The organism is Salipiger marinus (genome assembly GCF_035481585.1).
Lineage (GTDB): Bacteria > Pseudomonadota > Alphaproteobacteria > Rhodobacterales > Rhodobacteraceae > Salipiger > Salipiger marinus.
In genome coordinates this window covers 1-55,242 of the sequence record NZ_JAYKSL010000014.1, presented here as the reverse complement: position 1 = coordinate 55,242, position 55,242 = coordinate 1, and the positions used below count along the sequence as shown (strand labels likewise).

The following is a 55,242-nucleotide window of genomic DNA, read 5'->3' as shown; positions in this document are numbered from 1 at the left end:
ATATTTGCCCTCGCTCTCTTCGCCCTCGCGCCATTCCAGATAGGAGCGCCAGAAGAAGGTCACGCCCTGCAGGAAGATCATCGCGCACATGAGCACGATCAGGATCTTGAACAGGAAATAGCCGGTGAAGCCGTTGGGGCTGAAGCCGATGGTCTCGACGTTCCAGCGCAGCGCGCGCGCCTTGTTCAGCAGCCGGTCAAGGTTTTCGGAGGCCGAGGGGTTGGGCACGATCAGGTGCCGCCACAGGAAGAACCACGCGTAAAGCCATGTCAGCACCGCCATGGGCAGCATGAAGATAACCGAGCCCACCATGTCGATCACCTTTTTGGTGCGGTAGGAGGCGGGGGAATAAAGAAGATCCACCCGCACATGCCCGCCCTGCACGAAGGTATAGGCGAGGCAGAAGACCACGATCATCGCGTTGTAAAGCTTCAGCTCTTCCGACCACCAGCTGATGTCGAGGCTCAGCGTCAGCCCCAGCCCGAAGGACATGTCGGGCCGGGCAAAGATGCGCTGGGTGAAGACGATCAGCACCTGCTGCAGCACCATGATCAGCCCGGCCCAGGCGAAGAAGCGGCCCAGCCCGTTGGAAAAGCCCTCCAGCCCGCGCACCAGCCCCCAGAGGATGGAATGCCGCCACATGCCCAGCGCCGTCAGGATCAGCACCGTGGTCAGGATGACATACAGCAGCTCCACCGAGGCGCCGTAATAGACGAAGCGCATGATCGATTCGCTGTTGCTCCAGTCCAGCCACAGCCCCGGATGCGTGATCGCATAGCCGAGATTGTAGAAGGACATCGCGATATTCTGCACGAAGGCAAGCAATCCGCCGCCCAGAACGCCCAGAAGACCGGATGTGCCGTTTTCCTCCATGGTCCCGCCGCCTTTTGTTGAGGTCCGAATTGAAAGATGCACGATACGGCACGGCCCCTGCGGCGGACCGCAGGGACCGCCGCACAGACGCGCGTCCGACCGTTGGGGAAGCCCCGCGCGCGGCGCGGCCTCCCGGTGTCAGAGGATGCGGATCAGAGCCCCATCACGCGGTTGCGCTGCGCCGAGAAAGTGCCTTCGGAGCGCGCGATCCACGTGGCCGACGAGGCGAGCGAGGCCATGTAGCTGTCATAGCAGCGCTTGTAGAGCTCGTCGCCCATGGGCTCTGCGGTGACTTCCTTGGAGGCGGTGCCGAAGGCGTCCCAGACCTCGTCGGGGAATTCCATCAGACGCACGCCGCCCGACTGCAGCCGCTGCAGCGCCGAGGAGTTGTTGGCCATGAACAGCGACATCGTCCAGATGTTGGAGGCGCGCGTCACCTGCTCGACGATCTTCTGCTGGACCGGGGTCAGGCTATCATAAACGTCGAGGTTCATGGTCAGGTTCAGGTTCGGCCCCGGCTCGTGGAAGCCGCCGGTGTAATAGATCTTGGTGATTTCCTGGAAACCGGCCTTTTCATCGGCCCAGGGTCCGATCCATTCGGTGCCGTCGATGGCCCCCGAGGACAGCGCCTGATAGACCTCGCCGCCGGGCAGGTTCTGCACCGAGGCGCCGAGCTTGCCCATCACCTGACCGCCCTGCCCCGGCATCCGGAACTTCAGGCCCTCGAAATCGGCGGCGGAGTTGATCTCCTTGGCGAACCAGCCGCCGGACTGCGGGCCGGTATTGCCTGCCGACATCGCCTTCAGCCCGAAAATGGAATAAAGCTCGTCCGACAGTTCCTGACCGCCCTCGTGGTTGATCCAGTTGGCATATTCCATGAAGTTCATGCCAAAGGGCATCTGGCTGAAGAAGCTCAGCGCCGGATGCTGGCCGAGGAAGTAGTAATCCACCCCGTGATACATGTCCGCCTGCCCGGAGGAGACGGCGTCGAACACCTCGAAGGCGCCCACAAGCTCGCCTGCGGCCTTCAGATCGACGGTGATCTGGCCATCGGTGGCGGCGGTGATCTGGTCGGCGCAGTACTGCGCGCTGTCATGCACCCCGGCAAGGCCCCGGGCCCATGTGGTGACCAGCGTCAGCGTGCGGCGGCCCTGCGCATAGGCGGGGGCTGCAAGCGCCGAGGCGGCAGCGGCAGCGCCGCCCGCAGTGGTGGCGCGCAAAAAGGAACGACGGTCCATGAATTTCCTCCCATAGAAGACAGCGCGGTCCCTCTCCTCGGAGACCGTCGCGGATCGATAGCAGCGTCAGACTAAGCCAGGGCGCGGGCAGAGCGGAATACCCAGTGCTACGGAGAGAGGCGGAAAAAAACCGCCTCTGACGCAGCGGCACTCTTGATCCTGTGCCCCGGCTTCCCATGGGACGCGCATTTCCGCTTGGCGCATGCGGGGGATTGGCCTTACCTGCCTCCCATGCGCGCCCTGCTCCAGACCCTCCGGCTCAGCTACGGGCAGAAACTCTTTCTGCTGGCCTCCGTGCCGCTGGTGCTGGCGGGCGCGGCCATCGCGCTGCTGGTCGCGCATCATGCCCGGATGCTGGCCGAACGCGAGATCCAGACGCTGGAGACGCAGCTTCTGGACACCAAGATGCAGGAGCTGCGCAATTATGTCACGCAGGCGCGCAACGGCTTCTATTTCATCTATGGCGGGGCCGCCCCCGATGACGAGACCGCCAAGATCAAGGTCGCCCAGATCCTTGCCGCGATGATCTATGGCGAGGACGGGTCGTTCTTCGTCTATGATTACGACGGCACCAACCTTGTCTCGCCACGCCGGACGGATCTGATCGGGCGCAACTGGCAGGATCTCACCGACAGCGAAGGCACCCCCATCGTTGGGCCGCTGATCGAGATTGCCCGGCAGGGCTCGGGCTATCATTCCTATCTCTGGCCCAAACCCTCCACCGGCGAGGAGGCGCGCATGGTCTCCTTCGTCATGGGCTTTCAGGACTGGCAATGGGCGGTGGGCACCGGCGTCTTCATCGATGACGTGCTGGCCACCGTCGCCGCCTCCCGCGCCGAGGTGGAGGCGCGGGTGCGCCGCACCTTCGTCTATATCGGCGCCATCACGCTTTGCGCGCTGCTGGCGGTGTTCCTGTCGGGCATCGCCATGAACCTGCGCGAAAGACGGCTCGCCGATGCCAAGCTCAAGGAACTGACCCAGCGCGTCTTTGACGCGCAGGAGGCCGAGCGGGGCCGGGTGGCGCGCGAACTGCATGACGGCATCAGCCAGATCCTCGTGGGCGTGAAATACGCGCTCGACATCACCCGGCGCAGGCTGGCCCAGCAGGATCCCCGCGCCATGGACGCGCTGGACCGCGGCCACAGCGCCCTGACCGGCGCCATTCAGGAGGTGCGCCGCATCAGCCGCGACCTGCGCCCCGGCGTGCTGGACGATCTGGGGCTTGGCCCGGCGCTGAAGGCGCTGACCGACGATTTCCACGCCCGCACCGGCATCGACACCCGCTTCGACACGGTGGTGTTCCGCAACCGCATCGATCAGGAAAGCCGCATCGCGCTTTACCGCATCGCGCAGGAGGCGCTGACCAATGTGGAGCGCCATTCCGGCGCCACCCGGGTCGACATCGACCTGCGCAGCCACCGCAAGGGGGCGACGCTGCGGGTGGCCGACAATGGCTGCGGGCTCGATCCCGACCGCCGTGCGGGCCATGCCGGCATCGGCCTGCGCAACATGCAGGAACGCATGGACCAGCTTGGCGGCACGCTGCGCATCTTGTCCTCCAGATCCGGCACCGCTATCGAGGCGCAGATCCCGCTCTCGCACCTGCTGCCCCCCGAAGAAAGCCCCCAGCCAAAGGCCCGCGCATGACCTTCCAGACCCGCGTCGTTGTTGTGGATGATCACCCGCTGGTGGCCGAAGGGATCGAGGCGATCCTCGAAAGCTACGACGACATCCAGGTTCTGGCCACGCTCTCCTCCGGCCAGCAGATGATCGACCGGCTGGACGATCTGGCCCCCGACGTGATCCTGATGGATCTCAACATGCCCGGGCTCAACGGGCTGTCGGCCACCGAGATGATCCTTGAACGCCGCCCGCAGACCCGCGTGCTGATGCTGTCGATGCATGACACTCCGGAATACATCTCCACCGCGCTTGGCCATGGCGCCATGGGCTATGTGCTGAAAGACGTGCCCACCGAAGAGATCAAGCGCGCCATCGACACTGTCATGGGCGGCGAGCGCTATCTCTGCACCGGCGCCGAAGGCGCGCTGGCGCCGATCCTCGCCGGCGGGCGCGAACAGCTGACCAACCGCGAACAGACCATCCTGCTGCAGCTGGCGCAGGGCAGGTCCAACAAGGAAGTGGCGCTGGTGCTCGACATCTCGGTTCGCACGGTCGAGACGCATCGCAAGAACATCAAGCGCAAGCTGGGCATCAGCTCCACCGCTGGCCTCACCCGCTACGCGCTGGAACATGGCGTGCTGCAGGGCACCGGCGTCAACAGCTGAGCCGCAGCCCTTTCCATCGGCTGCAAATATCCCGGGGGAAGCCGCGCGCCCCGCGCGGTTGGGGGCAGAGCCCCCGCCTGTCCTGCCCTCCCCCCGTCACGCAGGGGCAGGAGCCTCCTCCCCCGGCCTGCTGCGCCTGCGGGATTGCGCGCGCAGCGCCGCCTTTGTCACCCCTGACGGCACTTTCCGGCCCCGCCTGCACCGTCCTTGCGCGCCAGAATGCCGTAAGTTTCAAAAATCTCGAGGCTTGCGCAAGAAACGGAAAGAAAATGCCCCATCCGCGCAGCTTTTCCGTCTCTTTCCCGGTTGACGCCCCCGACGGGCTTGCCTATGGTCCCGGCCACGCACAAGGAGTCCATACGGATGCTACGGGTAATTCTCATTGTAGGCGATTGGCGCATGGGCCGGTAAACGGAACCTTGAGGATCCCCCCATGCGCCCCCGACCGTCTCGGGGGCTTTTTTATGCGCAGATGACTGGAATGACGTCAGGAACGGAGACCGCGATGACACGTCAGATGACCGGAGCGAAAATGGTGGTTCAGGCCCTGAAGGATCAGGGTGTGGACACGGTATTCGGCTATCCCGGGGGCGCGGTGCTGCCGATCTATGACGAGATCTTTCAGCAGAACGACATCCGCCACATTCTCGTGCGCCATGAACAGGCCGCGATCCATGCCGCCGAAGGCTATGCCCGCTCCACCGGCAAGCCCGGCGTGGCGCTGGTCACCTCCGGCCCCGGCGCCACCAATGCCGTCACCGGCCTGACCGACGCGCTGATGGATTCGATCCCGCTGGTGGTGCTGTCGGGTCAGGTGCCGACCTTCATGATCGGCTCCGACGCCTTTCAGGAGGCCGACACGGTGGGCATCACCCGCCCCTGCACCAAGCATAACTGGCTGGTGCGGGACACCGTCAAGCTGTCCTCGGTGATCCATCAGGCCTTTCACGTCGCCACCTCGGGCCGCCCCGGTCCGGTGCTGGTCGACATCCCCAAGGACGTGCAGTTCGCCAGCGCCGATTACACGCCGAAGCCGCAGGCCCCCATCGGCCATTACCGCCCGCAGGTGAAGGGCGACATGGAGACCATCACCCAGCTTGTCGAGGCGATCGAGACGGCAGAACGTCCGGTCTTCTACACCGGGGGCGGCGTGATCAATTCCGGCCCCGGCGCCAGCCAGCTGCTGCGCGAACTGGTGGAGGCCACGGGCTTTCCCATCACCTCCACCCTGATGGGGCTGGGCGCCTATCCCGCCTCCGGCCGGGCCTGGCTGGGCATGCTTGGCATGCACGGGCTTTACGAGGCCAATCTGGCGATGCATGGCTGCGATCTGATGATCAACCTCGGCGCGCGGTTCGACGACCGCATCACCGGGCGGATCGACGCCTTCTCGCCGCGCTCGAAAAAGGCCCATGTGGACATCGACCCCTCCTCGATCAACAAGGTGATCAAGGCGGACATGCCCATCGTCGGCGACATCGCCCATGTGCTGGAAGACGTGCTGAAAATCTGGAAGGCACGCGGGCGCCGCGTCAACCGCGAGGCGCTGGCGCGCTGGTGGCAGCAGATCGAGGAATGGCGGAAGGTCAAATGCCTGACCTACAAACCCTCCGAGACCACCATTAAGCCGCAATACGCGCTGCAGCGGCTCGAGGCCCTGACCAAGGACCGCGACCGTTACATCTGCACCGAGGTCGGCCAGCACCAGATGTGGGCGGCGCAGTTCCTTGGCTTCGAGGATCCGAACCGCTGGATGACCTCCGGCGGGCTCGGGACCATGGGCTATGGTTTCCCCGCCTCCATCGGCGTGCAGGTGGCGCATCCGCAGGCGCTGGTCATCAACGTGGCGGGTGAGGCAAGCTGGCTGATGAACATGCAGGAAATGGGCACGGCCATGCAGTTCCGCCTGCCGGTCAAGCAGTTCATTCTCAACAATGAACGCCTGGGCATGGTGCGCCAGTGGCAGCAGCTTCTGCATGGCGAGCGCTATTCGCAGAGTTGGTCCGAAGCGCTGCCCGATTTTGTCAAGCTGGCCGAAGCCTTTGGCGCCAAGGGCATCCAATGCGCCGATCCTGCCGATCTGGATGACGCGATCATGGAAATGCTGGCCTATGACGGTCCGGTCATCTTCGACTGTCTGGTGGAAAAGCACGAGAACTGCTTCCCGATGATCCCGTCAGGCGAGCCGCATAACAAGATGCTTCTGGGCGATGCCAAGGCCACCAATGCGATCGCGGGCAAGGGTGCGGTGATGGTCTGACCCCTGTCCCCAGCGAGAATTTTCGGACGAAAATTCTCGCGCCCCCCCCTGCCCCCCGCGAGAATTTTCGGACGAAAATTCTCGCTCATGACCGGAAAGGACCGCAGATGTCGCCTCTGCAGATCAAGAAGGGCTCGAACAAGCATTCGGCCTATAACCTTCGCCCCACCTTCTCCGATGTTCAGGAGACCCACACCATCACCGTGCTCGTGGAAAATGAACCCGGGGTTCTGGCCCGGGTCATCGGGCTGTTTTCGGGACGGGGTTACAATATCGACAGCCTCACCGTGGCAGAGGTCGACCACGAGGGTCATCTGTCGCGCATCACCATCGTGACCACCGGCACCCCGCAGGTCATCGAACAGATAAAGGCGCAGCTGACCCGGATCGTGTCAGTGCACGAGGTCCACGATCTGACCGCCGAAGGCAGTTCGGTGGAGCGGGAACTGGCGCTGCTGAAAGTGGCCGGAACCGGCGACAAACGTGTGGAGGCGCTGCGGCTGGCCGACATCTTTCGCGCCCATGTGGTGGACAGCACGCTGGAAAGCTTCGTCTTCCAGCTGACCGGAACCCCGGACAAGATCGACGCCTTTGCCGATCTCATGCGCCCGCTCGGTCTGGTTCAGGTGGCGCGCACCGGCGTGGCGGCGCTGAGCCGCGGCAGGGGCTGAGCGGATCTCCGGATCCCGGACAGGACAGAAAGGACCGCCCCGGCGGTCCTTTGCGTTTCCGGGCACCGGATCTCAGGCAATCAGACGGAAAGCGGCGCCCGGCGGCGCGCAGGGAAGGCCAGCACTGTCGTGCCCCGGTCGCGCGCGTCCGAAGGCCGCGCGACAGCGCCGCGCGCGGTCTTGAGCCGCCCGGCAAGCCCGGCAAAATGCTGCTGCATCACCCGTTCGGGATTGCGCACATAGCGCAGATTGCGATCCTGCATCAGTTCGAACTGGATCAGGTCGCCCGCGTCAAGACAGGGCCCCTCGTGCTGAGGGGAGCCGGTGTCATGCCAATAGGCAAGATCTCCATGGTCTTCGCACCACACCACAGCCTGGTTATCGGTTTGGTCGGCCCAGAGCACGACCCCGTACATCTTGCGTGACATGGCGACACCCTTAACGCTCGTTCATTACATCAGCGTGACGCAAATCAAAAGCGTCGCACATCAGGGTAAACGTGACGACCACTTGCATTTTGTGACGCTTTAAGTAAACCCTGTCGCGATATCGCATCACATATGATGCCAATACGCATCAGTTGAGATACGGATAGTGAGGACAAGACGGTGGATGGCGGTTTTCCCGACCGGATGGGCGTGCAAAAGAGAAGAAAAGTCATGGCCAAAGAAGGTAATGCTGCGGAGGCGCAGCTAAGCCCGGCAGAGCTGCGGGGCGTGTTTGGCGCGAATCTGCGTCGCCTGGGTCAGGATGCGGCCTCGATTTCGGCCTTGTGCCGCGACCTTGGAATCAACCGCACGCAGTTCAACCGCTATCTGGCCGGAGAGAGCTTCCCCCGCCCCGATGTGCTGCACCGGATCTGCCGCTTTTTTGGCGTTGATGCGCGCATCCTGCTGGAGCCGGTGACGCATATCCGCGACACCCCCCGCGACCTGCTGCGCCACCCCTTCATCGCGAACTATGTCGGCGCAGGCATGATGGGGCTGTCCGAAGAGGAATTCCCCTCGGGCTTCTACCGCTTTTCCCGCGCCGCGTTCTCCGAGGAAGAGCGTTTCGTGGTCGGGCTCGTGCACATCACCCGGCGCGACGGCTTCACCTTCCTGCGCGGCTTCGAGCCGAAGGAAGCGATGTCGATGCATGACCTGCCCACCGATCCCGCCTCGCGCGAGTTCCGCGGCTTTGTCATGCCGCAGGCCGAGGGCATCGCGGCCATGGTCAGCCGCAACGGGGCGGTGACCACCTCGTTCAACTACCTGTCGCGGGCGGCGGCGCTCGCCAACCATTTCTGGGTCGGCTACACCGTGCGCACCACGCCCGAAAACCCCTCGGGGCGGCGGGCGGCGCGGCTGGTCTATGAATTTCTGGGCCATGACACGCATAAGGTGCTGGCCGCCGCGCGCAGCACGGGCTACCGCACGGCGTCGGAGCTGGTGCCCTTCCACCGCCAGCAGCTGCGGGTGAACGACCCGTTCCGCTGACCGCTCAGGCCGTATCAGCGCCCCGCAGCAGGGCGTAAAGGTGCCACGAGGCATGGCCCAGCCATGGTAGCACCAGAAACAGGCCCAGAAAGCCCGGCAGCAGCGCCAGAAAGGTCAGCCCGGCCAGAAGCGCGCCCCAGGCCAGCATCAGCACCGGATGGGCCAGCACATACTGGACCGACACGATCATCGCGGTGACAAAATCCACCTCGCGGTCAAGCAGCAGCGGCAGCGCCAGCACGGTGATCGTGTAAAGCAGCACGGCGAAGCCTGCCCCCACCAGCGTGCCGGTGCCCAGCATCATCAGCCCGTTCACGCTTAGAAACACTTCCGGGCTGCTGCTGATATTGGTCATCGGCGCAAGCCCCAGAAACAGGGCAAAGATCATGTGGCCCAGAAAGAACCAGAACAGGAAGACCAGCACGATCACCGCGCAGAGCGAGGGCAGCTGCCGCTGCGACTGCCGCAGGATCACGCCGAAGACCGGCCGCCACCCCGGCGCCTCGCCCCGGGTCAGACGGCGCGAGATCTCGTAGAACCCGAACGCCGCGAAGGGGCCCACCAGCGGAAAGCCCACCGCCGCCAGCACCAGCCAGAAGCTTTGCCCGGTGGCCCGCGTGATCCAGCTTAGCGCCAGCCCCGCCGCCACATAGACCCCGGCAAGAACCAGCGCAAAGCGCTTGGCGCGGCGCAGATCCCGCCAGCCAAGCGCCAGTGCCGCGCGCAGCGTGGCAAGGCGCACCGGTGCAAATTCCGGCACGCCAGATGCGGGGATGTCCGACATGATGCCTCCTCCTCCTGTCCCGCGGGCATCTAAGCCGCGGTCAGGGCGAGAGGGCAAGCGGGATGCGCGGCCTCAGTCCTCGCCGCGCGCATCGGCGCGGGATTTGCCCGCCACGTTCTGCGCCAGCGTGGCGGCCATGAACTGGTCCAAATCGCCGTCGAGCACGCCCTGCGTGTCAGAGGTTTCCACCCCGGTGCGCAGATCCTTCACCATCTGGTAGGGCTGCAGCACATAGGACCGGATCTGGTTGCCCCAGCCCGCATCGCCCTTGGCCTCGTGGGCGGCGTTGATCTCGGCGTTCCGGCGGTCCAGCTCCATCTGGTAAAGCCGCGATTTCAGCGCCTTCATGGCGATGTCGCGGTTCTGATGCTGCGACTTTTCCGAACTGGTGACCACAATGCCGGTGGGAATATGGGTGATGCGCACCGCGGAATCGGTGGTGTTCACGTGCTGCCCGCCCGCGCCCGACGACCGGTAGGTGTCCACCCGGATGTCGCTGGGATTGACGTCGATTTCGATATTGTCATCGACCACCGGATAGACCCAGACCGAGGCAAAGGACGTCTCGCGCGTGCCCTTGCCAAAGGGCGAGATCCGCACCAGCCGGTGCACGCCCGATTCCGATTTCAGCCAGCCATAGGCGTTGAGGCCGGAAATCTTGTAGCCCACCGACTTGATGCCCGCCTCGGCACCCGCTTCCTCGGACTGCAGCTCCACCTCGTAGCCGCGCTTTTCCGCCCAGCGGACGAACATCCGCTGCAGCATCTCGGCCCAGTCGCAGGCCTCGGTGCCGCCCGCGCCCGCGTTGATTTCAAGGAAGGTGTCATTGGCGTCGGCCTCGCCGTCCAGCAACGCCTCCAGCTCTTTCTTGGCGGCGCGTTCGGCAAGCTGCTTCAGCGCGGCCTCGGCCTCGGCCACCACGGCGGCGTCGTCTTCCATCTCGCCCAGTTCGATCAGATCGACGCCGTCCTGCAGATCCTGCTTGATGGAGCGATAGGTTTCCATCGCATCGACAAGCATCTGCCGGTCGCGCATCAGCTTCTGCGCGGCGGTCGGATCGTTCCACAGGTTCGGATCCTCGACCCGCGCGTTGAATTCTTCCAGCCGGTAGGGCGCGGTCTCCCAGTCCAGCCGCTGGGCCAGCAGGTCGAGCGATTTCTCGATCTTGTCGACGGTTTTCTGGGTCTCGGCGCGCATGGGTGTTCCCGGATTTCCTGAGAGTGATCCGGGGGACATAAACCAGCACCCCGCCCCCTTCAAGCGCGGCAAGCCCGCGCAGCGGCGCTTGCGCGCGCTTTCCCCCTTGACGCCCCGCCCCCCGGACGCAATCAGTCGCGCCATGGCACAGGCACAGCTTACCATCGATCTTGACGCAATCCGCGCCAACTGGCGCGCTCTCGCCGCGCGCGGCACCGCCGAGGCGGGCGCCGTGGTGAAGGCGAACTGCTACGGGCTGGGCGCGGACCGCGTGGCCCCCATGCTGGCGCGCGAAGGCGTGCGCCGGTTCTTCGTGGCCACCACCGAGGAAGGGGCAAGCTTGCGCCATATCCTTGGCGCCGGGCCAGAGATCAACGTCTTCTCCGGCCATATGACCGGCGATGCCGCCCTGCTGCGCGATGCGCATCTGACGCCGATGATCAACTCCATCGACCAGATGCTGCGCCATGTCGAGGCGCTGCCCGGCCATCCCTTCGGCATCCAGCTTGACAGCGGCATGAACCGGCTGGGCATGGAACCGGCGGAATGGTCGGCGCTGCGCGACATCGCGCTGGCGCAGAACCCGCGTCTGGTCATGTCGCATCTGGCCTGCGCCGATGAGCCCGATCACGGCATGAACGCCTTCCAGCTGCGCACCTTCCGCGAGATGACCGACGGCATCGAGGCGCCTCGGTCCCTGGCGGCGACGGGCGGCATCCTGCTGGGCGAGGCCTATCATTTCGACGTCACCCGCCCCGGCATCGGGCTTTATGGCGGCCTGCCCTTCGCGGCGGCGCAGCGGGTGGTGGCGCTGGACATCCCGATCATTCAGGTGCGCGACGTGACGGCGGGCGAATCCGTGGGCTATGGCAATGCCTTCGTGGCGCGGATGCCGATGAAGGTCGCCACCATCGCCGCCGGCTATGCCGATGGCCTGATCCGCGCGCTGGCACCCAAGACCCATCTCTGGGCGGGCGACACCCGCTGCAAGCTTCTGGGCCGCATCAGCATGGATCTGATCACCGTCGATGTCAGCGCGGTGCGCGAAATGCCCGCCACGCTGGAACTGCTTGGCCCGCATCAGGGCGTGGACCAGCTTGCCGATCACATCAACTCCATCGGCTACGAGATCCTGACCTCGCTCGGCTCCCGCTACGCGCGGCGCTATCTCGGCGGATGAGCCCGGCGGCGCCCCTTGCCCTGATCGGCCGCGCCGTTCTGGCGGGGCTTGCGGCGGTGGGACGGGTCACGCTGTTTGCGCTGCAGGCGCTGTCGCATCTCCTGCGCCCGCCCTTCTATGGCCGGGAATTCGCGGGCGCGCTGCTGCAGATCGGCTGGCTGTCGCTGCCGGTGGTGGGCATGACCGCCATCTTCACCGGCGGTGCGCTGGCGCTGCAGATCTATTCGGGCGGCGCGCGGTTCAGCGCCGAGGCAGTGGTGCCGCAGATCGTGGCCATCGGCATGGTGCGCGAACTGGGCCCGGTGCTGGTGGGGCTGATGATCGCGGCCCGCGTCACCTCCTCGATCGCGGCCGAAATCGCCACGATGAAGGTCACCGAACAGATCGACGCGCTGGTGACGCTCAGCACCCATCCGATGAAATATCTCGTGGCGCCGCGCCTGCTGGCGGCGCTGCTGGTGGTGCCGGCCCTCGTGGCGGTGGGCGATGTCATCGGCATCGCGGGCGGCTATGCCGTGGCCACCGGCCCGCTTGGCTTCAACGCGGCGGGCTATCTGAAAAACACGCTCGATTTTCTCGAACCGCTGGACGTGCTCTCCTCGCTCGCCAAGGGCTGCGCCTTTGGCGGCATCGCGGCGCTGATGGGCTGCTATTACGGCATGGGCTCGGGGCGCGGCGCGCAGGGCGTGGGCCGCGCCACCAAAGGCTCGGTCGAGGCGGCGGCGATCCTGATCCTTGCCGCCAATTTCCTGCTGACGGGGGTGTTCTTTTCGGCATGATCCGGATCCGTAACCTCAGCAAATCTTTTGGTGCCAATGCCGTGCTGCGCGGCGTCGATCTCGACGTGGCGCGCGGCCAGTCGCTGGTGGTGATCGGCGGGTCGGGCACCGGCAAATCGGTGCTGCTGAAATCTATCCTTGGCCTTGTGCCGCCCGACGCGGGCCAGATCACCGTGGACGGGCAGGATACGCAGGGCCGCAACCACGAGGCCTTCCTGTCCCGCTTCGGCATGCTGTTTCAGGGCGGCGCGCTCTTCGACTCGCTGCCGGTCTGGCAGAACGTCGCCTTCCGCCTGCTGCGGGGCAGCCTGCGCCGCCCGCAGGCCGAGGCGCGGGCCGTGGCGCTCGACAAGCTGCGCCGCGTCGGGCTGGGGCCGGAGGTGGCCGACCGGCTGCCCGCCGAACTGTCGGGGGGCATGCAGAAACGCGTGGGCCTTGCCCGGGCCATCGCCGCCGACCCCAAGGTGATCTTCTTCGATGAACCCACCACCGGGCTTGATCCGATCATGGCCGGGGTCATCAACGCCCTGATCCGCGAGATCACCACCGAAATGGGCGCCACCACCATCACCATCACCCATGACATGGCCTCGGTCCGCGCCATTGCCGACCGCGTCGCCATGCTGCATGACGGCCGCATCCGCTGGACCGGCCCGGTCGGCGATCTGGACAGCACCGACGATCCTTATGTCCGGCAGTTCATCCACGGCCACCCCTATGGCCCCATCGAGGCGCTGCGATGACCTTTTTCGAACCAAGCCCGCTGCTGCTGGCGCTGATCTTCGTGCGGACCTTCGTCTATCTGGAGGTGCTGGCGCTGCTGGCGCTGGCGCGCGGCCTGATCGCGCGCGGCCCGGCGCGGCTGGCGGCGCTGCTGTCGCTGCTGCTGGCGCTGGCGGGGCTGGCGCTGACCTTCGCCCCGGCGCTGAACCTGAACCAAGGCCCGGTCTTCGCCATGGCCTCGCAGGCGATGACCCAGGGGCAGGGCCTGCCCGCGCTGCTGCTGGCCTCGGCGCCGCTGCTGGTCAGCGCCGTGCTGCCGGGCCGCCGCGCGGCCTGGATCGACGCGCTGCATGTCATCCTGATCGGCACCCTCCTCGGCCTCTGGGCCGCCACCCGCTGGCTGTGAGCGCGACCCTGCCCCTTCATCTTGCCCGGAAAACTCCGGGGGGCGCGCGGCACGCGCGCGGGGGCAGCGCCCCCTCGAGGCCGGGGCGGGTGCGATGCTGAAATACCTCAACCTCGCGCTGCTGATCCTCTATCCGCTCGCATGGACCGCCCCCCTGCTGCGCGCGGGCCTGCTGCCGCTCTTTGGCCTGCAGGAAATCAGCGTGCTCTCCGGCCTCGCCGCGCTCTGGCAGACCGACCGCCTACTGGCGCTGCTGGTGGCGCTTTTTGCGCTGGTGGCGCCCATGGCCAAGACCGCGGGCCTTGCGCTGGTGCAGTTCGGCAGGCTCGGCCCGCGCGCCCTGCCCGCACTTGCAGCCCTGGGACGGCTCGCCATGGCCGACATCTTCCTGCTGGCGCTTTACATCACGCTGGCCAAGGGCATCGGTGTGGGCCGGGTGGAGACGGCATGGGGGCTTTACCTCTTCACTTTCTGCATTCTTGCCTCCATGGCGCTGGCCGCGCTGGAGAAACGCCGGCAGCGGAGGAAAGGGGCGCAAGCGGCGCAACAATCCTGATCCCGGACCCCCATTGTTGCCGCAACCGCGCAGCCTGCGGGGATTTGGTTAAAATTCTGTAGGATTTTCCACCGCCTGTTCTATCTTGACTCCCATCAGTTTTTTGATCGTTTTCCGGGGGGTTGGGTTATGGAAACACCGCTGCGCCGTAGCGCGCTCATCCTGCAGTCGGTGCTTCAGCAGATCTCCATCCTGATCGTGCTGGCGCTGGGGGCAAGCCTTGGCGCATGGACGCTGGCGGCGGCCTTCGGCCTGCTGCCATGGCTGGTTCTGGACATGAGCCTTGGCACCGAACCCATTGAAAACGCAGGCATGTGGCTGCAGATCGGGCTGGTGGCGCTGGCCGTGGCGCTGGCGGCCTATCTGCCCACCAATGCGCGGGTCATGGCGCTGGAACGCTCGCACCGGCGGTTTCACCTCAACATGCGCGATGTGGCGCAGGCCTATGCGGCGGCGCATCGCGCCGACCGGCAGGGCGTGTTCACGCTGTCCTCGGAATTTGATTCGATCCGCGAACGCATCGCCTTCCTGCGCGACCATCCCGATCTGGGTGATCTGGAGCCGTCGATCCTCGAGGTTGCGGCGCAGATGAGCCATGTGTCCCGCGAACTGGCGCGCATCTATTCCGACAGCAACGTGATGCGGGCACGGGATTTCCTGATCGCGCGCCAGCAGGAGATCGAGGATTTCAACCGCAGGCTGGATCAGGCCAAGGCGCTGGCCACGGAAATCCGCATGTGGCACGACCGGGTCGAACTGGACGAGGCAGTGGCCGAAGCGCAGCTGGTGCGGCTCTGCGAGGAGCTGGAGCGGGTGCTGCCGGAGATTCTGCCCGAGGAGCCCAGACCCGCCCCGGCGCCCGGCCCCTATGTGCTGCCCGCCGCCCTGCGGGCCGAGCCGGAGGAAGGCGGCGCGCCTGAGCGGATCGTTGCCATGCCTGCGCGGCGCGCCGCCGAATAAGGGCCGGGGGCGCTGCCCCCGTCTGCGCCTGCGCGCAGACTCCCCCGGGATATTTGCGGTCAGAAGAAGGCACGGCTTGCAGCCGCCCCCCCGTCTTGGCACAAGGCGCCATGGCGCGCACATCCTCCACCTTTGTCTGTCAGGCCTGTGGCAACACCACGTCCAAATGGTCGGGGCGCTGCGATGCCTGCGGCGCGTGGAACACCATCGTGGAAGAGGTGCCGCTGTCGCAGGGGCCCGCGGGCAAGGCTCTGGGGGCCTCGCGCGGGCGGGCGGTGGTGCTGTCCGATCTCGCCACCTCGGAGGCGGCGCCGCCGCGCACCGCCTCGGGTCTGGGCGAGCTTGACCGGGTGCTGGGCGGCGGGCTGGTGCCCGGCTCTGCCATTCTGGTCGGCGGTGATCCCGGCATCGGCAAATCGACGCTGCTTCTGCAGGCGGCGGCGGCCTTTGCCCGCGCGGGCCAGAGCGTGATCTATGCCAGCGGCGAGGAAGCCCGCGCGCAGGTGCGGATGCGGGCGCAGCGGCTGGGGCTGGCCGATGCGCCGGTGCGGCTGGCGGCGGAGACCAACCTGCGCGACATCCTGACCACGCTGGAGGCGGAAAAGCCCGGCCTTGCCATCGTCGATTCGATCCAGACCATGTGGGTGGACAACGTGGCCTCGGCGCCCGGATCGGTGGCGCAGGTGCGGGCAGCGGCGCATGAGCTGACCGCCTTTGCCAAGCGGCACAATACGGCGGTGATCATGGTGGGCCATGTCACCAAGGACGGCCAGATCGCCGGGCCCCGGGTCATCGAGCATATGGTCGATACCGTGCTTTATTTCGAGGGCGAGCGCGGCCACCAGTTCCGCATCCTGCGCTCGGTCAAGAACCGCTTCGGCCCCGCCGACGAGATCGGCGTCTTCGAGATGACCGGCGCGGGGCTGGCGGAGGTCACCAACCCTTCGGCGCTGTTCCTGTCCGAACGCGGCACGCCCGCGCCGGGGTCGGTGGTGTTTTCCGGCATCGAGGGCACGCGCCCGGTGCTGGTGGAGTTTCAGGCGCTGGTCGCCCCTACCCCGCAGGCGCAGCCGCGCCGGTCGGTGGTCGGCTGGGATGGCGGGCGGCTGGCGATGATCCTCGCCGTGCTGGAGGCGCGCTGCGGCATTCCCTTTGCGGGGCTCGATGTGTATCTGAACGTGGCGGGCGGCATGAAGATCAGCGAGCCCGCCGCGGATCTGGCGGTGGCGGCGGCGCTGCTGTCGGCGCGCGAAGATGTGGCGCTGCCTCCGGAAACGGTGGTTTTTGGCGAAATCAGCCTGTCGGGCGCGCTGCGCCCGGTGGGCCAGACCGAAAATCGGTTGAAAGAGGCGCAAAAACTTGGTTTCTCCACGGCGATCCTGCCGCGGGGTGGAAAGCCTGTTGGCGCGGGCGAGATGACGCTGACCGAAATGGGCGATCTCGCCACGGTCGTGGGTGAAGTGTTCGGAGCCGGCTGAGGCCCCGACAAGCGCAAGGCAAGGGACGCAAAGAGCCATGGAAGGTTTCACTATCGTCGACGGGGTGGTTGCGCTCGTCATCGTGCTGTCGGCGCTGCTGGCCTATTCGCGGGGGCTGGTGCGCGAGGCGCTGGCCATCGCGGGCTGGATCGTGGCGGCGATGCTGGCGGTGATGTTCGCACCGCAGGTGCAGCCGCTGGTCAAGGAAGTGCCGGTGATCGGCGAATTCCTGTCCGACAGCTGCGAGCTGTCGATCATCGCGGCCTTTGCGGCGGTCTTTGCGCTGGTGCTGGTGGTGACCTCGCTGTTCACGCCGGTGTTTTCCGGGCTGGTGCAGCGGTCGGCGCTTGGCGGGCTGGATCAGGGTCTGGGCTTCCTGTTCGGGGTGGCGCGCGGCGTGCTGCTGGTGGCGGTGGCCTTCTTCGTCTACCAGACCGTGATCACCGCGCAGGACATCGCGATGATCGACAATTCCCGCTCTGCCGCGATCTTTTCGCAGCTGACCGAGCGGATCGCCGCACAGGATCCCGCTGCGGCACTGGGCTGGGTCACCACCCAGTACGAGCAGCTGGTCGGCGTCTGCGAAGCCCCCGCCGGCAGCGACGCCTGAGTTCCGGCGCGGAGCACTGGTCCGCCCTTAAAAAAGCGCCCCGCCTCGGACCGAGGCGGGGCGTTCTGCTTTGGTGGGGAGCGGGGTTACAGCAGCACCAGCCGGATGGCATAGGCCACGGTCAGCACCACCGCCACGCCCGCGCCGTAAAGCGCCACGAACCACAGGATGCGCCGCATCAGTGATAGCCTTCGGAGGGGTCGAGCTTGCCGCGGAACACCCAGTAGGCATAGGCGGTATAGGCAAGGATGATCGGCACCAGCACCACCGCGCCCACGAACATGAAGAGCTGCGAACTGGGCGGGCTGGCCGCGTCATAGATGGTGACCGAGGGCGGGATCACATAGGGCCACATCGACACGCCCAGACCCGCGAAGCACAGGCCGAACAGCGCCAGCACCAGCACGAAGGGCAGCCAGTCCGGCCCCGTCCCCGCCAGAAGCGCGCGGGCCAGCACCAGCGTCAGCACCCCCACCAGCACCGGCACGATCGCCACCTCTAGGATGCCGGGCCATGCGAGCCAGCGTTCGAAATAGGCGTTTTCCAGAAAGGGCGTGGCAAGGCTGACCGCGACGATCCCCGCCACGGTGGCAAAGCCCGCCAGCCGCGCGATGACCCGGGCGCGGTGCTGGATCTCGCCTTCGGTCTTCATGTTCAGCCAGCAGGCCCCCAGCAGCGCATAGCCCAGCACCACCGCCACGCCGCAAAGCAGGGTGAACGGCGTCAGCCAGTCCCACCAGCCCCCGGCATACTGGCGGCCCTCCACCTCGATCCCCTGCAGCAGCGTGCCAAGGATCATGCCCTGCGTCAGCGCCGCCAGCGTGGAGCCGCCAAAAAACGCCAGATCCCACGACACCCGCGAAAACGGCCGCTGCGCGCGCCAGCGGAATTCAAAAGCGACGCCACGGAACACCAGCGCCAGCAGCATGGCGATGACCAGCGGATAGGTGGCGGGCAGGATGATGGCGTAGGCCAGCGGAAAGGCCGCAAAGAGCCCGCCGCCCCCCAGCACCAGCCATGTCTCGTTGCCGTCCCAGACCGGGGCCACGGTGTTCATCATCAGATCGCGGTCGTGCTTTTCGGGAAAGAGCGGGTAAAGGATCCCCAGCCCGAGGTCGAACCCGTCAAGCACCACATAGGTGAAGACGGCAAAGACCAGAAGCAGGGCCCAGGCGACGGTCAGATCAAAAGGCATGACGGGATCCTTATTCTGCGGGATCGGCGGAGGGGTTGCCCCGCCCGGGATACTGCTGCTGCGGGGTCAGGCCCGCGCTGCGGATCGGGCCCGGCTCGACCCGCGCCCCGTGCTCTCCGGCCTCGGGCGGATGCGACATCAGCCGCAGGATATAAAGCACGCCCGCCCCGAACACGGTGAAATAGATGACGATGAAGGCCATGAGCGACCAACCGACGGCATCCGCCCCCAGCGGCGAGACCGCATCGGCGGTGCGCAGCGCGCCATAGACCACATAGGGCTGGCGGCCCACCTCGGTGGTGATCCAGCCCGCGATGACCGCGACCAGCCCCGAAGGCCCCATCAGCACGGCGGCGCGGTGCAGCCATGGCGAGGCGTAAAGATCGCCGCGCAGCCGCGTCCAGAGCGCCCATGCCCCCATGCCCAGCATCAGGAAGCCAAGCCCCACCATCACCCGGAACGACCAGAACACCACCGCAACCGGCGGCTGGTCTTCGGGGGCAACGGTATCGAGCCCCGGCAGCGCCCCGTTCCAGCCCTTGCCGAAGATCACCGAGGAGAGGTTGGGGATCGACAGCTCATAGCGCATTTCCTGCGCCGCCTGATCGGGGATGCCGAACAGGATCAGCGGCGCGCCGTCGGGATGGCTTTCGAAATGCCCCTCCATCGCGGCGATCTTGGCGGGCTGGTATTCCAGCGTGTTCAGCCCGTGTTCATGGCCCAGCACCACCTGCAGCGGTGCCGTGACCACGATCATCCACATCGCCATGGAGAACATCCGCCGCACGCCCGGATTGGCCTGCCCGCCGCGCAGCAGATGCCATGCGGCCACCCCGCCCACCAGAAAGGCGGTGGTCAGGTAGGTCGCGGTCAGCGTATGCGCCAGCCGGTAAAGGAAGCTGGGGGTAAAGACGATGGCCCACCAGTCTTCGGGGACGAACTGCCCCGCCTCGTTCATGGAAAAGCCCTGCGGGGTCTGCATCCAGCTGTTCACCGACAGGATCCATGTGGCGGAAATCGCGGTGCCCACCGCCACCATCAGCGTGGCGAACATGTGCAGGCCCGGCCCGACCTTGCGCCGCCCGAACAGCATGATGCCCAGAAACCCCGCTTCGAGGAAAAAGGCGGTCAGCACCTCATAGGCCATGAGCGGCCCGACCACCGGCCCCGCCAGATCGGAAAAGCCCGACCAGTTGGTGCCGAACTGGTAGGACATCACGATGCCCGACACGACCCCCATGGCAAAGCAGATGGCGAAGATCTTCACCCAGTAATTGAAGAGCCGCAGATAGGTGTCGTTGCCCTTCCACAGATAAAGCCCGTTCAGAACCGCCAGATAGCTGGCCAGACCGATGCTGATCGCGGGAAAGATGAAATGGAACGACACCGTGAAGCCGAACTGAATCCGCGCAAGCAGCGTTGCGTCCAGACCAAGAAAGGTATCCATGCCATGGCCCCCTGAGGTTATCCCTGATGATCCAGAGCTAGGGCACGGGATTGTGCTTGACCAGTTTTGCGGATGCGGCATCCTGACGCCAAGCGCGTTCACATTGCCGAGATAGGCTCTTTGTATTGCGGGGAATTGCGAACACTTCGTGACACTGGAAGCCGCAGGCCGTATGGAGGCTGCGACTCGAGCCTCATGGATGCGGAGCTGCCCTTGTCCCAACGCCAGATGCCCCCCGCCCACCCCTTCGATTACGACGCGATCGACGGAGACAGCCTGCATGAAGAATGCGGCGTCTTCGGCGTGAACGGCGTGACCGATGCGGCAAACTTTGTCGCCCTTGGCCTGCACGCGCTGCAACATCGCGGTCAGGAGGCGGGTGGGATTGTCTCCTATGCGCCCGAGCACGGGTTCAACTCGGCACGTCGCTTCGGCTATGTGCGCGACAACTTCACCAAGCAGTCGTTGATGGAAACGCTGCCCGGCGTGCTGGCCATCGGCCATGTGCGCTACTCCACCGCCGGATCGAAAGGCGCCGCGATCCGCGACGTCCAGCCGTTCTTTGGCGAGTTTTCCATGGGCGGTGCTGCCATCGCCCATAACGGCAACATCACCAATGCCGATGCGCTGCGCCGCGAACTGATCGAACGCGGCTCTATCTTCCAGTCCTCGTCGGACAGCGAATGTATCATCCACCTGATGGCGCGGTCGCTGCAACGCGACATTCCCGCCCGGATGGAGGATGCGCTGCGCCGCGTCGAAGGCGCGTTTTCCGTGGTCGCCATGACCCGGACCAAGCTGATCGGCGTGCGCGATCCGCTGGGCGTGCGCCCGCTGGTGCTGGGCCGGGTGGGCGATGGCTGGGTGCTGTCGTCGGAAACCTGCGCGCTGGACATCATCGGCGCCGAATTCGTGCGCGAGATCGAACCGGGCGAAATGGTGGTCATCACCGGACAGATGGTCGAAAGCCGCCGCCCCTTCCGGCCGCAGCCGTCGAAATTCTGTATCTTCGAACACGTCTATTTCTCGCGCCCCGATTCGATCATCGGCGGGCGGTCGGTCTATGAGACCCGCCGCCAGATCGGCGTGGAACTGGCGCGTGAAGCCCCGGTCGATGCGGATCTGGTCTGCCCGGTGCCGGATTCCGGCACCCCCGCCGCCATCGGCTTTGCCCATGAATCGGGCATCCCCTATGGTATGGGCATCATCCGCAACCAGTATATGGGCCGGACCTTCATCGAACCCACCGAGCAGATCCGCAACATGGGCGTCCGGCTGAAGCTGAACGTCAACCGGGCGCTGATCCGGGGCAAGCGGGTGATTCTGGTCGACGATTCGGTGGTGCGCGGCACCACCTCGCGCAAGATCAAGGAGATGATCCTTGATGCCGGGGCCGCCGAGGTGCACTTCCGCATCGCCTCGCCGCCGACCGCATGGCCGTGCTTTTACGGGGTGGACACGCCACAGCGCGAAAAGCTGCTGGCCGCCACCATGTCCGAGGACGAGATGCGCGAGCATCTGGGGGTTGATTCGCTGCGCTTCATCTCGCTGGACGGGCTTTACCGCGCCGTGGGCGAGGCGAAGGGCCGCGACAATGGCTGCCCGCAATATTGCGATGCCTGTTTCTCTGGCGAATATCCGGTGGAACCGGCGGACATGATCGAAAAGGGCTTCAAGCTCAAGACGGCGGCAGAGTGACCCTGCTGGCGCTGGATGCGCGCTGGCGGCGCTTCAACGATCCCGACCGCGCCTGCCCCTGCTGCGGGCGACGGTTTTCCGGCGTGTTCGATCTGGGTTTTGACGCTCCCGAGGACTGGCCTTACGGGCCAGCCCCCGAGGGCGGCGAAAAGCTGGCGGGCGAAGACCGGCTGACCGCCGATCTGTGCCGGATGGACGGGCGCTATTTCCTGCGCGGGCTCCTGGGGTTTGACATCCGGGGCAGCGAAGAACGGCTCTATCTGGGCGTCTGGGCCGAAGTGCCCGAACCGGTGTTCCGCGCGTGGCTTGCCACCTATGACGACCCCGCCGCCAGCTTTGAGGGCGGCGAGGGCCTGCTGGCCAATACCCTGCCGCTCTTGGATGAGGAGCGCGCCAGCGTGCTGACGCTGGCGCTGGTCGCCCCCGACCAGCCGCCGCGCTTCACCGCCAGTGACGGCCCGCTGGCCGAGGCGCAGCGAGAGGGGCTGTCCTTCGACGGGCTGCTCGATCTTTACGCCGCCTTCGGAGATGACATAAGGCCGCATCTGACCGCCTGAGCGGTCCACCGCCCGGCCCTGCGCGGCCCGCCGCTGCCCCATCTCCGGCACACGCGGGCGTGACCCGCCGCACCCTTTCGCCCTGCCCCGCAGCCGCGCTATCCCTGCCGTCCACACCCAACGGACAGGGATCAGATCATGGCACAGACCGGCACCCCGCCGCAGATCGCGGCCACCGCCACCACGCAGGCGCCTCTGCCCCGCAGCCGACCGCTGCTGCTGGGCGTGTTTGGCCGCGACCAGCACCGCGCCGCCCTCGTGCTGAAAAAGGACGGTCGCACCGAAGCCGTGGGCATTGGCGACATGGTCGATGGCGCGCAGGTGGTGGCGATCGATCAGAACCGCATCGCGCTGGCCCGCAGGGGTGCGGCGCAATGGATCACCCTGCCGAATTGACATTCCGCGCGCGGCAGGCGACAGGGCGCGCATGAGTGAAAAGATCGCCCTTGTCACCGGAGCCTCCCGCGGTCTCGGCTTTGCCCTGGCCGAGGCGCTGGCGCCCGCGCATCATGTCGTTGCCGTCGGCCGCACCATCGGTGGGCTGGAGGATCTGGACGACCGCATCAAGGCCCGGGGCGGCAGCGCCACGCTGGCCCCCATGGACATCACCAAGCCCGAAGCCATGGCGCAGCTCTGCCGGTCGATCCATGACCGCTGGGGCGGCATCGCGGTCTGGGCCCATACGGCGGTCCATGCCGCCCCCCTGACGCTGGCCAGCCATATGGATGGCAAGGACTGGGACAAGTCGGTGGCGACCAATCTGGGCGCCATGGGCGTGCTGATCCCCTATGTCGCGCCCCTGCTGGGTGCCGAGGGGCTGGCGCTGTTCTTCGAGGACGATCAGGCGGGGCGCAAGTTCTACGGCCATTACGGCACCACCAAGGGCGCGCAGATCGCGCTGGCCCGCAGCTGGGCCGCCGAGTCGGAAAAGACCGGACCGCGCGTGCGCATCCTGTCCCCCGCGCCGATGAACACCACCACCCGGATGCGCTTTCACCCCGGCGAGGACAAGGACGCGCTGGCAAGCCCCTATGCCGAGGCGGCGCGGCTTCTGGCCGAGGCAGGGCTGGCCTAGGCCCGCCTCACCGCCCGCCACAGCGGCGCTTTCCCCACAGCCCTGATTTTCCGGCCCCTGCCGCCGCTGCGGCAGGGTGCTGCGACTTGCCCCGCGCGCGCGCATTCCCTATGGAGTTGACAGCACGAGGGACAGATCATGCGCATTCTCATCACCAATGACGACGGCATCAACGCTCCGGGGCTGGAGGTGCTGCACGCCATCGCCACCGAGATCGCGGGCCCCCAAGGCGAGGTCTGGACCGTGGCGCCCGCTTTCGAGCAGTCCGGGGTCGGCCATTGCATCAGCTACACCCATCCGATGATGGTGGCCGAGCTTGGCCCGCGCCGCTGGGCCGCCGAGGGCAGCCCCGCCGACTGCGTCATCGCGGCGCTGCATGACGTGATGACCGACACGCCGCCGGATCTGATCCTGTCCGGGGTCAACCGCGGCAACAACTCCGCCGAAAACGCGCTTTATTCCGGCACGCTGGGCGGCGCCATGGAAGGCGCGCTGCAGGGTCTGCCCGCCATCGCGCTGTCGCAATATCTGGGGCCGCGCACCCGCGATCTGGAGAATCCCTTCGAGGGGGCCGCAACCTATGGCGTCGAGGTGATCCGCCGCATCCTTGCCACCGGGCTGGAGCCCGACGCGCCCTACCGGCTGTTCTGGAGCGTGAATTTCCCGCCCCTGCCCGCCGCAGAGGTCAAGGGCACCCGCGTCGTGCCGCAGGGCTACCGCATCGACACCAGCTATGGCTGCGAGCCGCATCTGTCGCCCTCGGGGCGCCGCTTCCTGTGGATCCGGGGCGGCGACCAGCGCGCCCGCGCCACGCCGGGATCGGATGCGGAAGTGAATCTTGACGGCTATATCTCGGTCACGCCCATGCGCGCGGATCTGACCGCACATGACGCGCTGGACCGCCTGAAAGACGCCTTTGCATGAGCTTTGACGCCGAAGCCAAGATGCAGTTCCTGTTCGCCCTGCGGTCGCGCGGGGTGACGGACAGCGCCGTGCTTCGCGCCATGGAACGGATCGACCGCGGGCATTTCGTCAAGGGCTACTTCACCGACCGCGCCTATGAGGACATGCCGCTGCCCATCGCCTGCGGCCAGACCATCTCGCAGCCTTCGGTGGTGGGGATCATGACGCAGGCGCTGCAGGTGTCGAGCCGCGACAAGGTGCTGGAGGTGGGCACGGGCTCTGGCTATCAGGCCGCGATCCTCAGCCAGCTGGCGCGGCGCATCTATACCGTGGACCGCCACCGCCGTCTGGTCACCGAGGCGAAGCTGGTCTTTGACCAGCTTGATCTGGCCAACATCACCGCCTTCACCGCCGATGGCAGCTTCGGCCTGCCCGATCAGGCGCCGTTTGACCGCATTCTGGTCACCGCCGCCGCCGAGGATCCGCCCGGCCCGCTCTTGGCCCAGTTGCGGATTGGCGGTATCATGGTGCTGCCGGTGGGGCAGTCTGATACCGTGCAGCATCTGATCCGTGTCACCCGCACGGAAGACGGATTCGAGTATGACGAACTGCGCCCCGTGCGTTTCGTGCCGCTGGTCGAGGGGCTGGCCAAGGACAGCTGACCCAACCTGCGGCCCATTTGCCGTGACGTCCCGGCACAAGGGGCGCATTTGAGGATCGAGAGACAGATGCACAATCGCCGCTTCCCCGCGTCCCGCCTTGCCCTGCCGCTGGGGGTTCTTGCCGCGCTCGCCGCCTGCGACTCGCTGGATTACGACATGCGGGGCCGCATGGGCGGCTCGGTCGACACCAGCGCCGCCGCCCTGCAGGCCGCCGCCAACCGCCCCGCCCCGGACAATCGCGGCATCATCTCCTATCCGAACTATCAGGTCGCCGTGGCCCGGCGCGACGACACGGTGGCGACGCTGGCGGGGCGCATCGGCCTGCCCGCCGGAGAACTGGCGCGCTACAACGGCATGCAGCCGGACGATCCGCTGCGCGAGGGCGTCATCATCGCCCTGCCGGGCCGGGTGTCCGAACCCTCGCCCGCCACCGGCGCCGCGACCACCGGCCCGATCCAGCCGCCCGCACAGGTCGACATCGCCACACTCGCCGGGGGCGCCATCGACCGTGCCCCCGCCGTGCAGTCGCAGGTCATCACCCCTGCGGGCACCCCGCCCGCCAGCACCGCCGCCCAGCCCCAGACCGGGGTGGAGCCGATCCGCCACAAGGTGACGCGCGGCGAAACCGCCTTCACCATCGCGCGGCTTTACAACGTGACCCCGCGCGCGCTGGCCGACTGGAACGCGCTTGATGCCAATTACACGCTGCGCGAGGGCCAGTATCTGCTGATCCCGGTGGCGGAGCCGCGCAGCAGCAGCGCCAGCAGCAGCAGCAACGCGGCGCTGGCCACCACCGCGCCCGGCACCGGATCGCCCACGCCGCAGCCGCCTTCGGCCAGCCAGCCGCTGCCGCAGAACGAACCCGCCCCGGCGGCGCAGACGGCCTCCGCCTCTACCACGCCCGCCGCACCGGCCAAGCCCGTGGCCGAGATCGGCCAGAGCGCGTCAAAACCCGCCAGCGCCGCTGCCATGGCCATGCCGGTGCAGGGCAGCATCGTGCGCGAATATGCCAAGGGCAAGAACGAGGGCATCGACATCGCGGCCCCCGGCGGCACCCCGGTGCAGGCCGCTGCCGCAGGCACGGTGGCCGCCATCACCCGCAACACCGACAACGTGCAGATCGTGGTCATCCGCCACCCGGACGAACTTCTGTCGATCTACACGCATCTGGACGGGCTGCAGGTCGCCAAGGGTGATGCGGTGACGCGCGGCCAGTCCATCGGCTCGGTCCGCGCGGGGGATCCGGCCTTCCTGCATTTCGAGGTGCGCAAGGGCTTCGACAGCGTCGATCCCATGACCTACCTGCGCTGACAGCCCTTTCCGGGGCCGGGCTGTGTTACCACAGCTCGGCCCGGTCCAGCGCCGCTACGCAGCGTGACTGCCCGCGCAGCACCGGCATGGCCCCCGCGTCCAGCGACCGCCCCAGCCAGCCCTGCGGCATGCTCAGCGGCAGGGGCGCGCGCGCCTGTGTTTCGGTGATCTGGACAAAGCCTGCCCGCCCGTAAAAGGCCGGATCGCCATAGGTCAGCGCCACATCCCAGCCTTCGGCGCGCAGCGCGGCCAGCGCATGGCGCAGCAGGGCCACCCCCACGCCCTGCCCCTGCCTAGCCGTCGCCACCGCCATCGGCGACAGCAGCAGCACGCGGTGCGGATCCTCGGGGAAATCGAGCCGGGTGAAGATGACGCCGCCAAGGGTTTCGCCCGCCTCCGTGGCGCAGAACACCCGGATGTCGGCGGCGGGCGTGGTGGCCAGCAGGTCGCGGACCAGCCCGCCGACCACCGCGCCCTCCGCCGCCCCTTCGGAGGCGGAGAACACCGCCGTCACCAGTGCCGCAAGATCGGGCCGGGCGCCTTGGGCAATCTGCATCTGCCGCTCCCCTCCGGTCTGCGTCAGCTCAGCGCCACGCCTTCGCGGCCCGCCAGATCCACGAAGAACTGCCATGCCACCCGGCCAGACTGCGCGCCGCGCGTGGCCTGCCATTCGATGGCTTCGGCGCGCAGCCGGTCCTCGGGGACAGTCACGCCATGTGCCGCGCAATAGCCCCGGATCATGTCCAGATAGTCGTCCTGCGAACAGGGGTGGAAGCCGAGCCACAGCCCGAACCGGTCCGACAGCGAGACCTTTTCCTCCACCGCCTCGGAGGGGCTGATGGAGGTGGAGCGTTCGTTTTCGATCATGTCGCGCGGCATCAGGTGGCGCCGGTTGGAGGTGGCGTAAAGCAGCACGTTGTCGGGCCGCCCCTCGATGCCGCCATCCAGCACCGCCTTCAGGCTTTTGTAATGCTGGTCGTCATGGCTGAACGACAGGTCGTCGCAGAACAGCAGGAAGCGCTGGTCGCTGGCGCGCAGCAGGTTCAGCAGCCGCGCGACCGAGGGCAGATCCTCGCGCTGCAGCTCCACCAGTTTCAGATCTTCGCCCCTTGCGCGAACTTCGGCATGCACCGCCTTGACGATGCTGGATTTTCCCATGCCGCGCGCGCCCCAGAGCAGGGCATTGTTGGCAGGCAGGCCGCGCGCGAACTGCAGCGTGTTCTGCAGCAGCGTGTCCCGCGTGCGGTCCACCCCCACCAGAAGCCGCAGCGCCACGCGGCTGATCTGATGCACCGGCTCCAGCCGGTCGGGATTGGTGTGCCAGACAAACGCCTCGGCCGCCCCAAATTCTGGGGCGGCCTGCGGCGCGGGGGCCATGCGTTCCAGCGCGGCGGCGATGCGTTTCAGCGTCGATTTGGTCACGTGCGGTCGTCCTTCGCGTCCTCGTCGAACTGCTTCATCAGAGGATCGTTTTCGGTATCAGGCTCTTCTTCGAACCACAGGCCTTGGGCCTTCAGCTCTTTCTCGCGCTTCTTTTCCACCATGCGGACAAGGAAGATCGAGATTTCATAAAGACCGTAGACCACCACGAACAGGATCAGCTGCGTGGTGACATCGGGCGGCGTGACCACGGCGGCCAGCACCAGAATGGCCACCACGGCATATTTCCGCACCGAGGCCAGACCTTCGGAAGACACCAGCCCCGCCTTGCCCATCAGGGTCAGCAGCACCGGCAGCTGGAAACAGAGCCCGAAGGCGATGATGAATTTCAGCGTGATGTCGAGCGACTCGTTCACCTTGCCGAAGAAGGTGATCCGCATGCCTTCGCTGTTTTCCGGCACCACGGCGGTGTCGATCGGCACACCGGCGGGCAGCGTGTCGGCGGCACGCGCCAGAAGTTCGGCAAAGATCGACGACACATCGGCAAAGCCAAGGAAGAACGCCATGGCAAGCGGGGTCACGACAAAATGCGCAAAGCTCGCCCCCAGCAGGAACATCGCCGGCGAGGCGACAAGGAAGGGCAGGAAGGCGCCCTTTTCCGACCGGTAAAGCCCCGGCGCCACGAAGCGCCACAGCTGGTAGGAGATCACCGGAAAGGCCAGCGCAAAGCCGAACACCATGGAAATCCGGAACAGCGTGAACAGGTATTCCTGCGGCGAGGTGTATTGCATCGTGGGCGACGGATCGCCCAGCGAGCGCAGCGTCGCCTCGATCGGTTCCAGCAGGAACTGCAGGATGGGTTCGGCCACGGTGAAGGCCAGCACCATGCCGATGATGAAGGCCACCACCGCGCGGATCAGCCGCGTGCGCAGTTCCGCCAGATGCTCGATCAGCGGGGCGGAACTGTCCTCGATCTCGTCATGCGCCTCGCTCATGCCTCACCGTCTTTCTTCAGCGCCGCTTCCATTTCCTCGGCCTTGCGCGCGGAGTCCTCGGCGCGCTTGGCGGCGGCCTCGGCTTCGCGTTTCTGGCGTTCGGCGGCGGCGCGGGCGGCACCCGCCTCGATCTTTTTCTTCTGCGCGGCGCGTTCGGGATCAAGCGCGCCGGGATCCTCTTTCAGCCCCTCGCCCTTTTTCGGCGGCGTGGGATCGGTCATCGACCGGGCGGCATCGCGCACCCCGTCCATCGCGGATCCCAGCGGGTTCGTGGCGGATTTGAAGGTCTTCGCCACGTCGCGCATGCCGGAGTCATCCGCGGCATCGTTCATGGCGCGGCTGAATTCCCGCGCCATACCGCGTGCCTTGCCCATGAAGCGCCCGACATTGCGGAACAGCACCGGCAAATCCTTTGGTCCCACAACGATCAGCGCGACGATGCCGATGACCAGCAGTTCCGACCAGCCCAGATCGAACATGTGCGATCAGACCTTGGTCTTCTCGTCCTCGGGGGTCACATCCCGGGCCTTGTCTGCCTTCTCGTCCTCGATGTCCTTGGACCCGTCGCTGACGCCCTTCTTGAAGGCGGTGATGCCCTTGCCGACCTCGCCCATGAGGTTGGAGATCTTGCCGCGGCCGAACAGCACCAGCACGACGATGGCGATCAGCAGAATGCCCGGAAGCCCGATATTGTTGAGCATGTTGTCTCTCCCGTTGGGGCGGCGGCAGAAGCGGCGCGCGCCCGAGTTTTATTCCCTGTCCGGGTTCTAGAGGCTTTTCCGACCGCTTGAAAAGCACCAAGGCCCCGGAACGGCGCTTGTGGCTCTGGAAATCGTCACAGTTTCTGACAGTATCCTGTCAGGTGACAGAATGATGTCAGCAAACCCCGGCCCGCCCCATGGCAGAAAGGCGAATCGCATGTCCCGCACCGACCGGCTTTACGCGCTGATGCAGCGGCTGAAGGATGGCCATCTGCACACCGCCGAGGACTTGGCCGCCGCCCTGCAGGTGTCGGTGCGCACGATCTACCGCGACATGGAAACGCTTGCCGCCTCCGGCGTGCCGGTCGAGGGCGAGCGCGGGCGCGGCTATACCGCCCGGGCCGCCATCACCCTGCCGCCGCTGAACCTGACCGAGCCGGAACTGGAGGCGCTGCATCTGGGGCTCGCCGCCATCGGCGCCGCCGACATGGCCGATCTGGCGCAGGCGGCGCGGTCGCTTTCGGCCAAGATCGACGCGGTGCTGCCCGAGGATGCCGGGGCTGCGGCGGGCAGTTTCGGCTTTGCCACCTACCCGTTCCGCGAAGCGGCGGAGGGCTTCCGCTTCATGCCCGCCTTCCGCGCCGCAATCCGGGCCCGGCAGAAACTGCGCGTCACCCTGCGCGAGGGCGAGCCCCCGCAGGAGGTGCGCCCGCTGCATCTGGATTACTGGGGCCGGGTCTGGACCTGCGTGGTCTGGAACGAGACCGCGCGGGATTTCGACACGTTCCGCATTGACCGGGTCACGGCGCTGACGCCGCTGCCGGGGCTCTTCGTGGACGAGCCGGGCAAAAGCCTTGCCGATTTCCGCGCGCGCGGGGCGGGCCGCTGACAGAGACAGAAAAGCCCCCGGAACCAGCGGCTCCGGGGGCATTCATCACTCGTTACATGGCCTTATACGGGCCGAACAGAGGATTGGATCACTCTGCCTTCATCGCCTCGACGGAAATGTTCAGTTCGACCTCGTCGCTGACATAGGGCGCGAACATGCCAAGGTTGAAATCCGACCGCAGCAGCGTGGTGGTGGCGGTGAAGCCCAGCCACGGCTTGCCTTCCATCGGATGCTCGCTTGCCTGCATCAGCTTGGTGTCCAGCACGACTTCCTTGGTCTCGCCGTTCAGGGTCAGATCGCCGGTGATCAGCGCGGTGTCCTCGCCGGTCACTTCGATGCCGGTGGAGGTGAAGGTCACCATCTCGTCCTCGGCCGCGTCGAAGAAATCGCCGCTCATGAAATGGTCGAACCGGGCTTCCCAGCCGGTGATCATGCTGCGCACCGGGAAGGACACTTCCACGGAAGAGGCGGCAGGCTCTTCGGCATCATAGGAGATGACGCCCTCGAAGCCGGAGAACATGCCGTAGCCGACCGAATAGCCAAGGTGGTTGTAGGAGAACACGATCTGGCTGTGGCTCGGATCCACCGAATAGGCTTCGGGTTCGGCGGCAGCAGCAAGGGGGGCAAGCGCCAGCGCACCGGCGAGCAGATAGGATTTCATGAAAGGCATCTCCATCAGGATTTCAGATGCCTCTTCATGTGGGGCAGTGCCGCGCCGCGGCAATCCGGTCTTCGCCCACAGGGTCTGTGGAAATACGAACACTCACTCCCGCAGGGGGCGCGGCTGCGGCCCCTGCTGCGGCTGGCTGCGCCCGCCCAGCAGGCAGGCGGTGCCGGTCAGCGCCAGAAACAGCGACAGCCCCAGCCGGACCAGTTGCAGCGCCGGCAGCCCTTCGGAGGTGGGCACCAGCCAGATGGTCAGCGCCGCCGCCCAGAGCGTGACACCCGCCACCAGCACGATCATCCGCAACAGAACGATGATGCTGTCTTGCGCCGGCATTGGTACGACCGGAAACGTGGTTTCTGCGGACATCTTGCTCTCTCCCTCGCTACGCGTCACAAGGTTAACCTCGCGTCAAAAGAAGGCCGGAATTGGGCATGACCAAGGAATTGCCCGGGCGGCGGCGGCGGGGGTTGAATCCATGGACCAAGCGTGTATACGGCGCCATCCCTCTGCGAGACGATGAAACGCGCAGTCTCTCGTGGGCAGGTGCGGAGTGGATGACCTGCCCTATGAAATGCGCCCGGACACAAATGGAGCACACATGCCGCTTTACGAGCATGTCTTTATCGCGCGTCAGGATCTTTCCAGCGCGCAGGCCGAAGGTCTTGTCGAACATTTCGGCACCGTCCTGACGGATAACGGCGGCACCGTCGTCGAATCCGAATACTGGGGCGTCAAGACCATGGCGTTCAAGATCAACAAGAACCGCAAGGGCCACTACGCCTTCCTGAAGACCGACGCGCCCGCGTCCGCCGTTCAGGAAATGCAGCGCCTGATGGGTCTGCATGACGACGTGATGCGCGTCCTGACCATCAAGGTCGAAGCGCATGAGGAAGGCCCCTCCGCCCAGATGCAGAAGCGCGACGAGCGCGAAGGCCGGGGTGATCGCGGCGACCGCGGAGATCGCGGCGACCGGGGTGATCGTGGCGACCGGGGTGATCGTGGCGAACGCCGCGAACGCCGCAACTGAACTGGAAAGGAGCTAAACCATGGCCGCAAAACCGTTTTTCCGCCGCCGCAAGGTCTGCCCCTTCTCCGGGGACAATGCGCCGAAAATCGACTACAAGGACACCCGTCTGCTGCAGCGCTACATCTCCGAGCGCGGCAAGATCGTGCCCTCGCGCATCACCGCCGTCTCCGCAAAGAAGCAGCGTGAACTGGCCCGCGCCATCAAGCGCGCCCGCTTCCTCGCCCTTCTGCCCTACGTCGTGAAGTAAGGAGCAAGACAGATGCAAGTCATCCTTCTGGAACGCGTGGCCAAGCTTGGCCAGATGGGCGATGTCGTCGACGTCAAGCCCGGCTTCGCCCGCAACTACCTGCTGCTGCAGGGCAAGGCGCTGACCGCCTCGAAAGAGAACATCGCCGCCTTCGAGTCGCAGAAAGCCCAGCTTGAAGCGCGCAACCTCGACACCCGCAAGGAAGCCGAGGCTCTGGCACAGAACCTTGACGGCCAGCGCTTTGTCGTGATCCGTCAGGCGTCCGATGGCGGCGCGCTTTATGGCTCCGTCACCACCCGTGACGCCGCCGATGTCGCCACCGAAGCCGGCTTCACGATCGACCGCAAGCAGGTCCTGATCCGCAAGCCGATCAAGGAACTGGGCCTGCACGAAGTCGAGGTGCACCTGCACCCCGAGGTGACGGTCGTGATCCTGCTCAACGTCGCCCGCTCCCCCGAGGAGGCCGAAATTCAGGCCGCCGGCAAGTCCATTCAGGAACTGGCCGCCGAGGAAGAGGCACAGGCCGAATTCGAGATCTCGGAACTGTTCGATGATCTCGGTGGCGCCACCGACGACGAAGACCGGGACGAGCGCGACGACGCCTGATCCGGCGCGATCCCGCACAGACAGACGCCGCGCCGGTCCCCCGGCGCGGCGTTTCTGCTTCCGGGCCCGGCTGCGCGCCGCACTCTGCCCTCGGCCCCTGCCTATGCGGCCCGGCAGGCCTGCTCAGCTCAGCCCACCAGCCCGGCCCCATGCAGCCCTCCGGCGCGGCGTGCCTGCATCCGGCACCCGGACGCGCGCCGCCTGCCCCCCTTGCACTCTCAGCCCCGGCCCATGCCCGGCGAGCCTGCATCCGGCACCCGGACACGTGCGCGGCCCGTCCTGTCCCGCCCCAGGCCGCCCTCCGGTGCCGCATGTCCGCTTCCGCCCGACCGTGCGCCAAGCCTGCCCCAGATGGCCCTCCACGGTTGCGCACGCGGCCCCTCCCGCCGCGCGCTCAGTGCCGCCGCACCGCGCCGCGCCTGCTCCTTCATCTTGCCCCTAAACTCCGGGGGTGAATTGGCGCGGCACGCGCCAAGAGGGGGCAGCGCCCCCTCCTGCCCTTCCCGCCGCCCGCGCAAAAGAAAAGGCCGCCCCGAAGGGCGGCCCTGATGCCTCGGAAGGCCTTGCAGAGGGCGGGGATCACTCCTCGTCCAGCGCCTCGACAGCGGCCTGCAGCTCGTCCTTGGTGATCTCTTTTTCGGTCACCACGGCACCGGCCACGATGTGATCGATCACCTTGTCTTCAAAGATCGGCGCGCGCAGCTGCTGCTGCATCTGGGTGTTCTGGCGCACGAAGTCGAAGAAGGCGCGCTCCTGACCCGGATACTGGCGGGCCTGCGCCATGACGGCCTGGGTCATTTCCTGATCGGTGACCTCGACCTCGGCCTTCTGGCCGATATCGGCCAGCAGCAGCCCCAGACGCACGCGGCGCTCGGCCAGCTTCTGGTGCTCTTCGCTGGGCTCGATGGTGTCGTGGTTGTGGTCATGCACGTCGGGATGCTCTTCGTGCCACAGCTGATGCGCGATCTGCTTGGCCTCGGCCTCCACCAGTGCGGGCGGCAGATCGAAGCTGACCAGACCGTCCAGCGCGTCCAGCAGCGCGCGCTTCATCACCTGACGCGCGGCCCCGGTATATTCCGCTTCCAGACGGTCGCGGATCTGGCCCTTCAGGGCGTCCAGATCCTCGGCGCCGAATTTCTTGGCCAGCTCGTCGTCGATGGCGGCAGCCACCGGCTCCTTGACGGCTTTCACGGTCACGTCGAACACGGCGGCCTTGCCCGCCAGATGCTCTGCGCCGTATTCCTCGGGGAAGGTCACCTCGACGGCCTTCTCGTCGCCCGCCTTCAGGCCCAGAAGCTGCTCTTCGAAGCCGGGGATGAACGAACCGGAGCCCAGCACCAGCGGGTAATCCTCGGCGGCGCCACCTTCAAAGGCCTCGCCATCGACCTTGCCCAGAAAATCGATCACGATCTGGTCGCCGTCCACGGCGGCGGCATCCTCGGCGCGGTCGTTGAAATCCTGCGCGTTTTCGGCCAGCTGCGCCAGCGCCTCGTCCACGGCGGTCTCGTCGGCCTTCACCACCAGCTTTTCCAGCGTGATGGCCGAGGCGTCGATTTCCGGCACGTCGGGCAGCTTTTCATAGCTCATCTCGACCTGCACGTCGTCGCCTTCGGACCAGTCCTCGTTGGTCATCTTGACCTGAGGCTGCATGGCCGGACGGTCGCCGGTCTGTTCGAAATGCTCGGACATGGCGCCGTCGATGGCTTCCTGCATGGTCTCGCCCAGCAGACGCTGGCCATACTGCTTCTTCAGCAGCGGCATCGGCACCTTGCCCTTGCGGAAGCCCTTCATCTCGATTTCGGGCCGGGCTTCGGCCAGCTTGGCGTTGACCTTTTCTTCCAGCTCCGCGGCGGTGACGGTGATCGCGTAGGTGCGCTTCAGCCCGTCGTTCAGCGTCTCGGTGACCTGCATGCCAATCCTCATATGCTTCAAGTGGGGCACGCGGCCCCCTTCGTCCGAATTTGGAGCCTTCTATTCATCCCCGCCCAAGCGTGCAAGGCGGATTCGCGCGAGCCAGCCCCGGGCCGGACGCCAAGGGCCGCCGCCGGTCGCCCGGCTGCGGCCCCCAGTGCCTGCCCTGCCCGCTCAGCGCCGACGCGGCGCGTCGGGCCATGCGGTGGCATCGGTGTCCAGATCGGGGAAGCCCGCCGGATCGAAGACCGGGCGCGCCACCCCTTCCGCGAGCTGCCTGCGGAAGTCGGTGATGAGCCGCAGCGCGATCGGGAAGAGCATCATCAGCGCCAGCAGGTTGACCACCGCCAGAATGCCCATCATCGGATCGGAGAAGTTGAACACCGCCGTCGCCCCCGGCGCAATGGCGCCCAGCAGGACCACGGCGATGACCCCCAGCCGCAGCCCCAGCACGCCGCCATCCCCGCGGAACAGGAAGTTGAGCGCGGTCTCGCCAAGGTAGTAGTTGTACATGATCGAGGAGAAGGCGAAGAGAAAGATCGCCGCCGTCAGGAAATATTGCGCCCAGGTTCCCACGTGGCTGACAAGGCTCTGCTGGGTCAGCACCACGCCATCCACCTCGGCGGCGCCGGGCACGTAGACATCGCCCAGAAGGATCACCATGGCCGTGCAGGTGCAGATGATCATGGTATCGATGAAGACCGAAAAGCTTTGCGTGATGCCCTGGCTCACCGGGTGGCGCACATAGGCGGTGGCCGCCACGTTCGGCGCCGAGCCCAGTCCCGCCTCGTTGGAGAAAAGCCCGCGGCGCAGGCCGTTGGACAGCGCGGCCCCCATGCCGCCCGCCACCGCCTCGCGCAGGCCGAAGGCATTGGCGACGATGTCCCACAGCACGGCGGGCAGGCTGGTAAGGTTCAGCACGATGACCAGCAGCGCCATGGCGAGATAGCCCACTGCCATCACCGGGATGATGATGTCGGCGGCCTTGGCGATGCGGCGGATGCCGCCAAAGACGATGGCCGCGGTGGCCAGCGCCAGAAAGATGCCGGTCCAGAGCCGGGGCACGCCAAGGCTGTCCTGCGCCGCCCCCGCCACGGTGTTGCCCTGAAAGGCGTTGAAGCCCACGGCGAAGGAGGCGATCAGACAGACCGCATAGATCACCGCCAGCCAGCGATACTGCGGGCCCAGCCCGTGGATGATGGCCTGCGCGGGACCGCCACGATAGGCGCCCTCCGGCGTGCTGCGCTTGAAGACCTGCGCCAGCGTCGACTCGATCAGCGCCGAACACATGCCGATCAGCGCGATGGCCCACATCCAGAACACCGCACCGGGGCCACCTGCGGTGATGGCCACGGCCACGCCCGCAATGTTGCCGCCGCCCACGCGCCCGCCGACCGAGACAAGCAGCGCCGCGCGGGCCGAGATCTTGTTGGGATCGTCGGTCTGCGAGCCCTTGCGCAGCACGTTGAACATGCGGCGGAAGAAGCGGAACTGCACAAAGCCGCTGGCAACGGTGAAGAACGTGCCCATGACCACCAGAAAGGGCACCAGCGCCCAGCCCCATGTCAGGTCGTTCACCAGCGTGAAGATCGTGTCAAAAACTTCCAAACCTGTATTCCTTTCGGCTGAACGCGCGGATCCGCTGCCCGCATCCGCCATGCTGGGCGGATCCGGCGCCGGTGAAAACCCTTCGCGGGCCGCGTCTGGTCAAAAACTGCGCAGAGGATGCATAAATTCCGCACCCCGGGCGGGGCCGCAGGTTCAGGCTGGCAGGCCCGGCGGCGGCACGTCCACGGCGGCGGGCATCACCATGATGTCGCAGAGCACCGAGCGCAGCGCGTCGGGGTTGAACGGCTTTTCCACCAGCGGCACGGTCTGGAAATCGCGCGGCAGATGTTCGCGCCCGTAGCCCGAAACGAAACAGAACGGGATACCGCGCGAGACCAGCAGCGCCGCCACCCGGTCCACCGGCTCGCCGTTCAGGTTGCCATCCAGCAGCGCCAGATCGCAGCGCACCCGCGACGCGGTGTCCAGCGCATCCGACAGGGTGCGCGCCACGGCCACCACCTCGGCGCCCGCGTCCTCCAGCTCGAAGCTGATGTCCAGCGCCACCAGCGGCTCGTCCTCCACCACCAGCACGCGGCGGCCCGCCAGCGCGCCCGCGCCCGCAGCGGCGGCGGGGCAGTCGCCGGTCTGCGCCATGGCGCGGCTGCGGGTGGCGGTCACGCCGCGCGACAGGCCGAAGGTCCAGATCACGCCTTCGGGGCGCCAGTCGGTGTTGAACCAGTCGCCATCGCCGGTGGCGCTGGATCCGATCATGGTCATGCCAAAACCCTTGCGGTCCGGGGTGGCCACGACGGGGCCGCCGCGTTCCTCCCAGCGCAGGGTCAGGCCCTCGGGCGCCAGCGCCCAACTTAGATGCACCTCGCCCTCCGGCACGCTCAGCGCGCCGTATTTGCCAGCATTGGTGCCCAGTTCGTGCAGGATCAGCGCCATGCGCAGCATGGTGTCGGGCGACAGGTCCACGCGCGGGCCGGAGCGGTGCAGGCGTTCGCCATCCAGCGTGCCCGCGCGGATCTGGTCATCGATCAGCTGGTCCAGCGGCGCGCTGGCCCATGTGGCATCCGACAGGATCGAATGCGCCCGCGAAAGCGCCTGCAGCCGGCCCATGAAGCTGCGCTCGAAAGACCGCAGATCCACCGCCTGCCGCAGGCTCTGCCGCGCGATGGCCTGCACATTGGCCAGCGTGTTCTTGATCCGGTGGTTCAGCTCGCCGATCAGCAGCGACCGCACCTCCTCGGCCTGCCGCCGTTCGGTGATGTCGAGGATCTGCAGCGACAGCGACTGCGCGCCTTCGGCGCTGGCCAGAACCGAGCCATAGACCTCGCATTCCAGCGCGCGCCCGTCGCTTTGCGTCAGGGTGAATTCGGTGGAAAAGCGCGGCGGCGTGGCGGGATCGGGCGCCGAGGCCAGCCAGCCCGACAGCACGCCGATGTTTTCGGCGCTCAGCCAGTCCGCCTGCGGCAGCGGCAGGCCCACCATCTGCGAAGCACTGCGCCCGAACAGCCGTTCCGCCCCCTGCGACCAGCGCCGGATCACCAGCGCGCCGTCGCATTCCACCAGCGCCAGCGGCGAATTGTCGGCATGGGCCTTGAGCTGCGCCATGGCGCGGTCGCGGGCACGGGCGATCTCCAGCATCTGGTCGCGCTGGCGTTCCAGATCGCGCGCCTGCTGGCCGATGCGGAAAAACACCTCCGCCTTGGATTTCAGGATCAGCGGATCGATGGGCTTGAAGATGTAGTCCACCGCCCCCGCCTCGTAGCCGCGGAAGCGCCGCGCCTCGTTCACTTCGGACGCGGTGACAAAGATGATCGGCACGGACCGGGTGCGTTCGGTGCCGCGCATGATCTCTGCCAGCTCGTAGCCGTCGGTGCCGGGCATGTGCACGTCCAGCAGCGCCAGCGCGTAATCGTGGCGCAGCATCAGTTCCAGCGCCGCATCCGCCGATTTAGCCCGGTCGATGGCCAGACCATCCCGACGCAGCAGCGCCTCCAGCGCCATGAGGTTTTCCTCGATGTCATCGACGATCAAAAAACGGATGGGGTCAGCCGGCATTGAGAGCCTCCTGAGAATAGGTCGTGCGCCGCCAGATGCGGTCGGTTTCGTCGAAGGTGGAGAAGGCCGCCGAATGGGTCGAAAAGCGCAGCGTCTCGTGCGAGCCCAGACCCAGAAAGCCGCCCCGCGCCAGAGCCTCCGCAAACAGCCCCACCGCGCGGTCCTGCAGCACCGAATCGAAATAGATCAGCACGTTGCGGCAGGAAATCAGCTGCACTTCGGAAAACACCTGATCGGTGGCAAGGTTGTGTTCGGTGAACACGGTGCGCGCGCGCAGGCTGCGGTCGATCACCGCGCGGCCATAGCCGGCGGTGTAGTAATCCGACAGCGAACCGCGCCCGCCCGCGCCGTAATAGTTGTGCGAAAACGCCGCCAGCCGGTCGATGTCATAGATGCCCGATTCCGCCCGCGCCAGCGCCCGGCGGTTGATTTCCGTCGCATAGAACAGCGTGCGGTCGAACAGCCCCTCCTCGCGGAAAAGGATCGCCAGCGAATACAGCTCCTCGCCATCGGCACAGCCCGCCACCCAGACCTTGAGCGAGGGGAAGGTGCGCAGATGCGGGATCACCTCGCGGCGCAGGGCAAGGAAATAGGACGGATCGCGGAACATCTCGCTGACCTGCACGGTCATCGCGTCGATGATCTCGGGCAGGACGTCCGGATCATGCAGCAGGCGCTTCTGCAGATCCGACAGCGTCTCGCAGTCGAGCCGCTCCCGCGCCAGATCGGCGCGGCGCAGCAGCGAGGCGCGTGAATAGGACCGGAAATCGTAATGATGGCGCCGGTGCAGCGCCTCGAGGAACAGATCCAGCTCGATCCCTTCGGCGGTGCCGACAGCGGGCAGCGGCGCGGCGGTCATCGCGGCATCCAGACGCGGGTCAGCGACAGCAGCTTGTCCACATCGAGGGGCTTCGGCAGGTAATCATTGGCCCCGGCGGCAAGACACTGGTTCTGGTCCTCGGCCATGGCCTTGGCGGTCAGCATGATGATCGGCAGGCCCTTCCAGCGGTCGATCTTGCGGATCTCGCGCGTGGCGGTCAGCCCGTCCATTTCCGGCATCATCACGTCCATCAGCACAAGGTCGACCTTGGGCGCCGCGCCATCGGCGGTGCGCGCCAGCGCCTCCAGCGCCTCGCGGCCATTGCGGGCGATCTGCACCATGGCGCCATGCGGCTCGAAGATGCCGGTCAGCGCGTAGACGTTGCGGATGTCATCCTCCACCACCAGAATGCGCCGCCCCTCCAGCATGGCGTCGCGGTTGAGCGAGGCGGCCAGCAGCGCGCGCTGCTTTTCCGGCAGATCCGACACCACCTGATGCAGGAACAGCGTGACCTCGTCGATCAGCCGCTCGGGCGATTTGGCGCCCTTGATGATGATCGACTTGGAATAGCGGCGCAGGCGCAGTTCCTCCGCCTCCGACAGGGCGCGGGCGGTATAGACGATGACGGGCGGGAAAGAGGTGGCGCTGTCGGCGTCGAGCTGTTCCAGCAGGTCAAAGCCGGTGGCATCGGGCAGCGTCATGTCCAGCACGATGCAGTCGAAAGGATGGGCGCGGAACGCCTCCAGCGCCTCGGCGGCGGTGGCGGCGCCCACGGTTTCCACCTCGTCATTGCCCAGAAGCGCCTGCAGCCCCTCCAGCTGCGCGGGGTCATCCTCCACGATCAGCACGCGGCGCAGGCGCTGTTCCAGCCGGTGTTCCAGCTTGCGGAAGGCCTGTTCCAGATCGTCACGCGGCACCGGCTTCAGCATGTAGCTGAGCGCGCCCTGCGACAGCGCCACATGGGTGTAATCCTCGGCAGAGGCCATGTGGATGGGAATGTGCCGCGTGGCGGGGTCGCGCTTGAGCTGGTCCAGCACCGACAGGCCGGAATGATCGGGCAGGCCCACATCCAGCACGATGCCCGCAGGCAGAAGCGCGCGCGCGGCGCGCAGCGCATCCTCCGCCCGGCCCACGCAGACGCAGCGGAAGCCCAGTTCGCGGGCCAGATCCAGCAGCACGGCGGCAAAGGCCGGATCATCCTCCACCACCAGCATCACGCGGTCGCCGGGGGTCAGCGCGTCGCGGTCATCCTCGACCCCCTCCAGCGCTTCGAAACTCAGCGCGGCGGCGTCCAAAGCGGCGGGCGCGGGGTCCGGAAGCGGCGCGGCGCGCTCTGGCAGGGCGGCGGGCAGGCTTGCGGCGGGCTGGCCGGGAAGCTGTTTCGGCAGGGTCAGCGCAAAGGTGCTGCCCCGGCCCTTCTCGCTTTTCAGCGTGATGCGTCCGCCCAGCAGATCCGCCAGTTCACGCGAAATCGACAGGCCCAGCCCGGTGCCGCCAAAGCGGCGCGAGATGGTGCCATCGGCCTGACGGAACGCCTCGAACACGGCTTCCTGTTCGGCCATATCGATGCCGATGCCGGTATCCTCCACCGCAAAGCTCACGCCGCCGCCCGGGGCAGGCGTCACCCGCAGCGTGACCCGGCCCCGTTCGGTGAACTTGATGGCGTTCGACAGGAAATTGCGCAGCACCTGTTCCAGCCGCCCCGGATCGGTCATGATCTCGGTCGCCTTCGGGTCGACCTCGGTGGACAGGTCCAGCCCCTTGGCGCGGGCCTGCATCTCGAAGCCGCGCAGCATCTTCTGCGCCACGGCCTTTGGCGCCACCGGCTCGGCGGCGATGTCGAGCTTGCCCGCCTCGATCTTGGACAGGTCCAGAATGTCGTTGATGAGGGTCAGCAGATCCTGCCCCGAGCTTTCGATGGTCTGCGCCCAGCGGACCTGTTCATCGGTCAGCGTGCGCGCGCGGTTTTCGGCCAGAAGCCGCGACATGATCAGCAGCGCATTCAGCGGCGTGCGCAGTTCGTGCGACATGTTGGCGACAAATTCGGATTTGTAGCGGCTTTCGCGGGCCAGCGCCTGCGACTGGTCCTCCAGCAGGCGGCGCGACCGGGCCAGCGCGTCGCGCTGTTCCTCCAGCTCCTGCGTCTGGCTTTCCAGCTGGGCGTTCTGCTCTTCCAGCTCGGCCTGCTGATGCTCCAAACGGCGCTGGCTGTCCTGCAGGGCGCGGGCCTGCTCCTCCAGCTCCTCGTTGGAGGCGGCAAGCTCTTCGGTCTGGTTGCGAAGTTCCTCGGCCTGACGGCGGGTCTCCTCCAGCAGTTCCTGAAGCTGGCCGCGATACTGCGCCGAGCGGAAGGCGATGCCGATCTTGTCCGACACCCGTTCGAACAGCTCGCGCACCCGGCCCGACATCGGCGCATCAAGGCCGAATTCCAGCAGACCATTGATCTGCAGCCCGTCTTCCACCGGCACGATCACCGACTGCGCACAGTGCCCGCGGCTAAGCCCGGTGGCCCAGCCAAGCGCCTGTTCCGGCGTGGTGTCCAGTTCGATGATCTTCTGGTCGGTCACGGCGCGCCACAGATGGCCATGCCCCTGCGCCACGCGCGACGGCAGGTCCGACTCCTCCACGCCCCAGCTTGCCACGCGGCGGAATTCGGGGCCAGAGCGCACCCAGACCACCGCCGCCCGCGCGCCGCTGCGTTCGGCCAGCGCGCGCAGCACATGATCTCCCAGCGCCTCCACGGTCTTGTCGCCCTGCACGGCGCGGGACACCGCGACCTGCCCCTGCTGCACCCAGTCTGTGCGGGTCAGGGCGGTCCGGGCAAGGATCATCGACCGGCCCACCACCCCGATGATCAGGATGACCACGCCCGCCATGCTGCGGTTGGCCATGGCAACGGTCGGGTCGATGCCGCGCCGGTCAAGGAAATACCCCACCGCCATGATGATGCAGATGGCCACGGCACTCACCACCGGAAGCATCGGCCTGCGCGAGGCAAAGGCCAGCACCAGCGGCAGCAGGTAGATGATCCAGACCGCCGTGCCCATGGGATAAAAAACATCCAGCGTGAACACCGCAGCGATGGCTGCGACAATGGCCGCCAGAATGGCCGGTTCTTCGAATTTCTTCACGCGCGCTCCTGCCTGTCCCGGTGCCGTCCGGCTGGGTATCCGCGATTTGGCCGGCCCCTGCCAGCCCCGCAACTGCCCGTTGCCGCAGCGGATCCCCAAGCTCTGCACGGAACGACACCGCAGGCGAAACGCGACAGCGCCGCCAAGGTTCCGCCTCCCGTGACATTTTTTCCAGACTCCCCTGCGCGGGCATGGGGGTTCCGGCTCGCCAACCGGCCATACCTGCCCTAGATGTAGCGCGGACCCAGCTGGCCGGACCCATGATCACCTACAAGACCAAATACGCGCTCAAAGCCCTGATGGTGCTCGCCGACCAGAAGGCGCAGGACGGCGACGCCCTGCGCATCGAGGAGGTGGCGGCGCGGTCCGGCGCGCCCAAGCGGTTTCTGGAACATATCCTGCTTGATCTGAAACGCGCGGGCCTGATCGGCAGCCGCCGCGGACGCCATGGCGGATACGAGCTTATCAAGGAGGCGCGGCGCATTTCGCTGGCCGAGGTGCTGCGGCTCATCGACGGGCCGATGGCGCCGCTGCCCTGTCTGTCGCGCAAGGCCTATCAGCGCTGCGAGGATTGCACCGACGAGGAAACCTGCCGGGTGCGGGCGGTGTTCGGCGGGTTCTACGCCACCTATCTGCTGATGATCGAAAGCCTGACGCTGGCCGACCTGCAAAAGGACACATCCCCGCTGGAGCGGTTCGGCCTGACCGAACACGATCCCGACCCCGAACCGGCGGCGGAGGACTGACGCCACCCGCCCCCGGCTGGACCCTCCCGGTCAGAACGGGAAGAACAGCGGGATCACCAGCACCGCCACCACCGCAAAGATCACGTTCAGCGGCAGGCCCACCCGCAGGAAATCGCTGAACCTGTAGCCCCCGGCGCTATAGACGAAGGTGTTGGTCTGATAGCCGATCGGCGTGGCGAAGCTGGCCGAGGCGGCAAACATCACCGCCATGATGAAGGGGCGCGGGTCATATCCCAGCTGCTGCGCCAGCCCGATGGCGATGGGGCCGATCAGCACCGCCACCGCGTTGTTCGACACCATCTCGGTCAGGGTGGAGGTCAGCACATAGATCACCGCAAGGATCGCGAGCGGGCCCAGATCGCCCACCGCCGCCACGACCGCCGTCACGATCATCGCCGCCGCCCCCGACTGTTCCAGCCCCATGCTCAGCCCCAGCATGCCGAAGATCAGGAACAGGATGCGCCAGTCGATGGCATCAAAAGCCTCGGCGGGATCGACGCAGCGCGTCAGCATCACCAGCACCGCGCCGATCAGCGACAGGCCCGCGATGGGCAGCACCTCGAAAGCGGACAGGATCACCACGGCAAGGATGACCGCAATGGCGATGGGGGCCTTTCTGCGGCGCAGCGGCTGCTCGCTGGGGGCGGTCAGGTTGACGATGCCGCCATCCTCCACCAGCCGCCGCAGCCCTTCGGCGGGGCCTTCCAGCAGCAGCGTGTCGGCAAAGTTCAGCCGCATGTCGGGCAGATCCTGCGACAGGTTCTGCCCCTGCCGGTGCACCGCCATCAGATAGACGCCATATTTGCGCCGCAGCTTCAGGTCGCGGATGGGCCGCCCGCGCAGATGCGAATTCGGGCCGACGCTGGCCTCCATGGTCAGGGTGCGGTCGGCGGTCACCGGCTCCAGCCCGCGCTCCTCCATGTCGTGAAAGACGATCTCGCCGCTGTCTTTCAGCCCGAGGATCTCTCCCGGATCGGTGCGGATCACCACACGGTCGCCCGCCGCCAGCACCAGCGAGGGCAGGCTGCGGCGCAGCGACTCCTCGCCACGCAGCACGTCAAGGATCTGCGCGCTGGCAGAGTTCAGCGGCAGGTCACGCACGCCCTTGCCGATCAGCCGGGAATCATGCGGGATCAGCAGCCGGGCCAGAAACTTGCGCTTGCCGCCCTGCCCCAGCAGGGAAGCCAGCGAGGCGCGGTCGGGCAGCAGGAACCGCCCCGCCAGCACCATGTAGACCAGCCCCACCGTGGCAAAGACCAGCCCCGGCAGCGTCATCTCGAACATGGTGATGGGCGGCTGGCCCGCATCCCGCGCCACCCCGCTCATCAGGATGTTGGTGGAGGTGCCCACCAGCGTCAGCGTGCCGCCAAAGATCGCGGCGAAGGACAGCGGGATCAGCAGCCGCGACGGCGCCACCCCCACCGATCCCGCCAGCGCGATCATGATCGGCGTCAGCAGGATCACCACCGGCGTGTTGTTCATGAAGGCCGAGGCCGCCATGGTGCCCAGCATCATGAAGGTGATGGTGCGCAGGAAGGATCCGCGCGCCAGCCGCCGCAGCGCGTCGCCCACCAGATCCAGCACGCCGGTGCGTTCCAGCGCGGCGGAGATGATGAACATCATCGCGATGGTGATGGGCGCGGAATTGCCGAAGACGGTCAGGAAATCGGCCGTCTCCAGCACGCCGGTGCCGATCAGCACCGCAGGGGCGGCCAGCGCCACCACCTCCGGCGGATAGGTCTCCCGGAAGAAGCTCAGGAACACGATCCCAAGCAGCCCCAGCACAAGAATCTGGTCGAAGGTCATCACGCGCACTCCGCTAAAGCCGGGTCTTGCCCGCTAATCACGTAATAGACGATCAACTCAGTCGTTTTTACAAGCGCAATCCGCCACAAGCCTCGGACCAGCGGCGAAACCGCCCTTTAAAACAGCAAAAACCCGCCCCGGCGGCAGCCAAAGGCGGGTCAGCGCGTGCGGAACAGCCGGGATCAGAGACCGAGCAGCCCCCGCACCCGTGCGGCAAAATCCTCGCCGCGCTTCTCGAAGCTGTCATACTGGTCAAAGCTCGCCGCCGCGGGGGCCAGCAGCACCACCTCGCCCGGCTGCGCCTCGGCATGGGCGCGGGCCACCGCCTGTTCCATGGTGGTGCAGATCTCCGCCTCCACCCCGGGCAGGCCAAGCGCAAATCCCGCCGCCTCGCGCCCGATGACATAGGCCTTGGTCACATGCGCCAGCCCCGGCGCCAGACCGGTGAGCCCGCCCTCCTTCATCAGCCCGCCGCAGATCCAGCGGATGTTGCCGAAGGCCAGCAGCGCCTTCACGGCAGCGTCCACATTGGTAGCCTTGCTGTCATTGACCCATGTGATCCCGCCCACCTCGGCGATGATCTGGCTGCGATGCGGCAGACCCTCGAAGCTGTGAAAGGCCGCCTCCACCTCGCGCGGGGCCAGCCCCAGCGCGCGGGTGGCGGCATAGGCGGCGCAGGCGTTCTGGTGGTTATGCGCCCCGGGCAGGCCGCGCACCGGGCGCAGGTCGATGGAGGCCACCTGCCGCCCCTTGCGCCATTCGGTCAGAAAACCCTTGCGCGCAAAGACATGCCAGCCGGGGCCCGCCAGCTTCGTCCCCGAGGAGATGCGGATCACCCGGTCATCGGTCGGCCCTTCGGCCAGCTGGTTGGCCAGATAGCGGCCCTCGTTCTCGTCGACGCCGATCACGCAGCGGTCCGGCCCGCCTTCGGCAAAGAGCCGCCGCTTGGCGGCGAAATAGCCGCCCATCCCGCCATGCCGGTCCAGATGATCGGGCGAAAGATTGGTGAACACCGCCACGTCCGGGGTCAGCGCCCGCGCCAGATCGGTCTGGTAGGAGGACAGCTCCAGCACCACCACGCCGCCATCCTCGGGCGGCTCGATATCCAGCACGCCGCGCCCGATATTGCCCGCAAGCTGGCTTTCGCGCCCGGAACTGGTCAGGATGTGATGGATCAGCGCCGAGGTGGTGGATTTGCCGTTGGATCCGGTCACCGTCACCACGCGCGGCGGACTGTCGAAGCTGTCCCAGCCCTCGCCCCCCAGCGCGCGGAAGAACAGCCCGATGTCATTATCCACCGGCACCCCCGCCGTCCATGCCGCGGCAACAACCGGGTTGGGGCTGGGGTAAAGATGCGGAATGCCGGGGCTCACCACCAGCCAGTCGACACCGTCGAACCCGCCCTCGCGGGCCAGATCGCGCGCCACGAAGCCCTCGGCCTCGGCCCGCGCCCGCGCCTCGGGATTGTCGTCCCAGACCAGCACATCCGCCTCGCCCGCGCGCAGCGCCCGCGCCGCCGAAAGACCGGACCGCCCCAGCCCCAGCACCGCGACCACGCGTCCTTCAAACCCGCTGACCGGAATCATGCCAAAGCCTCCTTCTGCGCCTGTTTCCCCAGCGCTACCGGATCCCACCCGCCAAGGCCAGAGAGCGCCCCATCCTCGGCCCGCCCCCGCTTCCGTTTCCTTCGGCCACAAATATCCCGGGGGTCCGGGGGCAGCGCCCCCGGCGCGGCACGCCGCGCAGCATCACACCCGGCCTGCGCGCCGCGCAGCAAAGATCCCGGCGCGGCGCTCAGCGCAGCTTCAGCGTGGCCAGCCCGATCAGCGCAAGGATCAGCGAGATGATCCAGAAGCGGATGACGATCTGCGGCTCGGCCCAGCCTTTTTTCTCGTAATGGTGGTGGATCGGCGCCATCAGGAACACCCGCTTGCCGGTGCGCTTGAAATACAGCACCTGAATGATCACCGACAGCGCCTCGACCACAAACAGCCCGCCGACGATGGCCAGCACGATCTCGTGCTTGGTGGCGACGGCGATCGCCCCCAGCGCTCCCCCCAGCGCCAGCGAGCCGGTATCGCCCATGAACACCGCCGCAGGCGGCGCGTTATACCACAGAAAGCCCAGCCCCCCGCCGATCAGCCCGGCGGTGAAGATCAGGATCTCGCCGGTGCCGGGGACGTAATGCACATCCAGATATTCGGTGAAATCGGTGCGCCCCACCGCATAGGCGATGATGCCCAGCGTGCCCGCGGCGATCATCACCGGCATGATGGCCAGCCCGTCAAGCCCATCGGTCAGGTTCACCGCATTGGCCGCGCCCACGATGACGATCATCGCGAAGGGCACAAAGAACCAGCCCAGATACAGCAGCGCGTTCTTGAACACCGGAAAGGCCAGATAGCCGGTCAGCTCGTCAGGATGCAGCCATGCCGCCCATGCCCCGGCAATGCCCGCGATGGCAAAGCCCAGCAGCAGCCGCACCTTGCCCGACACCCCCGCCGAGGTCTGTTTCTTGACCTTGGCATAGTCATCGGCAAAGCCGATGGCGGCATAGCTTATGGTCACGAACAGGATCATCCAGACAAAGCCGGTATCAAGCCGCGCCCAGAGCAGGGTCGAGCTGAGCAGCGCGCCGACAATCAGCAGCCCGCCCATGGTGGGGGTGCCCGCCTTGAGGAAATGCCCCTCCGGCCCGTCGCTGCGGATCGGCTGGCCCTTGCCCTGACGGCGGCGCAGCACGTCGATCAGCGGTCGCCCGAAGATGAACCCGAACAGCAGTGCGGTCAGGAACGCGCCCCCGGCGCGGAAAGTGATGTAGCGGAACAGATTGAACAGATCGCCGCCATCACTGAGGCTCGTCAGCCAGTAGAGCATATGCCCGGTCCTTCGGTCTCAAACGGTCGCGGGGCCATGGCCCATTTTCCGGATCGCGTCAACCACGCGGCCCAGCCCCATGGACAGCGATCCCTTCACCAGCACCACGTCGCCCGCATCCAGATCATGCGCCACGCGGGCCGCCATGCTGGCGCTGTCCTCGCACCAGTGGCCGCGCTGCCGCTCTGGCAGGCTGCGCCACAGCTCGCGCATCAAGGGGCCCACGCAATGCACGATGTCGATGCGCTCCATGCCGGGCCGGGTGGCCAGCGCGCGGTGCAGCGCCTGTTCCTCGCGGCCCAGTTCTTTCATGTCGCCCAGATAGGCGATCCTCCGCCCATGGCTGACCCGTCCCAGCCCGTCCTTGGGTCGCGCCCCCGCCAGCACCTCCAGCGCCGCCCCCAGCGAGGCGGGGTTGGCGTTATAGGCGTCGTCGATCAGATCAAGCGTCAGATGCGGTTCGACCTTGTCCAGCACGATCACCTCGCGCAGGCCGCGCCCGGCGCCCGCCTGCCACTGACCCAGCGCGGTGACGGCCAGCGCCCGGTCCAGCCCCAGCGCATGGGTCACGGCGAGCACGCCCATGGCGTTGATGGCGAAATGCCGCCCCGGCACCGCCACCTTGTAAAGCACCGGCGTGCGCCATGCCCGCCCGCGCGCCACGGTGGCGGCATCGCAGACCGTCACCTCCTCGACGCGGTGGTGGTTGTGCGGCGCCTCGCCGAATTCGATGACCTGCGCGGCATGGGATGCGGCGCTGCGCAGGATCGGCGTCACCGGCAGATCGCCGTTGATGACCGCCACGCCCCCCGGCTCCAGCCCCTCGAAGATCGCGGCCTTTTCGCGGGCGATGCCCTCAAGGCTGTCGAAGGCGGCCAGATGCGCGGCGGCGACGATGGTCACCATGGCGACATGGGGCCGGGCCATGCGCGACAGCGGCGCGATTTCGCCGGGATGGTTCATGCCGATCTCGATCACGGCAAAATCCACCTCCCGCGGCATCCGCGCCAGCGTCAGCGGCACGCCCCAGTGGTTGTTGTAGCTTTTTTCGGCGGCATGGACCGAGCCCTGCCCGCCCAGAACCGACCGCAGCATTTCCTTGGTGGAGGTCTTGCCGACCGAGCCCGTCACCGCCACCACCCGGGCGCGGCTGCGGGCGCGGGCGGCGCGTCCCAGCGCCTCCAGCCCCGCCTGCACATCCGGCACCAGCAGCAGCCGGGCCGGATCCACGCCCTCGGGCACGCGGCTGACGAGGGCTGCGGCGGCGCCCTTCTCCAGCGCCTGCGCCACAAACTCATGGCCGTCGCGCGCGGCCTGCAGCGCCACGAACAGATCGCCCGGCTCCAGCGTGCGGGTGTCGATGGACACGCCCCGCGCCTGCCAGTCGCCCGCCACGGTGCCGCCTGTCGCGGCAGAAGCCTCGGCTGCCGTCCAGAGCATCACAGACCCCTCCCGTCGAGTGCTGCCACGGCAAGGCTCGCCTGTTCCACATCGTCAAAGGGATAGACCGTGTCACCGACGATCTGCCCGGTCTCGTGGCCCTTGCCGCAGATCATCAGCGCATCCCCCGGCGCCAGCGCGTCGACGCCGCGCAGGATCGCCTCGGCGCGGTCGCCGATCTCGGTGGCGCCCGACGCCCCTGCCAGCACCTGCGCACGGATCGCCGCCGGATCCTCGGACCGGGGATTGTCGTCGCTGACGATGACCATATCCGCATGGGCCAAGGCCGCCGCCCCCATCAGCGGGCGCTTGCCCGGATCGCGGTCGCCGCCCGCGCCGATGATGGCGATGAGCCGCCCCATCACATGCGGACGCAGCGCGCGCAGCGCCGTGGCCACCGCATCGGGGGTATGGGCAAAATCCACATAGACCGCCGCGCCATTGTCCCGGCTTGCGGCCAGCTGCATGCGCCCGCGCACCGTTTCCAGCCGTTCCAGCGCGCGGAAGACCGGCGCAGGTTCGGCGCCGCAGGCCAGCGCCAGCCCCGCCGCCAGCGTGGCGTTCTGGCCCTGAAACCCGCCGATCAGCCCCAGCCGCAGCTGCTGCACGGCGCCGCGCCATGACAGGCGCAGGATCTGGCCGGTAGCGTCGAAGCGCTGCCCCAGAATGCGCAGATCCGCGCCATGGGTTTCGCCGACGCTGATCGTGTCCTGCCCGCGTGCCCGCGCGATGGCCAGCATGTCGATGCCGCGCGCGTCGTCCAGATTGATGACCGCCGTGCCATCCTCGGGCAGCACCCGGGCGAAAAGCCCGGCCTTGGCGGCAAAATATTCCTCGAAATCCGCATGATAATCGAGGTGATCCTGCGTGAAATTGGTAAAGCCCGCCGCCCGGATCTGCACCCCGTCCAGCCGCCGCTGGTCCAGCCCGTGGCTCGAGGCTTCCATCACGCCATGATCGACGCCGGAGCGCGCGGCCTCAGCCAGCGCGCGGTGCAGGGTCAGCGGATCGGGGGTGGTGTGTTTCAGCGGCGCCTGCCAGTCGCCCTCGATCCCGGTGGTGCCAAGGTTGATGGCGCGGAAGCCCAGTTCCTGCCAGATGCGGCGCAGGAAGGTGGCGACGCTGGTCTTGCCGTTGGTGCCGGTCACCGCCACCATCGTGGCGGGCTGCGCGCCGAACCACAGCGCCGCGGCATAGGCCAAGGCCGCGCGCGGCTCTGCCGCCACGATCAGCGCGGCCTCGCTGCCCGCCAGCGCCTCGGCGGCGAGAGCCGCCCCTTCGGCATCGGTCAGCACCGCGGCCGCCCCCCGCTCCAGCGCCGTGGCGATGAAGCGCGCGCCATGCACGCGGGTGCCGGGAAGCGCTGCGAACAGATGGCCCGGCGCCACCTCGCGGCTGTCCAGCGACAGGCCGGTGACGCGGGCCTCGCGTCCGCCCCGTGCGGTCAATCCCAGATCGGTCAGGCTCTTGCCTTCGCCCATGACCACCCCTTCGTTCCTTTGGATCCTGCGCTGCCACGCCGGGGCGGGGTTATTCGCCCTCGGCCCGGACCATGGTCAGCTGCGCCACTTCTGGCAGATCATATTCGGGACGCAAGCCCAGAAGCGGCGCGATTCTGCCGATCATCTCGGCGGCCACCGGCACCGCCGTCCAGCCTGCGGTGCGGCGCGGCTTCGGCCCCGAGGTTTCCACCGGCTCGTCCAGCGTCACCACCAGCACATAGCGCGGGTCATCGGCGGGGAACATCGTGGCGAAGGTGGTGATCACCTTGTCCTCGTAATAACCGCCGCCGTTTTCCTTGGGTTTGTCGGCGGTCCCGGTCTTGCCGCCCACCTTGTAACCCGGCACCTCGCCAAAGCTCGCGGTGCCTTCGGTGACCACCTTGCGCAGCATGCTGCGCGCGGCGGCGGCGGTGGCTTCGGACATCACGCGCGGACCCTGAACGGGGGCGGCCTGCTTCAGCAGCGTGGGCTTCACCAGATGACCGCCATTGGCGATGGTGGCATAACCCATCGCCAGATGCAGCGGCGAGGCCGAAAGCCCGTGCCCGTAGGAAATCGTCACCGTGCTCAGATCGGTCCAGCGCGAGGGAACCAGCGGCTTGCCGCCCTGCGCCTCGACGATCTCCAGCCCGGTGGCATCAAAGAACCCCATGCTGCGCAGGAATTCCTGCTGCCGCTGCGGCCCGATGGCCAGCGCCAGCTTGCCGGTGCCCCGGTTGGAGCTGTTGACGATGATGCCCTCGACGGTCTGCTTGCCGTAATTGTGGCCGTCAAATTCGCCGATGCGGAACCCCGACACAGAAAAGGGCGGCGAGGTGTCGATGACGGTCTGCGGCGTCACCAGCCCCATGTCCATGGCCTGCGCGGCCGCAAAGATCTTGAAGGTCGAGCCCAGTTCATAGACCCCCTGCACCGCGCGGTTGAACAGCGGGCTGTCCGACGGGCGGCCCTTGGTCGGCGGGCGCGGGCGGTCGTTGGGATCAAAATCCGGCAGCGAGGCGATGGCGATGACCTCGCCCGTATCCACATCCATCAGCACCGAAGCGGCACCCTTGGCGTTCATCAGCATCATGCCGGACTGCAGCACCCGCTCCGTCGCGGCCTGCACCGACAGATCCAGCGACAGTTCCAGCGGCGCGCCTTCGCGGGCGGGATCGCGCAGCGGCTCGTCAAAGAACCGCTCGATCCCGGCGGTGCCGATCACCTCGGCGGAATCCACGCCCTCGCGGCCAAAGCTCGATCCGCCCAGCACATGCGCGGCCAGCGTGCCATTGGGATAAAGCCGCATCTCGCGCGGGCCGAACAGCAGGCCCGGCTCGCCGATGTCATGCACCAGCTGCATCTGCTCGGGGCTGATCTTCTTGCGCACCCACAGGAACTTGCGCTTGGGATCGGTGAAATCCTTCACCATCCGCTCTTCGTCCAGATCGGGGAAGATCGCCGCCAGTTCCTTGGCCGCGCGCACCGGCTCCACCATCTGATGAGGATGGGCGTAAAGCGAATGGGTTTCCATGTTGGTGGCAAGGATGCGGCCACGGCGGTCGACGATATCGGCCCGCGATGCGACGATGGAGGCGCCGCCCGCCTGCGCGCGCGGCTCTTCGGGGGAGGATTGCGCGATCACCCCCATCCGCACGCCGATGGTCAGGAAGGCCAGAAAGAACACGGCCCCCAGCACCAGAAGGCGGCTTTCGGCGCGCATCCGGGCCCGGTCGCGCAGCTGTTCGTGGCGGATGCGCAGGTTCTCGCGTTCGATGGCGTCGGGGTTCTCGCCCCGGCGGCGTGCCTCAAGAATGCGGGCAAGCGGGCGTAGCGGGGTGCGGGTCATGGCTCCAGCCCATCCTTTGCGCCGATCACATCCACCGCGTCGGTCACCACCAGCGCGCGGGTGTCGGGATAGTTGACCTGATCGATGCGCCCGAACTGTTCGGGGCGCATGGCCAGCAGGTTCAGCCGTTCAAAATTGATCTCGGCCAGCTCGCGCAGACGGTCGGGCCGGTTGAGATAGGCCCATTCCGCCCGCAGGATCGACAGGCGCGCGCGGGCATCCCCGATGTCGCGCTGCAGATCCTCGACATGGTCCAGCGCGGCCTGCGTTTCATAATTCTCGTGATAGGCCCAGAAGCTGAGCCCGATCACCGCCATGAAGCTGGTCACATAGAGAAGTGTCCGCATCAGCTTTTCCCCCTCAGTTGCGGCATGGAAATCAGGTCCGCCCCCACCTCGCCGGGCTGCGCCTCGGTGCGGCGGGCGACGCGCAGCCGGGCCGACCGGGAGCGCGGGTTGACGGCCAGTTCCGCGTCATCGGCCCCCACCGCCTTGCGGGTGACGGCGGCAAAGCGCGGAGTGTCCACCTCGGCCTCGGGCGCATGGCGGCTGACCGATCCCAGCCGACCCGTGCGCGCCTGCAGGAAGCGTTTGACCATGCGGTCCTCGACGGAATGGAAGGTCACCACCGCCAGCGCGCCGCCGGGACGCAGCGCGCGCTCAGCGGCCATCAGCCCGCGCCACAGCGCGCCATATTCGTCATTGACCGCGATGCGCAGCGCCTGAAAGCTGCGGGTGGCCGGGTGCGACTGGCCGGGTTTGGGACGCGGCAGGCAGGCCTCCACGATGGAAGACAGCCGCGCCGTGGTCTCGATCGGCGCCTCGCCGCGCGCCCGCACGATGGCCTTGGCGATCCGGCGCGAGGCGCGCTCCTCGCCATAGGTGTAAAGGATGTCCGCAAGCTGCGTCTCGTCCAGCCGCTTGACCAGTTCGGCGGCGGATTCGCCCTGCTGTTCCATGCGCATGTCCAGCGGGCCGTCCTTCTGAAAGGAAAACCCCCGCTCCGCCCGGTCCAGCTGCATGGAGGACACGCCCAGATCCAGCACCACGCCATCCACCTGCGTGGCATGGGCATCCATGTTGGCGAAATTGTCCGCGACCAGCTCCAGCCGGTCGCCATAGTCCCCGACCCAGCCCTGCGCCATCTCATGCGCCAGCGGATCGCGGTCGATGCCGATCACCCGGTCGGCACCCGCCTCCAGAAGGCCACGGGCATAGCCCCCTGCCCCGAAAGTGCCGTCGATCCATGTGCCGCTGACCGGCGCCACCGCCGCCAGCAGCGGGCCCAGCAGCACGGGAACATGGGGGGCGCGGTCAGTCATGGCTCAGCTCTCCGTCTCGTCCAGAAGCGACAGCGGGTCGAAATCCTCGGGCATCTCGTCCAGGAATTCTTCCGTCTTCGCCAGTTCTTCAGCCTCATAGGTTTCAGGCTTCCAGATCTGGAACGTGTCGACATTCGAGGTGAAATAGGCCCAGTCCTCCAGCCCGATCTTCTCGCGCAGCTTGGCAGGCAGCACGATCCGCCCGGTCTCGTCCACCGAGGTGGTGACGGATTGCGTGGAAAACAGCCGCTCCAGGATGCGCCGGTTCTGCGACCCGCGCGGCATGTCAGAGATGCGGTCCTCGACCGCCTCGATCTCCTGGATGGTGTAGCATTCCAGATATTTGCGGCGGTGATCGCCATAGACGACCACAAAATTCGGGTTGAGCCCTTCGGTCCAGTCCGGGTCACCGGCTTCCAGCACGCGGCGGAAGCTGGCCGGGATCGACACGCGCCCCTTGCCATCCACCTTGTTGCGGCTTTCGCCTCGGAACCTCAGACGTCGGCTCACTGTCCCTGCCTACGTCCCCCCAGAACGGAATACGGCGGGTTGATCCGCTGCCACTGATCAACCCGCCGCCTTGACCCGTCTTGCGGGCTGGTCCAGCTACGCGTGCCACCTGGGGGGATGTCTGCTCGCCCACGCGCTGGAGTCTTCTGGTCACGGCGAAGAAGGGATGCCTGTATGAACCTGCTTTTTTGTTTTTTCCGGGATTTTCGGGGTCTTGCTGCCCCTCTCCCGACCTTCGCCGTGGTTAAAGGTATGTCATGGGAATTCATGGGCCGCAACAGAATTTTACGGGAAATCCCCACATGATCTTGTCCACAGACCCCTGTTGAAAACCAAATCTTGCGTGACAGTTGCGTAAAACGACACGACATTTGGTAAGGGCTGGACGATGATGCTCAATATATGGTAACGGCGCCGTGAACAAATCCCGCCCATGATTTCCCGCCCTCAGAGCGAAAAACAGCGCCTTACATCTGTGCAAACCTGCCTTATCTCTCCGGACGCCGAATGGCCAGAGCCAGAATCAGCCGTTTTCACAGAAAAATCCCGCCAATCGACATGCCCGGATTCGAGATCCCACCCCTCTCCCATGTTTTCCCATGCGCTAGCCCCCAGCCGATGCAGCGTAGCGTGACGGCTGTTGTAGCGTGACGGCTGTTGTAGCGTGACGGCCAAACTTGCAGTGATTTACAGCCAAACTTACAGCAAAGCATTTTTGCGCTGGGCTGGTTGAAGGGCCGGTTGAACGGCCCTTCACGCTGAAGGCCACGCGGGGTGCCACGGGTACCTCGGGTCCGGCGGAGGTCGATTAGCCGTCGATGGTGATTCCCTTGCCTGCGGCGAAGGCCAAAAGCCCCCGGCGGTAGGCTACCATCTCGTCATCACTCATCGCCC

At 66.8% G+C, this 55,242-nt stretch carries 54 protein-coding genes (1 of these 54 only partly in view); 25 read left to right on the top strand and 29 right to left on the bottom strand.

What is annotated here, in order from left to right:
* Nucleotides 1-873: the 5' portion of a TRAP transporter small permease subunit gene (locus VK682_RS17665; protein ID WP_089844147.1), read on the bottom strand. Its footprint begins 57 nt before the window's first position; only the first 873 of its 930 coding nucleotides appear in the window; its start codon is at nucleotides 871-873; its stop codon lies beyond the left edge, outside the window.
* A 152-nt stretch (nucleotides 874-1,025) separates the two neighbouring features.
* A complete protein-coding gene (locus VK682_RS17660) occupies nucleotides 1,026-2,111 on the bottom strand; it encodes a TRAP transporter substrate-binding protein (protein WP_230797535.1) in 1,086 nt (361 codons plus the stop codon).
* A gap of 231 nt (nucleotides 2,112-2,342) precedes the next feature.
* On the opposite strand from VK682_RS17660, the gene VK682_RS17655 reads away from it, so the two are divergent.
* From VK682_RS17655 to ilvN, 4 genes are all read left to right on the top strand, one after another.
* On the top strand, nucleotides 2,343-3,758 hold the full coding sequence (locus VK682_RS17655) for a cache domain-containing protein (RefSeq protein ID WP_089844151.1): 1,416 nt from the start codon (nucleotides 2,343-2,345) through the stop codon (nucleotides 3,756-3,758).
* The gene (locus VK682_RS17650) at nucleotides 3,755-4,399 is read left to right on the top strand and encodes a response regulator transcription factor (RefSeq protein ID WP_230797534.1); all 645 of its coding nucleotides are present in this window, start codon (nucleotides 3,755-3,757) and stop codon (nucleotides 4,397-4,399) included. The genes VK682_RS17655 and VK682_RS17650 overlap by 4 nt, the downstream gene beginning before the upstream one ends.
* Nucleotides 4,400-4,904: 505 nt before the next feature.
* Entirely contained in the window at nucleotides 4,905-6,659 is a 1,755-nt protein-coding gene (locus VK682_RS17645; protein ID WP_230797533.1) for an acetolactate synthase 3 large subunit, read from the top strand.
* Nucleotides 6,660-6,766: 107 nt separating this feature from the next.
* Nucleotides 6,767-7,330, top strand: coding sequence for an acetolactate synthase small subunit (ilvN, locus tag VK682_RS17640; RefSeq protein ID WP_230797532.1), 564 nt, complete (start codon nucleotides 6,767-6,769; stop codon nucleotides 7,328-7,330).
* Nucleotides 7,331-7,410: 80 nt separating this feature from the next.
* On the opposite strand, the gene VK682_RS17635 is transcribed toward ilvN, so the two are convergent.
* Nucleotides 7,411-7,758: a hypothetical protein gene (locus VK682_RS17635; RefSeq protein ID WP_230797531.1), complete on the bottom strand. Its 348-nt coding sequence runs from the start codon at nucleotides 7,756-7,758 to the stop codon at nucleotides 7,411-7,413.
* Nucleotides 7,759-7,989: 231 nt separating this feature from the next.
* Here VK682_RS17635 and VK682_RS17630 point away from each other — a divergent pair, with 231 nt between their 5' ends.
* Nucleotides 7,990-8,808 (top strand): helix-turn-helix domain-containing protein, encoded by an 819-nt coding sequence (locus tag VK682_RS17630; protein WP_089844165.1) that lies wholly within the window; start codon nucleotides 7,990-7,992, stop codon nucleotides 8,806-8,808.
* A gap of 4 nt (nucleotides 8,809-8,812) precedes the next feature.
* Here the strand turns inward: VK682_RS17630 and VK682_RS17625 are convergent, their stop codons facing one another.
* Both VK682_RS17625 and prfB read right to left on the bottom strand, forming a co-directional pair.
* On the bottom strand, nucleotides 8,813-9,592 hold the full coding sequence (locus VK682_RS17625; protein ID WP_230797530.1) for a DUF2189 domain-containing protein: 780 nt from the start codon (nucleotides 9,590-9,592) through the stop codon (nucleotides 8,813-8,815).
* Between the two features lie 72 nt (nucleotides 9,593-9,664).
* Nucleotides 9,665-10,789: a peptide chain release factor 2 gene (prfB, locus tag VK682_RS17620; RefSeq protein WP_089844169.1), complete on the bottom strand. Its 1,125-nt coding sequence runs from the start codon at nucleotides 10,787-10,789 to the stop codon at nucleotides 9,665-9,667.
* A 142-nt stretch (nucleotides 10,790-10,931) separates the two neighbouring features.
* Between prfB and alr the strand changes: the two genes are divergently transcribed.
* From alr to VK682_RS17580, 8 genes are all read left to right on the top strand, one after another.
* Nucleotides 10,932-11,969, top strand: coding sequence for an alanine racemase (gene alr / locus VK682_RS17615; protein ID WP_089844170.1), 1,038 nt, complete (start codon nucleotides 10,932-10,934; stop codon nucleotides 11,967-11,969).
* Nucleotides 11,966-12,748: an MlaE family ABC transporter permease gene (locus tag VK682_RS17610; RefSeq protein ID WP_230797529.1), complete on the top strand. Its 783-nt coding sequence runs from the start codon at nucleotides 11,966-11,968 to the stop codon at nucleotides 12,746-12,748. Before alr ends, VK682_RS17610 begins: the two co-directional genes overlap by 4 nt.
* On the top strand, nucleotides 12,745-13,491 hold the full coding sequence (locus tag VK682_RS17605) for an ABC transporter ATP-binding protein (protein ID WP_230797528.1): 747 nt from the start codon (nucleotides 12,745-12,747) through the stop codon (nucleotides 13,489-13,491). The genes VK682_RS17610 and VK682_RS17605 overlap by 4 nt, the downstream gene beginning before the upstream one ends.
* On the top strand, nucleotides 13,488-13,877 hold the full coding sequence (locus tag VK682_RS17600) for a hypothetical protein (protein WP_230797527.1): 390 nt from the start codon (nucleotides 13,488-13,490) through the stop codon (nucleotides 13,875-13,877). The genes VK682_RS17605 and VK682_RS17600 overlap by 4 nt, the downstream gene beginning before the upstream one ends.
* A gap of 94 nt (nucleotides 13,878-13,971) precedes the next feature.
* Entirely contained in the window at nucleotides 13,972-14,433 is a 462-nt protein-coding gene (locus VK682_RS17595) for a paraquat-inducible protein A (RefSeq protein WP_230797526.1), read from the top strand.
* Nucleotides 14,434-14,562: 129 nt separating this feature from the next.
* Entirely contained in the window at nucleotides 14,563-15,393 is an 831-nt protein-coding gene (locus VK682_RS17590; protein ID WP_230797525.1) for a DNA repair protein, read from the top strand.
* A 110-nt stretch (nucleotides 15,394-15,503) separates the two neighbouring features.
* The gene (radA, locus tag VK682_RS17585; protein ID WP_089844181.1) at nucleotides 15,504-16,871 is read left to right on the top strand and encodes a DNA repair protein RadA; all 1,368 of its coding nucleotides are present in this window, start codon (nucleotides 15,504-15,506) and stop codon (nucleotides 16,869-16,871) included.
* Nucleotides 16,872-16,908: 37 nt separating this feature from the next.
* On the top strand, nucleotides 16,909-17,481 hold the full coding sequence (locus VK682_RS17580; protein ID WP_230797524.1) for a CvpA family protein: 573 nt from the start codon (nucleotides 16,909-16,911) through the stop codon (nucleotides 17,479-17,481).
* 86 nt (nucleotides 17,482-17,567) lie between these two features.
* On the opposite strand, the gene VK682_RS17575 is transcribed toward VK682_RS17580, so the two are convergent.
* Genes VK682_RS17575 through VK682_RS17565 form a run of 3 tightly spaced genes read right to left on the bottom strand, consistent with a single transcriptional unit; the run spans nucleotide 17,568 to nucleotide 20,123 of the window.
* A complete protein-coding gene (locus VK682_RS17575) occupies nucleotides 17,568-17,660 on the bottom strand; it encodes a DUF2474 domain-containing protein (protein ID WP_089844185.1) in 93 nt (30 codons plus the stop codon).
* Nucleotides 17,660-18,676 carry a cytochrome d ubiquinol oxidase subunit II gene (cydB, locus tag VK682_RS17570; RefSeq protein WP_089844187.1) on the bottom strand — a complete coding sequence of 339 codons (1,017 nt, stop codon included), beginning with the start codon at nucleotides 18,674-18,676 and terminating at the stop codon, nucleotides 17,660-17,662. The genes VK682_RS17575 and cydB overlap by 1 nt, the downstream gene beginning before the upstream one ends.
* Before the next feature lie 10 nt (nucleotides 18,677-18,686).
* Nucleotides 18,687-20,123, bottom strand: coding sequence for a cytochrome ubiquinol oxidase subunit I (locus VK682_RS17565; protein ID WP_324782283.1), 1,437 nt, complete (start codon nucleotides 20,121-20,123; stop codon nucleotides 18,687-18,689).
* Nucleotides 20,124-20,351: 228 nt separating this feature from the next.
* Between VK682_RS17565 and purF the strand changes: the two genes are divergently transcribed.
* From purF to VK682_RS17530, 7 genes are all read left to right on the top strand, one after another.
* Nucleotides 20,352-21,821: an amidophosphoribosyltransferase gene (gene purF / locus VK682_RS17560; protein WP_089844627.1), complete on the top strand. Its 1,470-nt coding sequence runs from the start codon at nucleotides 20,352-20,354 to the stop codon at nucleotides 21,819-21,821.
* Entirely contained in the window at nucleotides 21,818-22,378 is a 561-nt protein-coding gene (locus VK682_RS17555) for a DUF2199 domain-containing protein (RefSeq protein WP_230797522.1), read from the top strand. Before purF ends, VK682_RS17555 begins: the two co-directional genes overlap by 4 nt.
* Before the next feature lie 138 nt (nucleotides 22,379-22,516).
* On the top strand, nucleotides 22,517-22,774 hold the full coding sequence (locus tag VK682_RS17550; protein WP_230797521.1) for a type II secretion system protein N: 258 nt from the start codon (nucleotides 22,517-22,519) through the stop codon (nucleotides 22,772-22,774).
* 31 nt (nucleotides 22,775-22,805) lie between these two features.
* Nucleotides 22,806-23,453: an SDR family NAD(P)-dependent oxidoreductase gene (locus tag VK682_RS17545; RefSeq protein ID WP_230797520.1), complete on the top strand. Its 648-nt coding sequence runs from the start codon at nucleotides 22,806-22,808 to the stop codon at nucleotides 23,451-23,453.
* A 138-nt stretch (nucleotides 23,454-23,591) separates the two neighbouring features.
* Entirely contained in the window at nucleotides 23,592-24,377 is a 786-nt protein-coding gene (surE, locus tag VK682_RS17540; protein ID WP_089844193.1) for a 5'/3'-nucleotidase SurE, read from the top strand.
* Nucleotides 24,374-25,018 (top strand): protein-L-isoaspartate(D-aspartate) O-methyltransferase, encoded by a 645-nt coding sequence (locus tag VK682_RS17535; RefSeq protein ID WP_089844194.1) that lies wholly within the window; start codon nucleotides 24,374-24,376, stop codon nucleotides 25,016-25,018. The genes surE and VK682_RS17535 overlap by 4 nt, the downstream gene beginning before the upstream one ends.
* A gap of 66 nt (nucleotides 25,019-25,084) precedes the next feature.
* Entirely contained in the window at nucleotides 25,085-26,329 is a 1,245-nt protein-coding gene (locus tag VK682_RS17530; RefSeq protein WP_230797519.1) for a peptidoglycan DD-metalloendopeptidase family protein, read from the top strand.
* 25 nt (nucleotides 26,330-26,354) lie between these two features.
* Here VK682_RS17530 and VK682_RS17525 read toward each other — a convergent pair whose 3' ends face one another.
* From VK682_RS17525 to VK682_RS17505, 5 genes are read right to left on the bottom strand one after another with little or no spacing between them, the layout of a single operon-like run.
* Entirely contained in the window at nucleotides 26,355-26,885 is a 531-nt protein-coding gene (locus tag VK682_RS17525) for a GNAT family N-acetyltransferase (RefSeq protein WP_324782282.1), read from the bottom strand.
* Between the two features lie 23 nt (nucleotides 26,886-26,908).
* Complete coding sequence (locus tag VK682_RS17520; protein WP_380716262.1) at nucleotides 26,909-27,706, bottom strand: ATP-binding protein; 798 nt, start codon at nucleotides 27,704-27,706, stop codon at nucleotides 26,909-26,911.
* A gap of 41 nt (nucleotides 27,707-27,747) precedes the next feature.
* Complete coding sequence (tatC, locus tag VK682_RS17515; RefSeq protein WP_230797516.1) at nucleotides 27,748-28,704, bottom strand: twin-arginine translocase subunit TatC; 957 nt, start codon at nucleotides 28,702-28,704, stop codon at nucleotides 27,748-27,750.
* Nucleotides 28,701-29,183 carry a Sec-independent protein translocase protein TatB gene (tatB, locus tag VK682_RS17510; protein WP_324782280.1) on the bottom strand — a complete coding sequence of 161 codons (483 nt, stop codon included), beginning with the start codon at nucleotides 29,181-29,183 and terminating at the stop codon, nucleotides 28,701-28,703. The genes tatC and tatB overlap by 4 nt, the downstream gene beginning before the upstream one ends.
* Before the next feature lie 6 nt (nucleotides 29,184-29,189).
* Nucleotides 29,190-29,405, bottom strand: a complete 216-nt coding sequence (locus tag VK682_RS17505; RefSeq protein ID WP_089844208.1) for a twin-arginine translocase TatA/TatE family subunit — start codon at nucleotides 29,403-29,405, stop codon at nucleotides 29,190-29,192.
* A 217-nt stretch (nucleotides 29,406-29,622) separates the two neighbouring features.
* Between VK682_RS17505 and VK682_RS17500 the strand changes: the two genes are divergently transcribed.
* Nucleotides 29,623-30,294 (top strand): helix-turn-helix transcriptional regulator, encoded by a 672-nt coding sequence (locus tag VK682_RS17500; protein ID WP_324782279.1) that lies wholly within the window; start codon nucleotides 29,623-29,625, stop codon nucleotides 30,292-30,294.
* 88 nt (nucleotides 30,295-30,382) lie between these two features.
* On the opposite strand, the gene VK682_RS17495 is transcribed toward VK682_RS17500, so the two are convergent.
* Nucleotides 30,383-30,955 (bottom strand): YceI family protein, encoded by a 573-nt coding sequence (locus VK682_RS17495; RefSeq protein WP_089844633.1) that lies wholly within the window; start codon nucleotides 30,953-30,955, stop codon nucleotides 30,383-30,385.
* 102 nt (nucleotides 30,956-31,057) lie between these two features.
* Nucleotides 31,058-31,327: a hypothetical protein gene (locus VK682_RS17490; protein WP_131821779.1), complete on the bottom strand. Its 270-nt coding sequence runs from the start codon at nucleotides 31,325-31,327 to the stop codon at nucleotides 31,058-31,060.
* Between the two features lie 232 nt (nucleotides 31,328-31,559).
* Between VK682_RS17490 and rpsF the strand changes: the two genes are divergently transcribed.
* From rpsF to rplI, 3 genes are read left to right on the top strand one after another with little or no spacing between them, the layout of a single operon-like run.
* Nucleotides 31,560-31,988 carry a 30S ribosomal protein S6 gene (rpsF, locus tag VK682_RS17485; protein ID WP_089844213.1) on the top strand — a complete coding sequence of 143 codons (429 nt, stop codon included), beginning with the start codon at nucleotides 31,560-31,562 and terminating at the stop codon, nucleotides 31,986-31,988.
* 19 nt (nucleotides 31,989-32,007) lie between these two features.
* Nucleotides 32,008-32,235 carry a 30S ribosomal protein S18 gene (gene rpsR / locus VK682_RS17480; RefSeq protein ID WP_089844216.1) on the top strand — a complete coding sequence of 76 codons (228 nt, stop codon included), beginning with the start codon at nucleotides 32,008-32,010 and terminating at the stop codon, nucleotides 32,233-32,235.
* Nucleotides 32,236-32,247: 12 nt separating this feature from the next.
* Nucleotides 32,248-32,841, top strand: coding sequence for a 50S ribosomal protein L9 (rplI, locus tag VK682_RS17475; protein ID WP_089844218.1), 594 nt, complete (start codon nucleotides 32,248-32,250; stop codon nucleotides 32,839-32,841).
* 579 nt (nucleotides 32,842-33,420) lie between these two features.
* On the opposite strand, the gene tig is transcribed toward rplI, so the two are convergent.
* From tig to VK682_RS17450, 5 genes are all read right to left on the bottom strand, one after another.
* Nucleotides 33,421-34,752 (bottom strand): trigger factor, encoded by a 1,332-nt coding sequence (gene tig / locus VK682_RS17470; RefSeq protein WP_324782278.1) that lies wholly within the window; start codon nucleotides 34,750-34,752, stop codon nucleotides 33,421-33,423.
* Between the two features lie 174 nt (nucleotides 34,753-34,926).
* Entirely contained in the window at nucleotides 34,927-36,360 is a 1,434-nt protein-coding gene (locus VK682_RS17465) for an alanine/glycine:cation symporter family protein (protein ID WP_230797512.1), read from the bottom strand.
* Between the two features lie 153 nt (nucleotides 36,361-36,513).
* The gene (locus tag VK682_RS17460) at nucleotides 36,514-38,367 is read right to left on the bottom strand and encodes a response regulator (protein ID WP_230797511.1); all 1,854 of its coding nucleotides are present in this window, start codon (nucleotides 38,365-38,367) and stop codon (nucleotides 36,514-36,516) included.
* Nucleotides 38,357-39,226 (bottom strand): CheR family methyltransferase, encoded by an 870-nt coding sequence (locus tag VK682_RS17455; protein WP_230797510.1) that lies wholly within the window; start codon nucleotides 39,224-39,226, stop codon nucleotides 38,357-38,359. The genes VK682_RS17460 and VK682_RS17455 overlap by 11 nt, the downstream gene beginning before the upstream one ends.
* Complete coding sequence (locus VK682_RS17450) at nucleotides 39,223-42,318, bottom strand: response regulator (protein WP_230797509.1); 3,096 nt, start codon at nucleotides 42,316-42,318, stop codon at nucleotides 39,223-39,225. The genes VK682_RS17455 and VK682_RS17450 overlap by 4 nt, the downstream gene beginning before the upstream one ends.
* Before the next feature lie 260 nt (nucleotides 42,319-42,578).
* Between VK682_RS17450 and VK682_RS17445 the strand changes: the two genes are divergently transcribed.
* A complete protein-coding gene (locus VK682_RS17445) occupies nucleotides 42,579-43,064 on the top strand; it encodes an RrF2 family transcriptional regulator (RefSeq protein ID WP_089844227.1) in 486 nt (161 codons plus the stop codon).
* A gap of 30 nt (nucleotides 43,065-43,094) precedes the next feature.
* Here VK682_RS17445 and VK682_RS17440 read toward each other — a convergent pair whose 3' ends face one another.
* From VK682_RS17440 to mraZ, 9 genes are all read right to left on the bottom strand, one after another.
* Entirely contained in the window at nucleotides 43,095-44,870 is a 1,776-nt protein-coding gene (locus VK682_RS17440; RefSeq protein WP_230797508.1) for an SLC13 family permease, read from the bottom strand.
* A gap of 182 nt (nucleotides 44,871-45,052) precedes the next feature.
* A complete protein-coding gene (gene murD / locus VK682_RS17435; RefSeq protein WP_230797507.1) occupies nucleotides 45,053-46,456 on the bottom strand; it encodes a UDP-N-acetylmuramoyl-L-alanine--D-glutamate ligase in 1,404 nt (467 codons plus the stop codon).
* Nucleotides 46,457-46,664: 208 nt separating this feature from the next.
* Nucleotides 46,665-47,747: a phospho-N-acetylmuramoyl-pentapeptide-transferase gene (gene mraY / locus VK682_RS17430; RefSeq protein ID WP_089844233.1), complete on the bottom strand. Its 1,083-nt coding sequence runs from the start codon at nucleotides 47,745-47,747 to the stop codon at nucleotides 46,665-46,667.
* Between the two features lie 18 nt (nucleotides 47,748-47,765).
* A complete protein-coding gene (locus VK682_RS17425) occupies nucleotides 47,766-49,190 on the bottom strand; it encodes a UDP-N-acetylmuramoyl-tripeptide--D-alanyl-D-alanine ligase (RefSeq protein WP_230797506.1) in 1,425 nt (474 codons plus the stop codon).
* Nucleotides 49,187-50,668, bottom strand: coding sequence for a UDP-N-acetylmuramoyl-L-alanyl-D-glutamate--2,6-diaminopimelate ligase (locus VK682_RS17420; RefSeq protein ID WP_324782276.1), 1,482 nt, complete (start codon nucleotides 50,666-50,668; stop codon nucleotides 49,187-49,189). The genes VK682_RS17425 and VK682_RS17420 overlap by 4 nt, the downstream gene beginning before the upstream one ends.
* Before the next feature lie 49 nt (nucleotides 50,669-50,717).
* Nucleotides 50,718-52,517 carry a peptidoglycan D,D-transpeptidase FtsI family protein gene (locus VK682_RS17415; protein WP_230797504.1) on the bottom strand — a complete coding sequence of 600 codons (1,800 nt, stop codon included), beginning with the start codon at nucleotides 52,515-52,517 and terminating at the stop codon, nucleotides 50,718-50,720.
* Entirely contained in the window at nucleotides 52,514-52,864 is a 351-nt protein-coding gene (gene ftsL, locus VK682_RS17410) for a cell division protein FtsL (protein ID WP_089844241.1), read from the bottom strand. Before ftsL ends, VK682_RS17415 begins: the two co-directional genes overlap by 4 nt.
* Nucleotides 52,864-53,838, bottom strand: a complete 975-nt coding sequence (rsmH, locus tag VK682_RS17405) for a 16S rRNA (cytosine(1402)-N(4))-methyltransferase RsmH (RefSeq protein WP_230797503.1) — start codon at nucleotides 53,836-53,838, stop codon at nucleotides 52,864-52,866. The genes ftsL and rsmH overlap by 1 nt, the downstream gene beginning before the upstream one ends.
* 3 nt (nucleotides 53,839-53,841) lie before the next feature.
* Entirely contained in the window at nucleotides 53,842-54,348 is a 507-nt protein-coding gene (gene mraZ, locus VK682_RS17400; protein WP_089844244.1) for a division/cell wall cluster transcriptional repressor MraZ, read from the bottom strand.
* Between the last annotated feature and the right edge of the window lie 894 nt (nucleotides 54,349-55,242).

What these genes read in the sequence shown, in the direction of transcription:
- VK682_RS17535 (WP_089844194.1), top strand. Translation starts at nt 24,374, where the DNA reads ATGAGCTTTGACGCCGAAGCCAAGATGCAGTTCCTGTTCGCCCTGCGG.
- VK682_RS17505 (WP_089844208.1), bottom strand. Translation starts at nt 29,405, where the DNA reads ATGCTCAACAATATCGGGCTTCCGGGCATTCTGCTGATCGCCATCGTC.
- VK682_RS17600 (WP_230797527.1), top strand. Translation starts at nt 13,488, where the DNA reads ATGACCTTTTTCGAACCAAGCCCGCTGCTGCTGGCGCTGATCTTCGTG.
- tatB (WP_324782280.1), bottom strand. Translation starts at nt 29,183, where the DNA reads ATGTTCGATCTGGGCTGGTCGGAACTGCTGGTCATCGGCATCGTCGCG.
- VK682_RS17455 (WP_230797510.1), bottom strand. Translation starts at nt 39,226, where the DNA reads ATGACCGCCGCGCCGCTGCCCGCTGTCGGCACCGCCGAAGGGATCGAG.
- VK682_RS17580 (WP_230797524.1), top strand. Translation starts at nt 16,909, where the DNA reads ATGGAAGGTTTCACTATCGTCGACGGGGTGGTTGCGCTCGTCATCGTG.
- VK682_RS17650 (WP_230797534.1), top strand. Translation starts at nt 3,755, where the DNA reads ATGACCTTCCAGACCCGCGTCGTTGTTGTGGATGATCACCCGCTGGTG.
- ftsL (WP_089844241.1), bottom strand. Translation starts at nt 52,864, where the DNA reads ATGCGGACACTTCTCTATGTGACCAGCTTCATGGCGGTGATCGGGCTC.
- radA (WP_089844181.1), top strand. Translation starts at nt 15,504, where the DNA reads ATGGCGCGCACATCCTCCACCTTTGTCTGTCAGGCCTGTGGCAACACC.
- tatC (WP_230797516.1), bottom strand. Translation starts at nt 28,704, where the DNA reads ATGAGCGAGGCGCATGACGAGATCGAGGACAGTTCCGCCCCGCTGATC.
- VK682_RS17660 (WP_230797535.1), bottom strand. Translation starts at nt 2,111, where the DNA reads ATGGACCGTCGTTCCTTTTTGCGCGCCACCACTGCGGGCGGCGCTGCC.
- mraY (WP_089844233.1), bottom strand. Translation starts at nt 47,747, where the DNA reads ATGCTCTACTGGCTGACGAGCCTCAGTGATGGCGGCGATCTGTTCAAT.
- VK682_RS17525 (WP_324782282.1), bottom strand. Translation starts at nt 26,885, where the DNA reads ATGCAGATTGCCCAAGGCGCCCGGCCCGATCTTGCGGCACTGGTGACG.
- VK682_RS17545 (WP_230797520.1), top strand. Translation starts at nt 22,806, where the DNA reads ATGAGTGAAAAGATCGCCCTTGTCACCGGAGCCTCCCGCGGTCTCGGC.
- VK682_RS17590 (WP_230797525.1), top strand. Translation starts at nt 14,563, where the DNA reads ATGGAAACACCGCTGCGCCGTAGCGCGCTCATCCTGCAGTCGGTGCTT.
- purF (WP_089844627.1), top strand. Translation starts at nt 20,352, where the DNA reads ATGCCCCCCGCCCACCCCTTCGATTACGACGCGATCGACGGAGACAGC.
- VK682_RS17460 (WP_230797511.1), bottom strand. Translation starts at nt 38,367, where the DNA reads ATGCCGGCTGACCCCATCCGTTTTTTGATCGTCGATGACATCGAGGAA.
- VK682_RS17420 (WP_324782276.1), bottom strand. Translation starts at nt 50,668, where the DNA reads ATGGGCGAAGGCAAGAGCCTGACCGATCTGGGATTGACCGCACGGGGC.
- VK682_RS17595 (WP_230797526.1), top strand. Translation starts at nt 13,972, where the DNA reads ATGCTGAAATACCTCAACCTCGCGCTGCTGATCCTCTATCCGCTCGCA.
- VK682_RS17605 (WP_230797528.1), top strand. Translation starts at nt 12,745, where the DNA reads ATGATCCGGATCCGTAACCTCAGCAAATCTTTTGGTGCCAATGCCGTG.
- VK682_RS17490 (WP_131821779.1), bottom strand. Translation starts at nt 31,327, where the DNA reads ATGTCCGCAGAAACCACGTTTCCGGTCGTACCAATGCCGGCGCAAGAC.
- VK682_RS17495 (WP_089844633.1), bottom strand. Translation starts at nt 30,955, where the DNA reads ATGAAATCCTATCTGCTCGCCGGTGCGCTGGCGCTTGCCCCCCTTGCT.
- tig (WP_324782278.1), bottom strand. Translation starts at nt 34,752, where the DNA reads ATGCAGGTCACCGAGACGCTGAACGACGGGCTGAAGCGCACCTACGCG.
- ilvN (WP_230797532.1), top strand. Translation starts at nt 6,767, where the DNA reads ATGTCGCCTCTGCAGATCAAGAAGGGCTCGAACAAGCATTCGGCCTAT.
- surE (WP_089844193.1), top strand. Translation starts at nt 23,592, where the DNA reads ATGCGCATTCTCATCACCAATGACGACGGCATCAACGCTCCGGGGCTG.
- VK682_RS17645 (WP_230797533.1), top strand. Translation starts at nt 4,905, where the DNA reads ATGACACGTCAGATGACCGGAGCGAAAATGGTGGTTCAGGCCCTGAAG.
- cydB (WP_089844187.1), bottom strand. Translation starts at nt 18,676, where the DNA reads ATGCCTTTTGATCTGACCGTCGCCTGGGCCCTGCTTCTGGTCTTTGCC.
- VK682_RS17635 (WP_230797531.1), bottom strand. Translation starts at nt 7,758, where the DNA reads ATGTCACGCAAGATGTACGGGGTCGTGCTCTGGGCCGACCAAACCGAT.
- VK682_RS17625 (WP_230797530.1), bottom strand. Translation starts at nt 9,592, where the DNA reads ATGTCGGACATCCCCGCATCTGGCGTGCCGGAATTTGCACCGGTGCGC.
- rpsF (WP_089844213.1), top strand. Translation starts at nt 31,560, where the DNA reads ATGCCGCTTTACGAGCATGTCTTTATCGCGCGTCAGGATCTTTCCAGC.
- VK682_RS17655 (WP_089844151.1), top strand. Translation starts at nt 2,343, where the DNA reads ATGCGCGCCCTGCTCCAGACCCTCCGGCTCAGCTACGGGCAGAAACTC.
- rpsR (WP_089844216.1), top strand. Translation starts at nt 32,008, where the DNA reads ATGGCCGCAAAACCGTTTTTCCGCCGCCGCAAGGTCTGCCCCTTCTCC.
- VK682_RS17415 (WP_230797504.1), bottom strand. Translation starts at nt 52,517, where the DNA reads ATGACCCGCACCCCGCTACGCCCGCTTGCCCGCATTCTTGAGGCACGC.
- VK682_RS17565 (WP_324782283.1), bottom strand. Translation starts at nt 20,123, where the DNA reads ATGGATACCTTTCTTGGTCTGGACGCAACGCTGCTTGCGCGGATTCAG.
- VK682_RS17500 (WP_324782279.1), top strand. Translation starts at nt 29,623, where the DNA reads ATGTCCCGCACCGACCGGCTTTACGCGCTGATGCAGCGGCTGAAGGAT.
- VK682_RS17610 (WP_230797529.1), top strand. Translation starts at nt 11,966, where the DNA reads ATGAGCCCGGCGGCGCCCCTTGCCCTGATCGGCCGCGCCGTTCTGGCG.
- VK682_RS17550 (WP_230797521.1), top strand. Translation starts at nt 22,517, where the DNA reads ATGGCACAGACCGGCACCCCGCCGCAGATCGCGGCCACCGCCACCACG.
- rsmH (WP_230797503.1), bottom strand. Translation starts at nt 53,838, where the DNA reads ATGACTGACCGCGCCCCCCATGTTCCCGTGCTGCTGGGCCCGCTGCTG.
- alr (WP_089844170.1), top strand. Translation starts at nt 10,932, where the DNA reads ATGGCACAGGCACAGCTTACCATCGATCTTGACGCAATCCGCGCCAAC.
- rplI (WP_089844218.1), top strand. Translation starts at nt 32,248, where the DNA reads ATGCAAGTCATCCTTCTGGAACGCGTGGCCAAGCTTGGCCAGATGGGC.
- VK682_RS17440 (WP_230797508.1), bottom strand. Translation starts at nt 44,870, where the DNA reads ATGACCTTCGACCAGATTCTTGTGCTGGGGCTGCTTGGGATCGTGTTC.
- murD (WP_230797507.1), bottom strand. Translation starts at nt 46,456, where the DNA reads ATGATTCCGGTCAGCGGGTTTGAAGGACGCGTGGTCGCGGTGCTGGGG.
- VK682_RS17575 (WP_089844185.1), bottom strand. Translation starts at nt 17,660, where the DNA reads ATGCGGCGCATCCTGTGGTTCGTGGCGCTTTACGGCGCGGGCGTGGCG.
- VK682_RS17530 (WP_230797519.1), top strand. Translation starts at nt 25,085, where the DNA reads ATGCACAATCGCCGCTTCCCCGCGTCCCGCCTTGCCCTGCCGCTGGGG.
- VK682_RS17630 (WP_089844165.1), top strand. Translation starts at nt 7,990, where the DNA reads ATGGCCAAAGAAGGTAATGCTGCGGAGGCGCAGCTAAGCCCGGCAGAG.
- prfB (WP_089844169.1), bottom strand. Translation starts at nt 10,789, where the DNA reads ATGCGCGCCGAGACCCAGAAAACCGTCGACAAGATCGAGAAATCGCTC.
- VK682_RS17520 (WP_380716262.1), bottom strand. Translation starts at nt 27,706, where the DNA reads ATGGCCCCCGCGCCGCAGGCCGCCCCAGAATTTGGGGCGGCCGAGGCG.
- VK682_RS17445 (WP_089844227.1), top strand. Translation starts at nt 42,579, where the DNA reads ATGATCACCTACAAGACCAAATACGCGCTCAAAGCCCTGATGGTGCTC.